Annotated in this window: 59 protein-coding genes and 2 tRNA genes; 37 read left to right on the top strand and 24 right to left on the bottom strand. The window is 68.2% G+C overall.

The window, feature by feature from the left end; translation table 11 throughout:
* Nucleotides 1-126, bottom strand: a 126-nt coding sequence (locus tag A5698_RS11360; protein ID WP_156670707.1) for an ACT domain-containing protein, incomplete at its 3' end; no start/stop codon positions are given.
* Nucleotides 127-131: 5 nt separating this feature from the next.
* Here A5698_RS11360 and ilvN point away from each other — a divergent pair.
* Nucleotides 132-632 (top strand): acetolactate synthase small subunit, encoded by a 501-nt coding sequence (ilvN, locus tag A5698_RS11355; protein ID WP_068296532.1) that lies wholly within the window; start codon nucleotides 132-134, stop codon nucleotides 630-632.
* Between the two features lie 44 nt (nucleotides 633-676).
* The gene (ilvC, locus tag A5698_RS11350; RefSeq protein WP_197506745.1) at nucleotides 677-1678 is read left to right on the top strand and encodes a ketol-acid reductoisomerase; all 1002 of its coding nucleotides are present in this window, start codon (nucleotides 677-679) and stop codon (nucleotides 1676-1678) included.
* Between the two features lie 59 nt (nucleotides 1679-1737).
* On the opposite strand, the gene A5698_RS11345 is transcribed toward ilvC, so the two are convergent.
* On the bottom strand, nucleotides 1738-2169 hold the full coding sequence (locus tag A5698_RS11345) for a hypothetical protein (RefSeq protein ID WP_068296547.1): 432 nt from the start codon (nucleotides 2167-2169) through the stop codon (nucleotides 1738-1740).
* A gap of 134 nt (nucleotides 2170-2303) precedes the next feature.
* On the opposite strand from A5698_RS11345, the gene A5698_RS11340 reads away from it, so the two are divergent.
* Together A5698_RS11340 and idi are read left to right on the top strand one after the other, a co-directional pair.
* The gene (locus tag A5698_RS11340; RefSeq protein WP_068296527.1) at nucleotides 2304-3137 is read left to right on the top strand and encodes a MerR family transcriptional regulator; all 834 of its coding nucleotides are present in this window, start codon (nucleotides 2304-2306) and stop codon (nucleotides 3135-3137) included.
* A 65-nt stretch (nucleotides 3138-3202) separates the two neighbouring features.
* The gene (idi, locus tag A5698_RS11335) at nucleotides 3203-3775 is read left to right on the top strand and encodes an isopentenyl-diphosphate Delta-isomerase (protein ID WP_068296524.1); all 573 of its coding nucleotides are present in this window, start codon (nucleotides 3203-3205) and stop codon (nucleotides 3773-3775) included.
* Here idi and A5698_RS11330 read toward each other — a convergent pair.
* From A5698_RS11330 to A5698_RS11280, 11 genes are all read right to left on the bottom strand, one after another.
* A complete protein-coding gene (locus A5698_RS11330; RefSeq protein WP_068296521.1) occupies nucleotides 3736-4065 on the bottom strand; it encodes a DUF3140 domain-containing protein in 330 nt (109 codons plus the stop codon). The two genes, idi and A5698_RS11330, sit on opposite strands and share 40 nt — an antisense overlap.
* A 4-nt stretch (nucleotides 4066-4069) precedes the next feature.
* Nucleotides 4070-4279: a hypervirulence associated TUDOR domain-containing protein gene (locus tag A5698_RS11325; protein WP_068296517.1), complete on the bottom strand. Its 210-nt coding sequence runs from the start codon at nucleotides 4277-4279 to the stop codon at nucleotides 4070-4072.
* Nucleotides 4280-4317: 38 nt separating this feature from the next.
* On the bottom strand, nucleotides 4318-5325 hold the full coding sequence (locus A5698_RS11320) for a Rieske (2Fe-2S) protein (protein ID WP_068296515.1): 1008 nt from the start codon (nucleotides 5323-5325) through the stop codon (nucleotides 4318-4320).
* Nucleotides 5322-6833, bottom strand: coding sequence for an FAD-dependent oxidoreductase (locus tag A5698_RS11315; RefSeq protein WP_068296512.1), 1512 nt, complete (start codon nucleotides 6831-6833; stop codon nucleotides 5322-5324). Before A5698_RS11315 ends, A5698_RS11320 begins: the two co-directional genes overlap by 4 nt.
* Nucleotides 6830-7561: a class I SAM-dependent methyltransferase gene (locus A5698_RS11310; RefSeq protein ID WP_068296509.1), complete on the bottom strand. Its 732-nt coding sequence runs from the start codon at nucleotides 7559-7561 to the stop codon at nucleotides 6830-6832. The genes A5698_RS11315 and A5698_RS11310 overlap by 4 nt, the downstream gene beginning before the upstream one ends.
* Nucleotides 7558-7887, bottom strand: a complete 330-nt coding sequence (locus tag A5698_RS11305; RefSeq protein ID WP_068296506.1) for a lycopene cyclase domain-containing protein — start codon at nucleotides 7885-7887, stop codon at nucleotides 7558-7560. The genes A5698_RS11310 and A5698_RS11305 overlap by 4 nt, the downstream gene beginning before the upstream one ends.
* Entirely contained in the window at nucleotides 7884-8228 is a 345-nt protein-coding gene (locus A5698_RS11300; protein ID WP_067092220.1) for a lycopene cyclase domain-containing protein, read from the bottom strand. The genes A5698_RS11305 and A5698_RS11300 overlap by 4 nt, the downstream gene beginning before the upstream one ends.
* 2 nt (nucleotides 8229-8230) lie before the next feature.
* Nucleotides 8231-9178 carry a phytoene/squalene synthase family protein gene (locus A5698_RS11295; protein ID WP_068296505.1) on the bottom strand — a complete coding sequence of 316 codons (948 nt, stop codon included), beginning with the start codon at nucleotides 9176-9178 and terminating at the stop codon, nucleotides 8231-8233.
* On the bottom strand, nucleotides 9175-10683 hold the full coding sequence (gene crtI, locus A5698_RS11290) for a phytoene desaturase family protein (protein ID WP_068296504.1): 1509 nt from the start codon (nucleotides 10681-10683) through the stop codon (nucleotides 9175-9177). The genes A5698_RS11295 and crtI overlap by 4 nt, the downstream gene beginning before the upstream one ends.
* Nucleotides 10683-11780, bottom strand: a complete 1098-nt coding sequence (locus tag A5698_RS11285) for a polyprenyl synthetase family protein (protein ID WP_156670706.1) — start codon at nucleotides 11778-11780, stop codon at nucleotides 10683-10685. The genes crtI and A5698_RS11285 overlap by 1 nt, the downstream gene beginning before the upstream one ends.
* Before the next feature lie 166 nt (nucleotides 11781-11946).
* The gene (locus A5698_RS11280) at nucleotides 11947-13377 is read right to left on the bottom strand and encodes a phytoene desaturase family protein (RefSeq protein WP_197506744.1); all 1431 of its coding nucleotides are present in this window, start codon (nucleotides 13375-13377) and stop codon (nucleotides 11947-11949) included.
* A gap of 78 nt (nucleotides 13378-13455) precedes the next feature.
* Here A5698_RS11280 and serA point away from each other — a divergent pair, with 78 nt between their 5' ends.
* The 3 genes from serA to A5698_RS11265 are packed head-to-tail and all read left to right on the top strand — an operon-like array spanning nucleotide 13456 to nucleotide 16689.
* On the top strand, nucleotides 13456-15042 hold the full coding sequence (gene serA, locus A5698_RS11275; protein WP_068296493.1) for a phosphoglycerate dehydrogenase: 1587 nt from the start codon (nucleotides 13456-13458) through the stop codon (nucleotides 15040-15042).
* An 8-nt stretch (nucleotides 15043-15050) separates the two neighbouring features.
* Nucleotides 15051-16061 (top strand): 3-isopropylmalate dehydrogenase, encoded by a 1011-nt coding sequence (locus A5698_RS11270; protein ID WP_068296491.1) that lies wholly within the window; start codon nucleotides 15051-15053, stop codon nucleotides 16059-16061.
* A 25-nt stretch (nucleotides 16062-16086) separates the two neighbouring features.
* The gene (locus A5698_RS11265) at nucleotides 16087-16689 is read left to right on the top strand and encodes a hypothetical protein (protein ID WP_068296489.1); all 603 of its coding nucleotides are present in this window, start codon (nucleotides 16087-16089) and stop codon (nucleotides 16687-16689) included.
* An 11-nt stretch (nucleotides 16690-16700) separates the two neighbouring features.
* Here A5698_RS11265 and A5698_RS11260 read toward each other — a convergent pair whose 3' ends face one another.
* Nucleotides 16701-17906: an MFS transporter gene (locus tag A5698_RS11260; protein WP_068296486.1), complete on the bottom strand. Its 1206-nt coding sequence runs from the start codon at nucleotides 17904-17906 to the stop codon at nucleotides 16701-16703.
* 105 nt (nucleotides 17907-18011) lie between these two features.
* Between A5698_RS11260 and A5698_RS11255 the strand changes: the two genes are divergently transcribed.
* The 4 genes from A5698_RS11255 to A5698_RS11240 all read left to right on the top strand — a co-directional run bounded on the left by A5698_RS11255 (nucleotide 18012) and on the right by A5698_RS11240 (nucleotide 20642).
* Nucleotides 18012-18836, top strand: coding sequence for a fumarylacetoacetate hydrolase family protein (locus tag A5698_RS11255; RefSeq protein ID WP_068296484.1), 825 nt, complete (start codon nucleotides 18012-18014; stop codon nucleotides 18834-18836).
* Nucleotides 18833-20314 (top strand): glutamate--tRNA ligase, encoded by a 1482-nt coding sequence (gene gltX, locus A5698_RS11250; RefSeq protein WP_068296482.1) that lies wholly within the window; start codon nucleotides 18833-18835, stop codon nucleotides 20312-20314. Before A5698_RS11255 ends, gltX begins: the two co-directional genes overlap by 4 nt.
* A gap of 118 nt (nucleotides 20315-20432) precedes the next feature.
* A tRNA-Gln gene (locus A5698_RS11245) sits at nucleotides 20433-20507 on the top strand.
* 62 nt (nucleotides 20508-20569) lie between these two features.
* Nucleotides 20570-20642 (top strand) — tRNA-Glu (locus A5698_RS11240).
* Between the two features lie 34 nt (nucleotides 20643-20676).
* Here A5698_RS11240 and A5698_RS11235 read toward each other — a convergent pair.
* Nucleotides 20677-21378, bottom strand: coding sequence for an IclR family transcriptional regulator (locus A5698_RS11235; protein ID WP_068296479.1), 702 nt, complete (start codon nucleotides 21376-21378; stop codon nucleotides 20677-20679).
* Nucleotides 21379-21416: 38 nt separating this feature from the next.
* On the opposite strand from A5698_RS11235, the gene leuC reads away from it, so the two are divergent.
* The 3 genes from leuC to A5698_RS11220 all read left to right on the top strand — a co-directional run bounded on the left by leuC (nucleotide 21417) and on the right by A5698_RS11220 (nucleotide 24304).
* Nucleotides 21417-22877 carry a 3-isopropylmalate dehydratase large subunit gene (gene leuC, locus A5698_RS11230; RefSeq protein ID WP_068296477.1) on the top strand — a complete coding sequence of 487 codons (1461 nt, stop codon included), beginning with the start codon at nucleotides 21417-21419 and terminating at the stop codon, nucleotides 22875-22877.
* A gap of 15 nt (nucleotides 22878-22892) precedes the next feature.
* Nucleotides 22893-23489: a 3-isopropylmalate dehydratase small subunit gene (leuD, locus tag A5698_RS11225; RefSeq protein WP_067092197.1), complete on the top strand. Its 597-nt coding sequence runs from the start codon at nucleotides 22893-22895 to the stop codon at nucleotides 23487-23489.
* Nucleotides 23490-23680: 191 nt separating this feature from the next.
* Nucleotides 23681-24304, top strand: coding sequence for an HU family DNA-binding protein (locus A5698_RS11220; protein ID WP_068296472.1), 624 nt, complete (start codon nucleotides 23681-23683; stop codon nucleotides 24302-24304).
* A 127-nt stretch (nucleotides 24305-24431) separates the two neighbouring features.
* Here the strand turns inward: A5698_RS11220 and mutT1 are convergent, their stop codons facing one another.
* The 3 genes from mutT1 to cofC all read right to left on the bottom strand — a co-directional run bounded on the left by mutT1 (nucleotide 24432) and on the right by cofC (nucleotide 28311).
* Nucleotides 24432-25355: an 8-oxo-(d)GTP phosphatase MutT1 gene (gene mutT1 / locus A5698_RS11215; protein WP_068296466.1), complete on the bottom strand. Its 924-nt coding sequence runs from the start codon at nucleotides 25353-25355 to the stop codon at nucleotides 24432-24434.
* A 68-nt stretch (nucleotides 25356-25423) separates the two neighbouring features.
* Nucleotides 25424-27613, bottom strand: a complete 2190-nt coding sequence (locus A5698_RS11210; protein ID WP_068296464.1) for an RNA degradosome polyphosphate kinase — start codon at nucleotides 27611-27613, stop codon at nucleotides 25424-25426.
* Between the two features lie 53 nt (nucleotides 27614-27666).
* Nucleotides 27667-28311 carry a 2-phospho-L-lactate guanylyltransferase gene (gene cofC / locus A5698_RS11205; protein WP_068296463.1) on the bottom strand — a complete coding sequence of 215 codons (645 nt, stop codon included), beginning with the start codon at nucleotides 28309-28311 and terminating at the stop codon, nucleotides 27667-27669.
* A gap of 62 nt (nucleotides 28312-28373) precedes the next feature.
* On the opposite strand from cofC, the gene A5698_RS11200 reads away from it, so the two are divergent.
* The 3 genes from A5698_RS11200 (at nucleotide 28374) to A5698_RS11190 (ending at nucleotide 31647) form a co-directional block, all read left to right on the top strand.
* Complete coding sequence (locus tag A5698_RS11200) at nucleotides 28374-29354, top strand: NAD(P)H-dependent glycerol-3-phosphate dehydrogenase (RefSeq protein ID WP_156670708.1); 981 nt, start codon at nucleotides 28374-28376, stop codon at nucleotides 29352-29354.
* A 3-nt stretch (nucleotides 29355-29357) separates the two neighbouring features.
* Nucleotides 29358-30461, top strand: a complete 1104-nt coding sequence (locus tag A5698_RS11195; protein ID WP_068296459.1) for a cystathionine gamma-lyase — start codon at nucleotides 29358-29360, stop codon at nucleotides 30459-30461.
* Nucleotides 30462-30522: 61 nt separating this feature from the next.
* On the top strand, nucleotides 30523-31647 hold the full coding sequence (locus A5698_RS11190) for a D-alanine--D-alanine ligase family protein (protein ID WP_068296456.1): 1125 nt from the start codon (nucleotides 30523-30525) through the stop codon (nucleotides 31645-31647).
* Nucleotides 31648-31670: 23 nt separating this feature from the next.
* On the opposite strand, the gene A5698_RS11185 is transcribed toward A5698_RS11190, so the two are convergent.
* Entirely contained in the window at nucleotides 31671-32237 is a 567-nt protein-coding gene (locus tag A5698_RS11185; protein ID WP_068296453.1) for a DUF3515 domain-containing protein, read from the bottom strand.
* A 9-nt stretch (nucleotides 32238-32246) separates the two neighbouring features.
* Nucleotides 32247-32489, bottom strand: coding sequence for an Lrp/AsnC family transcriptional regulator (locus A5698_RS11180; protein ID WP_068296546.1), 243 nt, complete (start codon nucleotides 32487-32489; stop codon nucleotides 32247-32249).
* A 114-nt stretch (nucleotides 32490-32603) separates the two neighbouring features.
* On the opposite strand from A5698_RS11180, the gene A5698_RS11175 reads away from it, so the two are divergent.
* The 3 genes from A5698_RS11175 to A5698_RS11165 are packed head-to-tail and all read left to right on the top strand — an operon-like array spanning nucleotide 32604 to nucleotide 34543.
* Complete coding sequence (locus A5698_RS11175) at nucleotides 32604-33557, top strand: thiamine-phosphate kinase (RefSeq protein ID WP_068296452.1); 954 nt, start codon at nucleotides 32604-32606, stop codon at nucleotides 33555-33557.
* 15 nt (nucleotides 33558-33572) lie between these two features.
* Nucleotides 33573-33863, top strand: a complete 291-nt coding sequence (locus A5698_RS11170; protein WP_067092178.1) for a DUF1330 domain-containing protein — start codon at nucleotides 33573-33575, stop codon at nucleotides 33861-33863.
* Nucleotides 33860-34543 carry a uracil-DNA glycosylase gene (locus tag A5698_RS11165; RefSeq protein WP_067092176.1) on the top strand — a complete coding sequence of 228 codons (684 nt, stop codon included), beginning with the start codon at nucleotides 33860-33862 and terminating at the stop codon, nucleotides 34541-34543. The genes A5698_RS11170 and A5698_RS11165 overlap by 4 nt, the downstream gene beginning before the upstream one ends.
* Nucleotides 34544-34547: 4 nt before the next feature.
* Here the strand turns inward: A5698_RS11165 and A5698_RS11160 are convergent, their stop codons facing one another.
* Entirely contained in the window at nucleotides 34548-34898 is a 351-nt protein-coding gene (locus A5698_RS11160; protein ID WP_156670705.1) for a hypothetical protein, read from the bottom strand.
* A 45-nt stretch (nucleotides 34899-34943) separates the two neighbouring features.
* A complete protein-coding gene (gene rpmB, locus A5698_RS11155) occupies nucleotides 34944-35138 on the bottom strand; it encodes a 50S ribosomal protein L28 (protein WP_064351131.1) in 195 nt (64 codons plus the stop codon).
* A 238-nt stretch (nucleotides 35139-35376) separates the two neighbouring features.
* On the opposite strand from rpmB, the gene A5698_RS11150 reads away from it, so the two are divergent.
* The 3 genes from A5698_RS11150 to A5698_RS11140 are packed head-to-tail and all read left to right on the top strand — an operon-like array spanning nucleotide 35377 to nucleotide 39934.
* The gene (locus A5698_RS11150) at nucleotides 35377-37017 is read left to right on the top strand and encodes a DAK2 domain-containing protein (protein WP_068296448.1); all 1641 of its coding nucleotides are present in this window, start codon (nucleotides 35377-35379) and stop codon (nucleotides 37015-37017) included.
* Between the two features lie 2 nt (nucleotides 37018-37019).
* Entirely contained in the window at nucleotides 37020-39230 is a 2211-nt protein-coding gene (recG, locus tag A5698_RS11145; RefSeq protein ID WP_068296446.1) for an ATP-dependent DNA helicase RecG, read from the top strand.
* The gene (locus A5698_RS11140; protein ID WP_068296443.1) at nucleotides 39227-39934 is read left to right on the top strand and encodes an HNH endonuclease family protein; all 708 of its coding nucleotides are present in this window, start codon (nucleotides 39227-39229) and stop codon (nucleotides 39932-39934) included. The genes recG and A5698_RS11140 overlap by 4 nt, the downstream gene beginning before the upstream one ends.
* Nucleotides 39935-39938: 4 nt before the next feature.
* Here the strand turns inward: A5698_RS11140 and A5698_RS11135 are convergent, their stop codons facing one another.
* Together A5698_RS11135 and A5698_RS11130 are read right to left on the bottom strand one after the other, a co-directional pair.
* Nucleotides 39939-40778 carry an aldo/keto reductase gene (locus tag A5698_RS11135; protein ID WP_068296440.1) on the bottom strand — a complete coding sequence of 280 codons (840 nt, stop codon included), beginning with the start codon at nucleotides 40776-40778 and terminating at the stop codon, nucleotides 39939-39941.
* Between the two features lie 5 nt (nucleotides 40779-40783).
* Nucleotides 40784-41614: an aldo/keto reductase gene (locus tag A5698_RS11130; RefSeq protein WP_068296437.1), complete on the bottom strand. Its 831-nt coding sequence runs from the start codon at nucleotides 41612-41614 to the stop codon at nucleotides 40784-40786.
* Here A5698_RS11130 and A5698_RS11125 point away from each other — a divergent pair.
* From A5698_RS11125 to smc, 14 genes are all read left to right on the top strand, one after another.
* The gene (locus A5698_RS11125) at nucleotides 41613-42710 is read left to right on the top strand and encodes an alpha/beta hydrolase (protein WP_084792391.1); all 1098 of its coding nucleotides are present in this window, start codon (nucleotides 41613-41615) and stop codon (nucleotides 42708-42710) included. The genes A5698_RS11130 and A5698_RS11125 overlap by 2 nt on opposite strands.
* Nucleotides 42711-42745: 35 nt before the next feature.
* The gene (locus tag A5698_RS11120) at nucleotides 42746-43522 is read left to right on the top strand and encodes a DsbA family protein (RefSeq protein ID WP_067092162.1); all 777 of its coding nucleotides are present in this window, start codon (nucleotides 42746-42748) and stop codon (nucleotides 43520-43522) included.
* Nucleotides 43519-44151, top strand: a complete 633-nt coding sequence (locus A5698_RS11115; protein WP_068296435.1) for a vitamin K epoxide reductase family protein — start codon at nucleotides 43519-43521, stop codon at nucleotides 44149-44151. Before A5698_RS11120 ends, A5698_RS11115 begins: the two co-directional genes overlap by 4 nt.
* A gap of 25 nt (nucleotides 44152-44176) precedes the next feature.
* Entirely contained in the window at nucleotides 44177-47563 is a 3387-nt protein-coding gene (locus A5698_RS11110) for a pyruvate carboxylase (protein ID WP_068296427.1), read from the top strand.
* Nucleotides 47560-48138: a 16S rRNA (guanine(966)-N(2))-methyltransferase RsmD gene (rsmD, locus tag A5698_RS11105; RefSeq protein WP_068296426.1), complete on the top strand. Its 579-nt coding sequence runs from the start codon at nucleotides 47560-47562 to the stop codon at nucleotides 48136-48138. The genes A5698_RS11110 and rsmD overlap by 4 nt, the downstream gene beginning before the upstream one ends.
* 11 nt (nucleotides 48139-48149) lie before the next feature.
* Nucleotides 48150-48629, top strand: coding sequence for a pantetheine-phosphate adenylyltransferase (gene coaD / locus A5698_RS11100; protein ID WP_067092154.1), 480 nt, complete (start codon nucleotides 48150-48152; stop codon nucleotides 48627-48629).
* An 84-nt stretch (nucleotides 48630-48713) separates the two neighbouring features.
* On the top strand, nucleotides 48714-49280 hold the full coding sequence (locus A5698_RS11095; protein WP_068296425.1) for a hemerythrin domain-containing protein: 567 nt from the start codon (nucleotides 48714-48716) through the stop codon (nucleotides 49278-49280).
* A gap of 263 nt (nucleotides 49281-49543) precedes the next feature.
* Entirely contained in the window at nucleotides 49544-50281 is a 738-nt protein-coding gene (gene sepIVA, locus A5698_RS11090) for a cell division protein SepIVA (RefSeq protein ID WP_067092150.1), read from the top strand.
* Between the two features lie 42 nt (nucleotides 50282-50323).
* The gene (locus A5698_RS11085) at nucleotides 50324-50926 is read left to right on the top strand and encodes a YceD family protein (RefSeq protein ID WP_068296422.1); all 603 of its coding nucleotides are present in this window, start codon (nucleotides 50324-50326) and stop codon (nucleotides 50924-50926) included.
* Nucleotides 50919-51620, top strand: coding sequence for a ribonuclease III (gene rnc, locus A5698_RS11080; RefSeq protein WP_068296419.1), 702 nt, complete (start codon nucleotides 50919-50921; stop codon nucleotides 51618-51620). Before A5698_RS11085 ends, rnc begins: the two co-directional genes overlap by 8 nt.
* Nucleotides 51613-52485 carry a bifunctional DNA-formamidopyrimidine glycosylase/DNA-(apurinic or apyrimidinic site) lyase gene (gene mutM, locus A5698_RS11075; protein WP_068296416.1) on the top strand — a complete coding sequence of 291 codons (873 nt, stop codon included), beginning with the start codon at nucleotides 51613-51615 and terminating at the stop codon, nucleotides 52483-52485. The genes rnc and mutM overlap by 8 nt, the downstream gene beginning before the upstream one ends.
* A 57-nt stretch (nucleotides 52486-52542) precedes the next feature.
* Nucleotides 52543-52959: an OsmC family protein gene (locus tag A5698_RS11070; RefSeq protein WP_068296413.1), complete on the top strand. Its 417-nt coding sequence runs from the start codon at nucleotides 52543-52545 to the stop codon at nucleotides 52957-52959.
* A complete protein-coding gene (locus A5698_RS11065) occupies nucleotides 52943-53227 on the top strand; it encodes an acylphosphatase (protein WP_068296535.1) in 285 nt (94 codons plus the stop codon). The genes A5698_RS11070 and A5698_RS11065 overlap by 17 nt, the downstream gene beginning before the upstream one ends.
* A gap of 26 nt (nucleotides 53228-53253) precedes the next feature.
* Nucleotides 53254-55776: chromosome segregation protein SMC (gene smc / locus A5698_RS11060; protein ID WP_197506743.1), on the top strand; the 2523-nt coding region annotated here is incomplete at its 3' end.

The following is a 55776-nucleotide window of genomic DNA, read 5'->3' as shown; positions in this document are numbered from 1 at the left end:
GGCTGCACCGACAGCCAGGGACTGGATGTTGAAGCCGCGCCGCGAGAACAGCGATGCGACACGTGCCAGGACGCCCGGTTTGTCCTCGACGAGCACCGACAGCGTTTGGGTGGCGGGGGTGCTCATCAGGCGTGCCCTTCTTCCGGATCGTCGAACAGCGGTCGGATGCCGCGGGCGTCCTGGCACGTGTCGCATCGCTGTTCTCGCGGCGCGGCTTCAACATCCAGTCCCTGGCTGTCGGTGCGACCGAGCAGAAGAACATGTCGCGCATGACGATCGTCGTCAGCGTGGACGAGGCTCCGCTCGAGCAGATCACCAAACAGCTCAACAAGCTGGTGAACGTGATCAAGATCGTCGAGCAGGAGGAAGAGAACTCGGTCTCGCGTGAGCTCGCGCTGATCAAGGTGCGCACCGACGCGTCGACCCGCGGCCAGGTGATCGAGGCGGTGAACCTGTTCCGCGCCAAGGTCGTCGACGTGTCGACCGAGTCGCTGACGGTCGAGGCGACCGGCACGCCCGAGAAGCTCGAGGCACTGCTGAGGGTGCTGGAGCCCTTCGGGATTCGCGAGATCGTGCAGTCCGGTGTGGTGTCGCTGTCCCGCGGTCCCCGCAGCATCGGCACCAGCAAGTAAACCCTAAATCAGGTGAGAGATAAGGAAATTCAGTGGCAGTAGAGATGTTCTATGACGACGACGCGGACCTGTCGATCATCCAGGGACGCAAGGTCGGCGTCATCGGCTACGGCAGCCAGGGGCACGCGCACTCGCTGAGCCTGCGCGACTCCGGCGTCGAGGTGAAGGTCGGCCTCAAGGAAGGCTCGAAGTCCCGCGACAAGGTCGCCGATCAGGGGCTGGATGTCGACACCCCCGCCGAGGTCGCCAAGTGGGCCGACGTCATCATGTTGCTCGCGCCCGACACCGCGCAGGCGGAGATCTTCAAGAACGACATCGAGCCCAACCTCGAGGACGGCAACGCGCTGTTCTTCGGGCACGGCCTCAACATCCACTTCGACCTGATCAAGCCGCCGTCCAACGTGACGATCGGCATGGTCGCCCCGAAGGGGCCGGGCCATCTGGTGCGCCGGCAGTTCGTCGACGGCAAGGGCGTGCCCTGCCTGATCGCGATCGACCAGGACCCCAAGGGTGAGGGCCAGGCGCTCGCGCTGTCGTACGCCAAGGGCATCGGCGGCACCCGCGCCGGCGTCATCAAGACCACCTTCAAGGACGAGACCGAGACCGACCTGTTTGGTGAGCAGGCCGTGTTGTGCGGCGGCACAGAGGAACTCGTCAAGACCGGCTTCGACGTGATGGTCGAGGCCGGATACGCGCCCGAGCTGGCGTACTTCGAGGTGCTGCACGAGCTGAAGCTCATCGTCGACCTCATGTACGAGGGTGGCATCGCGCGCATGAACTACTCGGTGTCCGACACCGCGGAGTTCGGCGGCTACCTGTCCGGCCCGCGGGTGATCGACGCCGACACCAAGAAGCGGATGCAGGACATCCTCAAGGACATCCAGGACGGCACGTTCGTCAAGCGCTTGGTCGCCAACGTCGAGGGCGGCAACAAGGAGCTCGAAGGCCTGCGCAAGCAGAACGCCGAGCACCCGATCGAGGTCACCGGCAAGAAGCTGCGCGACCTGATGAGCTGGGTCGACCGGCCCATCACCGAGACGGCATAAGTCGGGATTTCGGTGCGCTACGTATCGCTGGTCGATCAGTAGCGCACCGAAATCGCCGATCAGGGGCGGTGTTCGTGCCCGGCGCGACCCTGGGTGCGGCGCCGCTCCTTCATTTCCGACTCGAACACGTGCTTGCGGCCCTGCTGGAGTTCGTCGCGCACTCGGCGCTCGTGGTCGCGGAACACCGACCAGTAGTTGTCGTCGAAATCCTCGACGATCTGAAAGGTCCACCGGCCGTACAGCACATTGCGGCCAACGACCTCGGCCTCCAATCGCTCGGCGACGGCGTCATGACCGGCGTCGCGCAGCTTGTCGCACGCCTCACCGAGCAGCAGGTCGGCCCGACCCATCAGCTGGTGGAACGAATACAGATGCCCGCGCGCCCGTTCCACCCACTCCAACGCCTCCGACACTTTTCCGACCGCCTCCACGGTCGCGTCGTCGAGCCCCTCGGGGCGGCTGTGTTGTTCGTCTGTCTGCTGATCGGTCATGGGCGTACAGGTACCCGCATCTCGCCGCCGGTATGTCCACACAGCGAACGGTTGCATCGGTTTCGCATCGACGAGTTTGCCCACCGCGGTATCGGTGAATCCCCGCTGGGCCCACACCCCGATGAGCAGGCTCCATGGACGACGCTGACAAACCGCGGTACACCGTGCGCGTGGTGGCCGAGCGCGTCGGCGTGCCCACCGCGACGCTACGCAGTTGGAGCCAGCGCTACGGCGTCGGGCCGTCGGACCACCGACCGGGTCGGCACCGGCTCTACAGCGACAACGACATCGCCGCCGTACGGCACATGCACGACCTCATCGGGCAGGGGACCAGCGCGCGCAGCGCGGCCCAGCTGGCGACCGAGGCCGTCGTGCCGCCGCGCGGAGACGTCGCTTCGCTGTTGGCGGCCGCATTCGCCCTCGACCTCGCCGCGCTCAGCGCGCTGCTGGAGACCCACGTCCGTCACTTCGGCGTGATCGACACGTGGGACCTGTTGGTACAGCCCGCGTTCGCGGCGGTCGTGACCAAGCAGGACGAGGACGGCGGATGCATCGACGTCGAGCACGCCCTGTCGTGGGCGGTGTCGCGTTCGATGCACCACACGCCGCTCGTGAGCCTCGACGCGGCGACGCCGGTCATCCTGGCGTGCACCCCGCACGAGACGCATGTGTTGGCGCTCGAGGCGCTGCGCGCCGCCCTCGCCGAGCGCGGGCGCGGTGCGCTGATCCTGGGCGCCACCGTGCCGGTGCCGGCTTTGACCGACGCCATCGAACGCGTGAGCACGCCCGTCCGGGTGGCGCTGTGGTCACAGACCGCCGATACTGCCGACATGGATATGGTCCGCGCCGCCGCCACCGGCGCCGAGGTCCTGCTCGGAGGCTCCGGCTGGGACGATGGCGCCGCCGGCTCGGCCGCCCGCGTGCACAGCCTGGGCGAGGCCGTCGAGCGGTGTACGTCCGCCCCGTGACCGAGGCGCATCGTCTATGCATCGGTTAGTCCGGCGGATTTGGGTACATACATGAGGTGTCTGCAATGACCACGGCGACGACGGAGACCACGGATGAGTCCGTCGTGCTTCTCGACGAACAGGGCCGACAAATCGGCAGTGCCCTCAAGACCACTGTTCATCATGCCGCGACGCCGCTGCACCTGGGCTTTTCCTGCTATCTGTTCGACGCGGACGGCAGTGTCCTGTTGACCCGCCGCGCATTGAACAAGACAACATGGCCGGGGGTGTGGTCCAACTCGTTCTGCGGGCACCCGGCGCCGGGGGAGCAGGTGGAGGACGCGGTGCGCCGCCGCGCCGAGCAGGAGCTGGGCGTGTCCATCGAATCGGTGGTCTGCGTGCTGCCGGACTTCCGTTATCGCGCCGTCGCGGCCGACGGCACCGTCGAGAACGAGATCTGCCCGGTCTTCTTCGCCCGTTGCGACGCCCGGCTGCGACCGGACCCCGACGAGGTCATGGAGTGGATGTGGGTGTCGTGGGATCAGCTCCGCTCGGCAGTCGGGCTGCCATGGTCGATCAGCCCGTGGGCCATGGAACAGATACCGCTACTCGACGAGCCCTACTTGCAGGGGTCGTGGCCCCAGTTCATCAGCGAGTAGCGCCATGCGGACTCCTCGATGTCGCCGCTCGGCCGCTGGGCCAGGTGGCGGTGTGCGTAGCCGACGACCTTGCGCATATGGGCGTAGTCGTCGTCGTCCAACTCCGACTTGTTCTTACGTAACAGTTCGACGATGCGCCGGCCGCTTTCGTGCCCGGTCAACTCGCCACCGCCGGACTTCTGCCCGACGTCTTTGGATTCGGCTGTCTGGAGCCACTTTTCGAGTTCGGAGGCCGTCATGTTGACGGCGTCGGTGAACTCGGTATAGGTCGTGGCATGATCGTCGGCCACGGCGCTACTTCTTCTTCAGCGATTCCGGCTTGTGCACGGCGTCGCGGCCGCTCTTGTCGCTGCGCACCCGGTATTGCGGGTTGTCGGAGTCAGCGCGCACGGTGCGGCCGGCCGCTTCCGTGTCAGAGGTGATCTTCTCCTCGACGGTGCCGGTCACGGTGGTGCCGTGGCTTTTCCACTGCACTTTGTCGCCCTTGTGGATGTCCTTGCTCATCCCGGCGGTATACCCGGGTGACCCGGCGCAAAACGGGATCAGCCGCGCGAACGCTGCCGATAGAGACGCTCGGCGTAGGCGAGATCGTCGCGCCACAGCCGGGTGGCCGCGTGCCGCATGAACGGGGTGATCAGCGGCGCGCCGCGGAGCGCATGGGCGAAGCCGGGGCGGTCGGAGTGGGCGATCACCGCCTCGATGACCGCGGTGCGGGGCACGCCGTCGGTGCCCGGTCCGAGCGGGGTGGCGTGCGTCTCGACCACGCTTCCCGCCCCTTCGCCGTCGATGATGCGCATCACGATGGTGCGTTTCTCCGGTGCGGTGAACTCCGCGACCACCGGAACGCCGAGTCGGCCGATCCGGAAGGTGACCGCGACGAGGAAGCGGTCGGCGTCCTCGAGAAGGCCGTCGTCGGCGGTCGGTGCCGAAAGCACCTCGAGGCGGGTGAATGAATACGGGTGGAACCACGCCCCGTGCCACGGGTCGAGTCGGTTGGCGATCACGTCCGCTGGTTCGCAGGTGCCGACCAGCCGCGTCACCGCCGAGAGCCGCGGCTCGTCCGGTCGCACCGGCAATATCGGTGTCTCCGTGGGGGTTTCGCCGCCCACCGCATCCAGCCGCACCCAGGCGAGCACACCGTCGTCGTGAGCGGGGAAGGGGCGCCAGCTCCAGGTGCGGCCGCCGTCGAAGCGCAGGCCGTGCCACGGGCAGATCAGCGTTCCGCAGTCCACGGTCCCGGTCGACAGATCGGCGCCGAGGTGCGGGCAGGCCGCCGGCCCGACCGCGAGTGTCCCGCCCTCGGCGCGCCAGGTGACCAGTTCGACGCCGCCGACCGTGGCGCTGATCGGTCGCTTCCCGATGGTGTCGCTGGCCGCGAACGCATACCAGTTTCCGCTCGGCCTGCCCTGCGAACGCCGCAGCGCGGAGTTGATCAGCGACGGCTGGGCGTCGTCGTACGTCGGCCGCTGGCCGGACCAGGCTGTGCGCGGAAGCACTTGGAACGGCGTGGTTTTCGCCAGCCGCGCCTTGAGTTCGGCGAGCACGCTCATGCGAGCTGCCTTTCGGCCAGCCGTCGCAACGGTGCGAAGCGCCCCTGGGTGGGCACCGTCTGGATGTCGTGCCCGGTGAGGCCGAAGCCCTTGAGTAGCAGGTTGGCCGCCGACCACCCGGTGGTCGCGGCGCGCTCCATCAACGCGACCGGCAGGTCGATGCGGATGCCGTCACCCGCCAGGGCCAAGCCGGGCTGCGGCGTCGCCACGGTCGGGCGGCGTGCGAAGTCGCCGGGCGCAAAGCGAGGGCAGTCCTGACGGGTCAGCACCCGTTCACCGACGACGTCCGCGGAGGCGGTCTCCGAATACAGCTCCCGCATCCGGATCGGCAATCGTTTCACCACGTCGTCCGTGCCGTCGGTCGCCGCGTACGAGTGCAGTTCGACCACCGAACCGCCGGTGCGGCGCGACCAGTCCGCCGCTTCCCGCTCGTATCGCTCCAGCACGCTCACATTGTCCAGCGGCGGACGCCCGCCCGTCCCGAGAAATGCCGGACGGTCCGGGTTCACGGGCCGGTCCAGCCACAGCCGCTGTACGACGAACGGTGCGGCCGTGCGCATCGCGGCGATGTCGGATCGCCACCGCTCGTCGCCCAGGGCCGCCGAATCGCCGACGATCTTCTGCAGACCCGCGACATCGGTGGCCAGCACGACGCCGTCGGCGTCGATACGGTCAGCGCCGTCGACATGTACCGAGAAGCGATCGCCACGGCGGATCTCGGTGACCGATACGCCGGTGTGCACCCGCACGTCCAGCGACTGCAGGTAGGCGCGCAGCGGATCCCACAGCGCGGTGTCGAAGTTCGCGTTGGCGACATCGAACACCAGGCCCTCGCTGGACCCCAGGAAGTAGATATGGAACATCGTCGCCAACTCGGCCGCCGAGAGGTTGGTCGGCTCGGCGAAGAAGCTGCGTGAGAAGACCTCGAAGGCCAGATGGCGGGCTGGTTCGGGAAAGTTGATGTCGCGCAGAAACGTATCGGCGTCGACGTGGTCGAGCCGGTCATAGATCCCGGGCACCGAGACCGCGGCCAACGGCGCCGCGGCGCGCGCGTTGAGCCGCACCAGATCGCGCAGCCGGAACGTGGGACTGCGCAGCGCGAACGCCACCGCATTCCACGGCGGCGTCTGGGGCAGGCCGCGGAACGTGTCGCGTCGGCCGTACGCGTCGACGAGCGGATAGTCCGAGACCGGGGTGAGCATGCCCAGCGCGGGGTCGATGCGGCGCAACAGGTTCCGCAGGTTGTAGTACTGCCGGAAGAACGCGTGGAAGCCGCGATTCATGGCCGCAGCGGTGCCGTCGTCGAACGACTCGGTCCATCCGCCGACGCGACCGCCGAGGTAGATTTCGCGTTCGAAGAGATCAACGCTCACGCCGCGTTCGGCCAACCCGGTGGCCGCGGTCAGCCCAGCGATGCCGCCGCCGACGACGACCACGTGCGGTTTGTCCTGAAGGCGGTTCGCATCGGGCTGCGGTGCGGAGTGCGTGATCCGGCGCGGATCGGTCATCGTGGCGCCTCGGCGAGGAAGGTGTGCACGATGTTGCGCTGCCAGCCCGGCATCGTGTCACTGTGCACTGCGGTGAAACCATTGCGGCGCAACCGGTCACGGAAGTCGGCGGCGCCGTCGAAGCGGTTCACGCTGCGCCGCAGGTACCGGTACAGCGATGCGTCGCCACTGCGCAGTCGGCCGCTCGGGATGATGATCGCGGCGCAGACGGCGTTCCACACCGCGGTCGCGATGCGCGAATCCCGCACCGAGTACTCATGGACCGCCAGCGTCGCTCCCGGCCGCAGCAATGCGAGGAACTCTCGCAGTTGCGCATCGGGATCCGGGAGGTTGCGGATGAGGTAGGCGGCGAAGATGCCGTCGAAGGGTCCGGTAACGCCGGCGTCGGCGAGGTTTTCGATCCGGCTGTGGACAAAACGCACCGACGACGGCCATGGTTTGGCCCTCGCCTCGGCCAGCATGCCGTCCGAACCGTCGACACCGACGATCTCCGCATGAGGTGCCACCGCCAACAGGGCGGCGGTCGATGCGCCGGTTCCGCATCCCGCGTCGAGCAGGCGCAGCCCGCGACCCTCATCGGGCAGCCGCATCCGCTGCGCGGAGATCCGAAGGTGCTCATGGTATCCCGGATTCGAGTTGACGAGCGTGTCGTAAGACGATGCACCGTCGTCGAACGCGGCCGGAACATCCGAGGGGTCATCGGCATCTCGACCCGCGCTGACCTTCACAAAGCATCCCTTCTCTGTGCGCGCAGCCGCTGCCGTTCCCACAGCAGAAGCACCGCGGTGACCATCGCCCAGCCGAAGAGAAAATCCTCCACCGGGATGTCGAACGGGAACCGAATCCCGCTGGTGTGCTGATCGTCGTAGATGACGATCGGTGCGCTGAGCTTCGTGAGCCAACCGTCGACCGGTATCTGGAAACCGAGCACGATCACCATCGAGATCCAGTACGCGGGCTTGCGGAACAACCCGGTGCGAAGCACACCCAACTCGAGAGCGCAGACGGCGAGTACGGCCAGCACGGCGGGTACCGTGTATCCGAGTCCGTTCACTTGACGTTCTCCGCGTGGTCGCGCGTCCGGTGCACCCGCGACAGGATCGCGGTGACGGCGTTGTAGGTCAGCAACCCGCACAGCGGGATCACGATGAAGAACAGCAGTTCTTCAATGGGCATCACGCCCGGTATGTCGATGCCCGTCACGTACTTGGAGTTGTACGTCCAGATGTCGGCGAAGATCGCGATCACATCCCAGACGACGAACACGGCGGCCACGGGCAGCACCGCGGCTGCCGCCCGGCGCGCCTGTCGGTACACGCCCTCGCCGAAGAACTCCAACGGCGCCGTGATCAGAAGACAGGCGGCCAGTACCAACAGGTATTGCCACTTGTCCATCGTCACGCCTTGTGGTCCCGGTGTCGCGCCCGCCACGCCTTGAGCAGACCGGCGCACCCCACGCGGATGCGGCGTCCGGTGCCGACGGTCGCGCGCTGGCTGAAGACGGCGAAGTCGATTTCCTCGATGCGGTCCAGGATTTCGGAGTACAGGGTCAGCGCGACCGCGACGCAGGGGCGCGACCGCGGGCTGAGGTGGGCGATACCGCGACGTGCGAAGTCGTACACGCGCCGATTGATGGCGTGCTGCTCCACCAGGGCCCGGCGCACCTTAGCGTCGGTGCGGCGGTTCTCGTGGCACCACGTCAGCACGTCGCGGTCGACGCCGTACGCGGCGAGTTCGTCGGCGGGCAGGTACACCCGGCCCCGCTCGAGGTCCTCGTCGATGTCGCGCAGGAAGTTCGTGAGCTGGAACGCCTTTCCGAGCGCGGCCGCGTACGGGGCGGCCTCCTCGCGGGGACCGACGGTGCCGAGGACCGGCAGCAGCTGCAGGCCGATGACCTCGGCCGAGCCGTACATGTACCGATCGAGTGCGGCCCGGTCGGGATAGTCGGTGACGGTGAGATCCATACGCATCGACCCGAGGAAGTCGTCGAACAGCTCCCACGGGATCCCGTACCGGCGGGCGCAGTGCACAACGGCGGCCAGCGCCGGGTCGCCGTCGTCGCAGCTGCCTTGTGCGAGACGGTTGAACAGCTGGGTCGCCAGCAGCTGGAGCTGGTCGGCCCGTTCGTTCATGGGAATGACGGGGTCGAAGTCGTCGAGGATGTCGTCGGCGCGGCGGGCGAACCCGTACAGCGCGTGCACGGCGGGGCGCTGTTCGGGCGCGAGCAGCCGGGTGGCCAGGAAGAACGTGCGGCCGTGCTCGGCATTGATTGTGCGGCAACGGCGATAAGCCTCACGCAGTGCCGGGTCGCGTACGCCCGCGGCGTCCAGTTCGGAACCGATCATGCTTGCACCACCTGGCTATGGGCCCGCCCGACGGGAAGGCCGGTGATTCGGTCAGCCGCCAACCGCCCGGACAGCATCGCGGTCGGCACGCCGACCCCCGGGACGGTCGACGACCCCGCCAGTACCACGTTGGCGACACCGCGCACCGTGTTGGCAGGACGGAAGGGGCCGGTCTGGCCGAACGTGTGTGCCAGCGCGAACGGGGTGCCCGCGGCCATCCCCTGACGCGCCCAGTCGGCGGGATCCACCACATGCAGCACCTCAGTGTCGACCCCCACCTGCGGGAGCCGGGTGCTCACCACATCCATCGTCTGACGCACGTAGTCGTCGCGGATCGACGCCCAATCCACTTGTCCCACATCGAGGTTGGGGGCGGGTGCGAGGACGTACAGCAGGTCTCGGCCATCGGGGGCCAGCGACGGGTCGCCTGCGGTGGGGCGGGTCACCAACAGCGACGGATCGGACATCACGCGTCCGTCGTCGATGATGTCGGTGAACGTCTTCTCCCACTCGTGGCCGAAGACGATGGTGTGGTGGTCACCGTCCTGGCCGACCGCGCGGCACCCGACGTGGGCGACCACGGCCGACGGCGCCGGCCGCAACCGCAGCGGGCGGCGCGGCGTGCGGCCGAGCAGCCGGTAGGTGTCGGGCAGCTCGGTGGTCAGCACGACCACGTCGGCGGCGATCCGGTCGCCGTCTTCCGTGCGAACCGCGACCACCCGATCGCCGGTCCGCTCGAGAGCCGAAACCGCGGAGCCGTAACGGAACTCGACACCGGCGTCGGCCGCGGCCGCGGCGAGGGCGTCGGGCAGGGCGCGCACACCGCCGCGGGGAAAGTACACCCCGGAGATGGTGTCCATGTAGGCGATCACGGCGTACACCGCCAACGCCCGGTGCGGGGGCACCCCGGCGTACAACGCCTGGAAGGTGAACACCCGTTGCAGTCGTTCGTCGCTGATGAACTTGCGTACCATGCGATCCCAGCGACGGAATCCGCCGATCGCGGTCAGCCGGGCCAATTGTGGAGTCAGCAGTGACAGGGGCGAGTCGAAATTCGCCGCGATGAAACCGTCGAACTCGACCCGGTACAACTTGGTCAGCCAATCGCGAAGCCGCACATAGCCGTCCGCCTGTTCACGACCGGCGAAGCGCTCGATCTCGGCGGCCATCGCGTCGGCGTCGCTGCGCACGTGCAGCGAGCTGCCGTCGGCGAACGACGCGCGGTAGGCGGGGTCGACGGTGAGCAGGTCGAGTCGGTCGGCCGTGGTCTCTCCGACAGCGGCGAAGGCGTCGTCGATGATGTCGGGCATCGTCAGCACGGTCGGCCCGGTGTCGAGGCGGTAACCGTCGACGTCGACGCGTCCGACGCGTCCGCCCGGATGCTGTCCGCGTTCCAGGACCGTCACCCGGCGACCGCGCCCCGAGAGCTGCAGTGCCGCCGACAGCCCGGCCAGTCCGGCGCCGACGACCACGACGTGGTCGGTGCGGCCCGCGACGGTGCGCATCACGCGGCCCGCTCGGTGCAAGCGGCGGCCATGTCGGCCAGCGCGGTGCGGACCATCGGATCCAATTGACCGTTGTCGAGCAGCTCGAGCGCGTGCGTGAGCCGCGAATCGATGAGTTGCTCAATCCATTCCAGGGCGCCGGTCGCGACGATCAGCTTGCGCCACTGCCGGATGTCGGAGTCGTCCAGGCGGGAGGTGCTCATCAGCTCGGTGAGGTCGTGTCGTAGGGATGCGTCGGCGAGCCGGTAGGCGGCCACCACGACGCTGGTCGCCTTGTGTTCGAGAAGATCGCTGCCCGCAGGCTTCCCGGTGATCTCGGGAGAGCCGAAGATCCCGAGGACGTCGTCGCGCAATTGGAAGGCCTCGCCGACGGCTTCGCCGTACTCGCCGAGCAGCATCAGCACGCCCTGCGAGCATCCGGCCATGGCGGCGCCGATCTCGAGCGGTCTGCGCACGGTGTAATTGCCGGACTTGCGCCGCAGCACGTCGAGAACCCGTTCCCACTCCGGGAATTCGGCGGCGTCGTTGACCAGGTCGGCGAACTGCCCGACGGCGAGTTCGGTGCGCATCGCGTCGTACCGGTGCCATCCGCGCGCCAACGCGTCCTCGTCGATCCCGCTCTCGCGCAGCATCTGCTGCGCCCAGACCAGGCACAGGTCGCCGAGGAGCACGGCGGCGGCTTCACCGAAGCGTTCGGGTGACCCCGACATCGCTCGGTCGCGGTGCCACTGCGCGAACCGGATGTGGGCCGATGGCCGTCCGCGCCGCAACGTGGAGTCGTCCATCACGTCGTCCTGCAACAGGGCGAACGCATGCAGCAATTCGAAGCTCGCCGCGGCCCGCAGAGCGCCTGTGTTGTCGTCGGCGTTGCACAACCAGCCGAGGTAGACGAACGTCGAGCGCACACACTTGCCACCGTCGACGAAATCCCGCAGGACGTCGGCGGCGACGTCGACTCCCGCCGCACGGAGATCGTCGACGCAACGCCTTTCGACGAATTCGCTCAGCGACCGCAGCACTTCTCGCCGGATGGCGTCGCGCCATACCGGGAAGGCCGTGGTCATCAGCCCTCGGGGCGGAGCGGTGGGGTGTGACATCGACAGGAGGGGGGTCCGCGTATTTCCGTTGATACCGCTCAAGCAGCGTCCCCTTCACTCGATGCGATGACAAGTACCCGAATCGGCCGAACTCAACCGGGGTACCCCTTCTGTCCACCCCTACGCATCGAACTTGCATCGATTACCGAAGGAGTTCGCGCCGAAGTCAGGGCGACAGCGTGGGCATCTTTTTGATGCCGAACTCGCGGCGCAACACCGTGCGCGCGGCGAAGTAGCCGGACATCCCGTGTACCCCGCCGCCTGGAGGTGTGGCCGATGAGCACAGGTAGGCGCCCGGGATCGGGGTGCTCCACGGGTTGAGCCGAGGGGTCGGACCGGCCAGCGCATGGATCAACGTGTTGCCGCCGACGCCGATGTCGCCGCCGACGAGGTTGGCGTTGTGCACGGACAGCCGTGCGGCGGGGATGGACCGGACGGCGACGACGATGTCGCGGAAGCCGGGCGCGAACCGCTCGAAGATCTCGGTGACCCGTTCGGTCTGGTCGACGGTCGACCCGCTCGGCACGTGCGCGTAGGTCCACAGCGGGCGTCGGCCGTCGGCGTCGATGCGCCCCGGATCCTCCAGGTGCGGCAACGCGGCGAGCACCATCGGCCACTCGGGGTGCCGGCCGGCGGCGGCCTCCCGCTCGGCGTGCGCCATCTGCTCCCGGGTGCCGCCCATATGCAGCGTGGGCGCTCGACGCAGGCGTTCGTCGGTGAACGGCACGTCTTCGGAGAGCACGAAGTCGACCTTGGCCACGCCGGGGCCGAACCGGTATCGCTGAAGGGCTTTCGCGTAGCGGTGGGGCAGGTTGTCGCCGTAGATGTCGGCCAGCGCGGTGGGTGCGGTGTCGTAGAGCGTCACACCGCCGGGCGGTGCGGTGACCTCATGGCCGGAGGTGATTACGCCGCCGTGGGCCCGCAAGTCGTCGATCAGGGCATCAGCGATGGCTTGGCTGCCGCCGACCGGGATGGGCCAGCCGACGGTGTGCGCGAGCGTGGCCAGCATGAGGCCGCCACCCGCCGACACCAACGACGGCATACGCGAGATCACGTGTGCCGCAACGCCGCTGAACAATGCGCGCGCATCCTCGCCAGACAGTGCGCTCCAGGCGGGTGTGCCCTGCTCGAGCAGCCGGCTCGCCACCTGCACGGCCGCGATGGGGTTGGTCGGGATCGAGCGCTTGTCGCCCAGCAGCAGGTCGAGCACCGCGTCGTCGCGCTCGACCATGGGGCCGAACAGCCGACGCCACGAACGCCCGTGCTCGAGCTCGGCGACAGTGCGGTCGAGGTCGTGGTATCCGACCGCCGAGCGCGCACCCGGGAGCGGATTGGCGTAGGAGACCTCGGGCACCCGCAGAGTCACGCCGCGGGCGGGCAGGTCGAATTCGGCCAGGAACGGCGACGCCAGCGCAAGCGGGTGCACGGCCGAGCAGATGTCGTGGGAGACGCCCGGGAACTCGGGGTCGGCGAGGGTGCGTGCGCCGCCGCCGAGGGTCGGTTGCGCCTCGAGCACCTGCACCGACAACCCGGCCCTGGCGCAGATGACGGCCGCCGCCAAACCGTTGGGTCCGCTGCCGACGACGGTGACGTCCACACCGGAGGTTCCCGCGCCCGGCGCCGCTGCGTTTCTCCCGCCCACCACCCGAACATTCAAGCCCATTAGGCTGACCGCGTGAGTCTGCCCGTTGTATTGATCGCCGACAAATTGGCCGAATCGACGGTTGCCGCCCTCGGTGACCAGGTGGAAGTCCGCTGGGTCGACGGTCCGGACCGGCCGAAGCTGCTGGCCGCCGTGCCCGAGGCCGACGCCCTGCTGGTGCGCTCCGCGACGACGGTCGACGCCGAGGTGCTCGCGGCCGCGCCGAAGCTCAAGATCGTCGCCCGCGCCGGGGTGGGCCTCGACAACGTCGACGTCGACGCCGCCACCGCCCGCGGTGTGCTGGTGGTCAACGCTCCGACCTCGAACATCCACAGCGCCGCCGAGCACGCCCTGGCCCTACTGCTGGCCGCGGCGCGCGAGATTCCGGCCGCCGATGCGTCGCTGCGCGCACACACCTGGAAGCGCTCGTCGTTCTCGGGCACCGAGATCTACGGCAAGACCGTGGGCGTGGTGGGCCTGGGCCGCATCGGGCAGCTGGTGGCCCAGCGGCTGGCCGCCTTCGGCACCCACATCGTGGCCTACGACCCCTATGTGTCGGCGGCGCGCGCCGCGCAGCTCGGGATCGAGTTGCTGAGCCTCGACGACCTCTTGGCGCGGGCGGACTTCATCTCCGTGCACCTGCCGAAGACACCCGAGACCGCGGGCCTGATCGGCAAGGAGGCGCTGGCGAAGACGAAGCCCGGCGTGATCATCGTCAACGCCGCGCGCGGCGGCCTCATCGACGAAGAGGCGCTGGCCGATGCGGTGCGCTCTGGGCATGTGCGGGGTGCGGGCCTCGACGTGTTCGCCAAGGAGCCGACGACCGAGAGCCCGCTGTTCGACCTGCCGCAGGTGGTGGTGACCCCGCACCTGGGGGCATCGACCGCCGAAGCCCAGGACCGGGCGGGCACCGACGTCGCGGCCAGCGTCAAGCTGGCCCTGGCGGGCGAGTTCGTCCCCGACGCGGTCAACGTCGGCGGGGGAGTCGTCGGCGAAGAGGTCGCGCCCTGGCTGGACCTGGTTCGCAAGCTCGGCCTGCTGGTCGGAGTGTTGTGCGACGAGCTGCCGGTCTCGCTGGCGGTGCAGGTCAAGGGTGAACTCGCCGCCGAAGACGTTGAGGTACTGCGCCTTTCGGCGCTGCGGGGACTGTTCTCGGCCGTGATCGAGGATCCCGTGACGTTCGTCAACGCGCCCGCGCTGGCCGGCGAGCGGGGGGTAGAGGCCGAGATCAGCACCGCGAGCGAGAGTCCCAGCCACCGCAGCGTGGTGGACGTGCGCGCGGTGTACGCCGACGGGACGACCGCCAACGTCGCGGGCACGCTGACGGAGCCGCAGTTGGTGGAGAAGATCGTCCAGATCAACGGGCGCAACTTCGATCTGCGTGCCGAAGGTGTGTATCTGATCGTCAGTTACGTCGACCGCCCGGGCACGCTGGGCAAGATCGGCACGATCCTCGGATCGGCGGACATCAACATCCACGCCGCCCAGTTGAGCGAGGACGCCGAAGGACCGGGCGCCACGATCCTGCTGCGCATCGACCGTGACGTCCCCGACGATGTGCGGTCGACGATCGCCGAGGAGGTCGGCGCGAAGCTGCTGAAAGTGGTTGATCTGTCGTGAGTTCCGGCATGAAACTGGCGGTCATCGCCGGCGACGGTATCGGCCCGGAGGTCGTCGGCGAGGCCGTCAAGGTTCTCGACGCGGTGTTACCCGGTGTGGACAAGACGCCGTACGACCTCGGCGCGCGCCGCTACCACGCCACCGGCGAGGTGCTGCCCGATTCGGTGCTCGACGAACTGCGCGGGCACGACGCGATCCTGCTCGGCGCGATCGGCGATCCGTCGGTGCCCAGCGGCGTGCTCGAACGCGGTCTGCTGCTGCGTATCCGGTTCGAACTCGACCATCACATCAACCTGCGGCCCGGCCGCCTGTACCCCGGCGTGAGCAGTCCGCTGGCGGGTGATCCCGAGATCGACTTCGTCGTCGTGCGGGAAGGCACCGAGGGTCCCTACACCGGCACCGGCGGCGCGATCCGCGTCGGCACACCGCACGAGATCGCCACCGAGGTCAGCGTCAACACCGCCTTCGGCGTGCAGCGCGTGGTGACCGACGCGTTCGTGCGCGCACAGCAGCGCCGCAAGCATCTGACGCTGGTGCACAAGAACAACGTGCTGACCTACGCCGGCGCGTTGTGGTGGCGCACGGTTCAGGAAGTCGGCGCAGGCTTCGGAGACGTCGAGGTCGCCTACCAACACGTCGACGCCGCGACCATTCACCTCGTCACGGACCCGGGCCGTTTCGATGTGATCGTCACCGACAACCTGTTCGGCGACATCGTCACCGATCTCGCCGCGGCGGTGTGTGGCGGTATCGGCCTGGCCGCCAGCGGCAACATCGACGCCACGCGGACCAACCCGTCGATGTTCGAACCCGTCCACGGCAGCGCCCCCGATATCGCGGGCCAAAACATCGCGGATCCGACGGCGGCGATCATGTCGGTCGCGCTGCTGTTGGCGCACGTCGGGAAGCACGACGCGGCCGCACGCGTCGACAAGGCCGTCGAACAGCATCTGGCCACGCGCGGCGACGAGAAGCTCTCGACGACACAGGTCGGCGACCGGATCGCGTCCTACCTGTAGATCGCAATCGCGTAGACGAGAAGGCATGGCGACACTTCGACGCCAGTGCTGGCTGTTCGCGATCGGCTCTGCGTTCTTCGCGATCGCGACCGCCCCGGGAGTGTCGGCGCTCGCCGGCGCGGGTCTTTCCAACCTGCTGTGTTTCATCGGATCGTGGTTTTTCACGACCGCCGGCTGGATGCAGTTGGTGTTGGCCAGGCCGGTGTTGGGCGTCGGATGGCTTTCTGCGGCCACGCAGTCCGCGGGCACCGTCCTGTTCAACATCAGCACCGGAGCCGCGTTGTGGGCGCATGCGGTCGAGCCGGAGCGGCGCCTGGTGTGGGCGCCGGACGCGATCGGCTCGACGGCGTTTCTGATCAGCGGCGTGCTCGGCGTCGTCGCGGTGACCGTCGCCGTCGGCGTGACCGAACTGAAATCGCGTGACTGGCAGGCGGAGTGGATCAACCTCGTGGGCTGCCTGGCGTTCGGGGTGTCGGCCGCGGGCGCCTACGTGAGCGGAAGCGGAGTCACCGAGGACGCGAAGCTCGCCAACGCCGGCACGTTCGTCGGTGCGCTGTGTTTCCTCGCTGCCGCGCTCTTGGTGTTACCGCGCGAGCGGCCGTCGGCGAGTTCTGCCCCAGGGTCGTAGCCGCGGCGAAATCACAGCCCTGGTGCAGAAGTCGCCGTGTGTTCGGTGTCGTTGGGGACGACCGGGATCGCCAGGAGCGGCAGCAACGCGCTCACCGCGAACGCCGCCGGGTATCCGGCCACCCCGATCAACCCGCCGAACAAAGGGGCGGCCGCTGCCGACGCGAGATGCTGGCTGGTGTTCTGCGTGCCCAGGGCCCGACCGCTCCAGAACGGGCCCGCGATCTCGGCGATGGCGGTGAACGCCAAACCGTTGTCGGACACCGTGATCACCGACGCGATCACCATCGCGGCCACGGCGACAGGGGATTCCAGAAAGTCCAACAGCGCCAGCGCGCCCATGCTGAACGCCGCGGCGGCCGCGATCGTGCGGATCGGGCGCAGCCGCTGCCCCAGTCGATCCGACCAGTGTCCGGCCGCGATCCGTCCGCCCGCGCCGAGCAACTGGGCCACCATGACGATGACGCCCGCCGAGCCGGCCGACCAATGGCGGTCGGTCATCAACCACACCAGCGTGAACGTCCATACGACGGCCTGCGGCACGACGAGCAGCACCGAAACGGCGTGAATCCGCCACAGCACCGAGGACCCTCGGTAGGGATTCGCGAGGTGTTCGACCGGCGCTTCCGATCGTGGTGGCCGTGGCGGGTCGATCACCGCCACCAGGCACACCAACGCCGACACCGCGCACACGACCGCGGGGAAGAGCAACGCCCCTGACACGCCATGGCTCTGCGCGAGTCGCGGAATCACCAGCGCTCCCAACCCGACTCCCAGCGGGGTGGCCGTCTGCCGGATCCCCATGGCCAGGCCGCGTTGTTCGACCGGAAACCAGCCGACGACCAACCGGCCGCTCGCGGAATTGCTGCTTGCGGCCGCCATGCCGCCGAGAAGAAGGAAGGCCCCCACGGCGACCAGCGATTCCGAGAAGGCGGCGGCGAACGTGGCCGCGGAGATCAGCACCGAACCGACCGTCAACACGATGCGCTCGCCGACGCGGTCGACGACATAGCCCCACGCGATCAGCGTGATGACCAGGCCGAGGCTCGGCATGCCCGAAAGCAGGCCTGCCGCAGCGAGGTCGAGCCCGCGTTCGGTATGCAGTGTCGGAATGAGAAACGCCGCGCCGTTGATGAAGACGTTGGCGCTCGTCGTCGCCGCCAGCGCAACGGCCAACATCGACCACCGCCGTGCAGTGCTGAGCGACTCGACGGACATCCGTCCATGGTGGCACAGCTGTCCCACGATGCTGAATTTGCATCTCACATTATGAGAGACAGGCGGTCGGCGACCAGGATGACCACGCACACTAGGCTGAACGCCATGCGTCTAGGCCGAATCGCCAGTCCCGACGGGGTCGCCTTCGTCAGCGTCGAGGGTCCCCCCGATGACCCCGCGCATGCGATCGCGAGGGAGATCGCCGAGCACCCGTTCGGCAATCCACAGTTCACGGGCAGGCAGTGGCCGCTGGCCGACGTGCGCCTGCTCGCCCCGATCCTGGCGACCAAGGTGGTGTGCGTCGGCAAGAACTACGCCGCGCACATCGAGGAGATGGCCGCGGCAGCGAAAAGCGATGGCGGCGCGAGTCCCGACCCCCGCACGTTCGACGACCCGATCATCTTCATGAAACCGAATACCGCGATCATCGGCCCGAATGTGCCGATCCAGCTGCCGGCCGACGCGAACCCGGTGCATTTCGAAGGCGAGCTGGCAGCGGTCATCGGCAGGCCGTGCAAGGACGTGCCCGCCGCGCGCGCTGCGGAGAACATCCTGGGCTACACGATCGCCAACGACGTCTCGGCCCGTGATCAGCAGCAGAAGGACGGCCAGTGGACCCGCGCTAAGGGTCATGACACGTTCTGCCCGATCGGACCGTGGATCGTCACCGACGTCGACCCGTCGGACCTCGAGATCCGTACGGAGGTCAACGGTGTGGTCAAGCAGAACAGCCGGACGTCGATGATGATCCACGACGTCGGTGCGATCGTGGAGTGGATCTCCCGGGTGATGACGCTGCTGCCCGGCGACCTGATCCTCACCGGAACGCCGGAGGGTGTCGGACCGATCGAGGATTCCGACACCGTCAGCATCACCATCGAAGGCATCGGAACGTTGACGAATCCTGTTGTGCGCAAGGGGAAGTCATGACCAGCGAGAACTCCGTCCGCGTGCGGTTCTGCCCATCTCCGACGGGCACGCCGCACGTCGGTCTCATCCGGACCGCGTTGTTCAACTGGGCCTACGCCCGCCACACCGGCGGCACCTTCGTGTTCCGGATCGAGGACACCGACTCGGCGCGCGATTCCGAGGAGAGCTACCGCGCCATCCTCGATGCGTTGCGGTGGCTGGGCCTGGACTGGGACGAGGGTCCCGAAGTCGGCGGTCCCTTCGAGCCGTACCGCCAGTCGCAGCGGCTCGGCCTGTACCGCGACGTGATCGCCCGGCTGCTCGAGTCCGGTGACGCGTACGAGTCGTTTTCCACGCCCGAGGAAGTCGAAGCGCGTCACCTGGCCGCCGGTCGCAATCCCAAACTCGGCTACGACAATTTCGACCGCGACCTGACCGAGGAGCAGCGTGCGGCGTTCCGCGCGGAGGGCAGGGGCGCAGTGGTGCGGCTGAAGATGCCGGACGGCGACATCGGCTGGCGTGACCTCGTTCGGGGGGAAACGACGTTTCCCGCCGGGTCGGTACCCGATTTCGCACTCACTCGCGGTAACGGGGAACCGTTGTACACCTTGGTGAATCCGGTCGACGACGCGCTGATGAAGATCACCCACGTGCTACGCGGCGAGGACCTGCTGTCGTCGACGCCGCGCCAGATAGCGCTGTATCAGGCGCTGATGCGGATAGGCGTGGCCGAACGCATCCCCGACTTCGCCCATCTGCCAAGCGTTTTGGGCGACGGAAACAAGAAGCTGTCCAAACGCGATCCCCAGTCGAACCTGTTCCTGCATCGCGAGCGGGGCTTCATCCCCGAGGGGTTGTTGAACTATCTGGCCCTGCTCGGCTGGGGCATCGCAGAAGATCGGGACGTGTTCAGCCTCGACGAGATGGTGGCGGCGTTCGACGTCGCCGACGTCAACTCAAATCCGGCGCGGTTCGACCAGAAGAAGGCCGACGCACTGAACGCCGAACACATCCGGATGCTGACCGAGGAGGATTTCACCGCCCGGCTGCGCGCGTACTTCACCGAACACGGTCACGACACAGGCCTCGACGACAAACGCTTCGCCGAGGCCGCAGCGCTGGTACAGACCCGCATCGTGGTGCTGGGCGACGCGTGGGATCTGCTGAAGTTCCTCAACGACGCGGACTTCGCACTCGACGAGAAGTCGGCGGCCAAGGAACTGCGCGCGGAGGCCGTGCCCGTGCTCGACGCCGCATTGGTCGCGCTGGAGGGCAGTGGAGACTGGACCACCGAGGCGATCGAGTCGGCGCTGAAGGAGGCGCTGCTCGACGGCCTGGGGCTAAAGCCGCGTAAGGCGTTCGGCCCGATCCGGGTCGCCGCCACGGGCGCCTCGGTCAGCCCGCCGCTCTTCGAATCGCTTGACCTGCTGGGCCGCGAACGCAGCTTGGCCCGATTGCGCGCCGGGCGCGAGCACGCGGCGGCGCAAGCCGAGGCGTGAAAAAGCGGCCGAAAATCTTTGGTAGTCTGCACGTCGGTCCGGTACTACGCGCGACGGGTTCCGCCCGCCGAGCGAGGGGACCGGAAAGGGTCCGTGACCTGCGGTTACGGGAAGCCTTTGGGGTATGGTGTAATTGGCAACACAGCTGATTCTGGTTCAGCCATTCTAGGTTCGAGTCCTGGTACCCCAGCCAATGACCGTGATTAGGCCGACAAATCTCGCTGAGATATGCTGGCCATCCGGAAACCAGTTCTAGCCCCCGTCGTCTAGCGGCCTAGGACGCCGCCCTCTCACGGCGGTAGCGTGGGTTCGAATCCCATCGGGGGTACAAATTCCGCGGCGCGCGATATGCGCTCATCTTTTCAGAGGCGGCGGGTCAGCGCCTCGGCAGCGGCCAACAGATCGGCAGCCCACCGGGCGCCCGGCCGCCGGCCCATTCGGTCGATCGGCCCGGATACCGAGATCGCGGCGATTACCTCGCCCCGTCCATCACGCACCGGCGCCGAGACACTCGCCACACCCGGCTCTCGTTCGGCAGCGCTCTGCGCCCAACCGCGCTTGCGGACCTCGGCGAGCGTGCGCTCGGTGAACTTCGCCGAGGGGAGCACGGCCTGTTGGGTCGCAGCGTCGGCGTAAGCCAGCAGAACCTTCGCGCCGGACCCGGCGGTCATCGGCAACCTGCTGCCGACCGGCACCGTATCGCGCAGCCCGGCAGGCGGTTCCAGCGCCGCTACACAGATCCGCGACGTGCCCTCGCGTCGGTAGAGCTGCACGCTCTCGCCGGTGATCTCGCGCAATCGGGGCAGCACCACGGCCCCGGCGGCCACGAGCGGATCGCTGATTCGCCCGGCCAATTCGGTCAGGCCGGGTCCGAGCCGCCAGCGGCCGTCGCCGTTGCGCGCCAGCAGGCGGTGGGTTTCCAGGCCCGCGGCGAGGCGGTGGGCCGTGGCGCGCGGGAGACCCGTGCGCTCGCACAGCTCGGCCAGCCCACACGGCGAATCGGCGACCGCGTGCAGCACACCCACGGCTTTGTCCAATACGCCGATGCCGCTATCCTGTCTCATAGAGAGATATTAACGTCCCAGATTGTGAGATAGTCAAGATGTCGACCGATGTTTCCGGTGCAGCTCGCGAGCGCATCGACAAACCACGCACGATGGCCGAGAAGGTGTGGGCCGATCACGTCGTCGTCGAAGGCGGCGGCGAAGGCGCGGCGCGTGAACCCGATCTGATCTATATCGACTTGCACCTTGTGCACGAGGTGACCAGTCCTCAGGCGTTCGACGGTCTGCGGTTGGCCGGGCGTCCGGTGCGTCGACCGGATCTGACGATCGCCACCGAGGACCACAACGTGCCGACGATCGACATCGACAAGCCGATCGCGGACCCCGTGTCTCGCACACAAGTGGAGACGCTTCGGCGCAACTGTGAAGAGTTCGGTATCCGGCTCCATCCGATGGGCGACGCCGAGCAGGGCATCGTGCACATCATCGGACCGCAACTCGGTTTGACCCAGCCCGGTATGACGGTCGTGTGTGGCGACAGCCATACCTCGACGCATGGTGCGTTCGGTGCGCTGGCGATGGGCATCGGCACGTCGGAGGTCGAACACGTCCTCGCCACGCAGACGCTTCCGTTGCGGCCGTTCAAGACGATGGCGGTCAACGTCGACGGCGAACTGCCCGACGGGGTCAGCGCGAAAGACATCATCCTCGCGGTGATCGCGAAGATCGGCACCGGCGGCGGACAGGGACACGTCATCGAGTACCGCGGCAGCGCGATCGAATCGCTGTCGATGGAGGGCCGGATGACGATCTGCAACATGAGCATTGAGGCCGGCGCGCGCGCCGGCATGGTGGCCCCCGACGAGACCACGTTCGAGTTCCTGCGTGGGCGTCCGCACGCTCCGCAAGGTGCGCAGTGGGACGAGGCGGTCGGCGCTTGGCGCCGCCTCCGCACCGATGAGGGCGCCGAGTTCGACACCGAGGTCTACATCGACGCCTCGACGTTGAGCCCCTTCGTCACGTGGGGGACCAACCCCGGTCAGGGGGTGCCGCTGTCGGATTCGGTTCCCGATCCGGAACTGATGTTCGATGAGGGTGAGCGCCAGGCGGCCGAAAAGGCATTGGCCTACATGGACCTTCGGCCCGGTACGGCCATGCGGAACATCGCCGTCGACACCGTCTTCGTCGGCTCGTGCACCAACGGCCGCATCGAGGATCTGCGGGTGGTCGCCGATGTGTTGCGCGGCCGCAAGGTCGCCGACGGGGTGCGCATGCTGGTGGTGCCGGGGTCCATGCGCGTACGGCTGGAGGCCGAATCCGAAGGCCTCGGCGAGATCTTCACCGCGGCCGGTGCGGAGTGGCGTCAGGCGGGCTGTTCGATGTGTCTCGGCATGAACTCCGATCAGCTGTCGCCGGGCCAACGGTGCGCGTCGACCTCCAACCGGAATTTCGAGGGCAGGCAAGGAAAGGGTGGCCGTACCCATCTGGTGTCGCCCGCCGTCGCGGCGGCCACCGCGGTGCGCGGCACGCTGTCCTCACCCGCCGACCTGACCGACTGATAGGAGCAAGAAGCCATGCAGGCTTTCCACACCCACACCGGCATCGGCGTTCCCCTGCGCCGGTCCAATGTCGACACCGACCAGATCATCCCGGCCGTCTACCTGAAGCGAGTTACACGAACGGGTTTCGAGGACGGTTTGTTCGCCGCCTGGCGCAACGACCCGTCGTTCGTATTGAACCTACCGCCCTTCGACAAGGGTTCGGTATTGGTCGCCGGCCCCGATTTCGGCACCGGTTCTTCACGCGAACATGCCGTGTGGGCACTTATGGATTACGGCTTCCGGGTCGTCATCTCGTCGCGCTTCGCCGACATCTTTCGGGGCAATGCGGGCAAGGCCGGGCTTCTGGCGGCCGAAATTCCGCAAGATGATGTAGAAATTTTATGGAAGCTCATCGAGGAGCAGCCAGGCCTGGAAATCACTGTGAATCTTCAAGATCGGACCATAGTCGCCGGAACGGTCATGGTGCCGTTCAGAATTGACGACTATACGGCTTGGAGATTGCTGGAAGGGCTCGACGATATAGGCCTTACGCTGCGCAAATGCGACGATATCGAAGCTTATGAAGCGCGTAGGCCGGACTGGAAACCCCGGACTCTGCCGACCGGATAAAGGCCGCCGGTGAGCCGAAATCACCGCCTCTGACCCCGGTTCTCGAGGGGCCCCTCTGGAGGTCAAGGGGGGCAAGAAAGTTCGCTGACGTCGCTTGAAACTGCGCGTGGCTCTTGGAAATCAATGGGGAATGGGTTTACCGTGTCCTCTAGTCGGTCCAATGAGGGCCACTGGTTTCTCGGAGGTTATGCATGAACAAAGCAGAGCTCATCGACGTACTTACGACGAAGCTCAATACCGATCGCCGGACGGCGACCGACGCGGTGGAGAACGTCGTTGACACCATCGTGCGTGCGGTTCACAAGGGTGACAGCGTCACCATTACCGGCTTCGGCGTTTTCGAACAGCGCCGCCGCGCCGCCCGCGTCGCGCGTAATCCGCGCACCGGCGAGACCGTGAAAGTCAAGCCCACGTCCGTGCCGGCATTCCGGCCCGGCGCTCAGTTCAAAGCGGTTGTCTCTGGCGCACAGCGCCTCCCGGCGGAAGGACCAGCAGTGAAGAGAGGCGCAACGGCGGGAGGTGCCCGCAAGGCGGCCAAGAAGACCGCGAAGAAGGCCGCGAAGAAGGCACCTGCGAAGAAGGCCGCGACCAAGCGGACGGCCGCCAAGAAGACCGCCGCCAAGAAGGCCCCGGCGAAGAAGGCCGCGACCAAGCGGACGGCGGCCAAGAAGACCGCCGCCAAGAAGGCGCCGGCCAAGAAGTCCGCCGCGAAGAAGGCCCCGGCCAAGAAGGCCGCGACCAAGCGGACGGCAGCCAAGAAGACCGCGAAGAAGGCTCCGGCCCGCAAGGCGCCGGCCAAGCGCGGCCGCAAGTAGTTTCAACCGGAGACGCCGTGGGTCCTCGCGACCCACGGCGTTTTCGCGTTTTCGGCCGCCCAAAACATCTACGGCTCAATCTTTCCGGACCCGCACCGGCCCGAATTTTGTATTCAACAGCCGGGCGTCACTTCACGGCGAGGGGGCTGCCCATGTGGTCGGCCGCGATCAATTGGCCGTCGGCCAGCGACAGTACCCAGGTGCTCCCCTTGCGGTTGCGCGACTTGTCGGGCCGCACGTTGTCGCGCTCGCACCACCACTCGATGAGGTCGGGAATCACCTTTCCCTGGGTACAGATCACCGGTGTGCCTGGGGTGTCGGCGATCTCGAGGAAGCGCTGCCGGGCCGCTTTGCGGTTGTCGGCGTAGGACTCCTCGGTCAACAGCTCGTCGCGAAGAATGGTCGCGCCGAGCTCGTCGGCCAACGGTTCCAATGTCGAGACGCAGCGCACCCTGTCGGCGGCGAACAGATGGTCGGCGCCGAAGGCGAGCAACAAGCCGACGAGAGATTGCGCCTGCGCGCGCCCGTTCTTGTCCAACGGCCGTTCGCGGTCGTCGCCCTTGAACCGCGACTTGCTGCCCGCAGTGGCATGACGGACGATCAGCACCGTCTTGGTATCGGCCGGATTCTTCGCGAAGCGGCGCAGGACCTTTCGGTCTTGGGGGTAGTCCAGCTGTTTGATGGCCGCCGGAACGGGTAACCACTTGAGTTCGTCGACCTCGTCGTTCGGGCGGAATTCGCCGCGGATCTGGCGGGCCGCCCAGTAGCGGACCTTCTTCTTACCCTGCTCGACGGGATAGCTCACCGACGCGAGCCGCCGACCGAGATGTGCGGCGTACCCGGTTTCTTCGCACACCTCACGCACGGCCGCGACGGGCTCGGTCTCACCGGGGTCCACCTTCCCCTTCGGCAGCGACCAGTCGTCATAGCGAGGACGGTGGATCAGCGCGACCTCGGGCGCATCGGGCTGACCGTTCGGACGCCACAGCACCGCGCCCGCGGCCAGGATCGTCTTCACATCGGAACCGGTCTCGGATGTCCGCTTCGGCAACTCAACTCCTGCAGATCATTCCGGGCACCCGCGGCCCTTTTCGGCAATTCGGTCGCTGTAGAGATCCGTCATCGCTGCCGATGGCGTTCCATCAACGAGACCTGGTGATCGCGAACCGTCTGACCCTCCTGCGGCGAGGCCGTCCACTTACCGTCGACGCCCAACTCCCAACAACGGGTCGCCGGGTCCATCGCCGACTCGAAGATCTCATGGAGTTCCGCCTTCAGTCGCGGATCCTTGACTTCGGCCATCACCTCGACGCGCCGATCGAGATTGCGGTGCATCATGTCGGCGCTGCCGATCCAGAATTCGTCGATGCCGCGGAAATGGATGATCCGTGAATGTTCGAGGAACCTGCCGAGGATCGAGCGGACGACGATGTTGTCCGAATACCCAGGGGCGTGGGGGCGTAGCGCACAGATGCCCCGGACCACCACCTCCACCCGCACACCGGCCTGCGATGCACGGTAGAGCGCGTCGATGACCTGCTCGTCCACCAACGCGTTGGCTTTCAGCCTGATCCGCCCTTCGGCGCCGTCACGGGTGGCGGCGATCTCGCGCTCGATGCGGTCGATGATGCCCCTGCGGACACCCTGGGGCGCCACCAGAAGGTTGCGGTACGAGTCCTTGCGCGAGTAGCCGGTCAACGAGTTGAAAAGGTCGGTGAGGTCCGCGCCGATGTCCGGCGCGGCCGTCAACAACCCGATGTCTTCGTACAGGCGCGCGGTTTTCGGGTTGTAGTTCCCGGTGCCGATGTGGCAGTAGCGCCGGATCAGTGAGCCCTCCCGGCGCACCACCAGACACGTCTTGCAATGGGTCTTGAGCCCGATGAGCCCGTACACCACGTGCACGCCTGCACGCTCCAGCGCGCGCGCCCATTGGATGTTGGCCTGTTCGTCGAACCGCGCCTTGATCTCAACAAGCGCGACAACCTGCTTACCCGCGGCCGCAGCGTCGATGAGCGCGTTCACGATTGGGGAGTCACCCGACGTGCGGTATAGCGTCTGCTTGATCGCCAGCACGTTCGGGTCCGCCGCGGCCTGTTCGATGAACCGCTGCACGGTGGTGGAGAACGAGTCGTACGGGTGGTGCACCAGCACGTCGCCGTCACGCAGCGTCGAGAAGATGCTCTTCGGCGTCTCCCGCTCGCCGAACGCCGGCGGTGTCGCAGGTACGAACGGCCGATCCTTGAGCCCGGGGCGATCGAGATCGTAGATCTGCCAGAGCGAGGACAGATCGAGCAGGCCGGGCACCTCGATGACGTCACCGGGCGCGACGTCGAGCTCGCGCAGCAGCAACTCGAGCATGCTCTCGGTCATGTCGTCGGAGACTTCCAACCGCACCGGTGAACCGAATCGGCGCCGCGCGAGTTCGCGCTCGAGCGCCTGCAACAGGTCTTCGTCGCGGTCCTCTTCGACCTCGAAATCGGCGTTGCGCGTGATGCGGAAGGCGTGATGCTCGACGATCTCCAGCCCCGGGAACAACACATGCAGGAACGCCGCGATCAGCTCCTCCATCGGGAGGAAGCGCACGATCTTCGCATCACCCTCGCGCACGGCCAGTTCGACGAAGCGTTCGACGTTGTCGGGCACCTTGACTCGGGCGAAGTGCTGCCCGCCGTCATCGGGATGTTTGACGGTGATCGCGAGGTTCAGGCTGAGCCCACTCACAAACGGGAACGGGTGGGCCGGATCGACCGCGAGCGGCGTCAGGACCGGGAACACCTGTTCGTGGAAATAGGTGGACAGCCGGGCGCGTTCGGCTTCGTCCAGTTCGGCCCAGGTGACGATCACGATGCCCTCGTCGGCCAGCGCGGGTCGCACCGAATCGAGGAACACGTGCGCGTGACGGTTCGCGAGGTGTTGCGTTCGCTCGTTGATGCGACGCAACTGTTCGCGCGGGGAGAGGTTGTCGGCGGAGCGCACCGAGAGCCCCATCTCGTCGCGCCGCTTCAGCCCGGCGACGCGGACCATGTAGAACTCGTCGAGATTCGAGGCGAAGATCGCGAGGAACTTCGCGCGTTCGAGCAGCGGCAGCGACGGATCGGCGGCCAAGGCCAGCACCCGGGCGTTGAAGTCGAGCCAGCTCAGTTCACGGTTCAGGTAACGATCTTCGGGCAGCGCGTTCTCGACCGCGGGCGCCGTGGCAGCCGGAGGCGCCTCTGGCGCCGAGTCGCCCGAGTCCGACGGCATCGGCCGGATGCTCGCAGCGGTCGGTTCGCTGTCGTTGTCGCGAACCTCGATCCCGGCTTTGGTCATGCCTCAGATGATCCCCCATCCAACGGCCTTCGTGCCAGCGCGCTACGAACTGTTCACCCCGAAGCGGCGATGGCCGCCGCCGTCGCGGCACCGACACCGAGCCGGCGCGCAACCAGCAGGTCATCGGGTGTGTCGATGTCGCAGCGCAGCCCGGGCCACGCCCCGGTGAGCTCGAGCGCACCGGAACTGCGGTGCCGTTGCGCGGAGTCCGCGCCGAACTGCGGGTTCAGCGCGACCCCGAAGGAGAACAGCGCCGACGTGCCGGTGCCGTGCCGGTCGCCGACGAAACTTCGCGGGTGTCGGCGGGCGTCGGCGACCGCCGCCGCCAGCTCATTGGTCTGTAGAGCGGGTAAATCACCTTGCAACACAACGATGTTCGGTGTCTCCCGCCGAACCTCGGCTTCGGCCGCGGCGATCGCGTTGTTCAACGGATCGCGGTGGCCGTCGGGGGTGGGGTCGGTGAGCACTCGGGCCCCGAGCCGATCCGCCGCCTCGGCGGCACCCTCATCCGGTGTGACGACGGTGATCGAGCGCACCGCCGCGACCGCGGACGCGGCGGTGATCGTGTCGATCAGCATCGCCAGCACGACCTTTTCGCGGGTGCTCGCGGAAAAGACGGGCGCCAACCGGGTCTTGGCCGCTGCGAGTCGCTTTACGGCGATCACCAACCCGATGTCGGCATCCGGTGATCCGCTCATATGCGTCATCCTGCCAGCACTGCCGCGCGCGTTACCCTGAAGGCGTGGTCGAAGCGGCGGTGATGGGGGCCGGTGCGTGGGGTAGTGCACTGGCCAAGGTGCTCGCCGACGCGGGCAACGAGGTGAGGATCTGGGCTCGGCACACCGACGTCGCCGACGAGATCAACGACACGCATCGCAACACCCGATATCTCGGTGACACGGAACTACCCAAGACGATCCGGGCCACCGGTGATGCGGGCGAGGCGCTGGACGGCGCATGCACGGTGCTGTTCGCGGTGCCCGCCCAGACACTACGAGCCAACCTCGAACAGTGGTCGGGACTCATCAACGACGAAGTCACCTTGGTGAGCCTGGCCAAGGGCATCGAACTCGACACGCTCATGCGCATGAGCCAGGTGATCATCCAGATGACCGGCGCCGACCCATCGCGCGTCGCGGTGGTATCCGGGCCGAACCTCGCCAGCGAGATCGCCGACGAGCAACCGGCGGCCACGGTCGTGGCCTGCAGTGACTCCGGACGGGCCGTGGCGTTGCAGCGTGCGCTCTCTACCGCGTACTTTCGCCCCTACACCAATGCCGACGTCATCGGCGCCGAGGTCGGCGGCGCATGCAAGAACGTCATCGCGCTTGCGTCCGGCATGGCCGCCGGTGTCGGGCTGGGGGAGAACACCGCGGCAGCGATCATCACCCGCGGGCTGGCCGAGATCATGCGGCTGGGAATCGCGTTGGGCGCCAAGCCCGCGACGCTGGCAGGCCTGGCCGGCGTCGGTGACCTGGTGGCGACGTGCACGTCGACGCAGTCGCGCAACCGCTCGTTCGGGATGCGGCTGGGCCAGGGTGGCACGATGGAATCGGCGATGCGCGCAACCGGCGGCCACGTCGCCGAGGGTGTCGCATCGTGTCAGTCGGTGCTCGCATTGGCCGAGAGCTACGACGTCGAGATGCCGCTCACCGACGCGGTATTCCGGGTGTGCCACAGGGGTTTGTCGGTCGACGAAGCCGTCGCGTTGTTGCTCGGGCGCAGCACGAAACCGGAGTGACCGGTGGACGGTCAATACGGCGATTCCACCCGAAGCGTGAAATCCGTTGCTTCGGAAGCGATCCCGGGTCAGGCGGTGGCGCCGGCACCCGTGCCGGCGACCACCTTCCATCTGTCAGCTGATGAATCCGAATCGCCGGACACCTACGGGCGCGGGTCGAATCCAACGTGGCGCCACGTGGAGTCGGCGCTCGCACAGCTCGAGGGCGCGCCGGCCGCGTTGGCCTTCGGATCGGGGATGGCCGCGATCACCTCCGTCCTGCGTGCGCTGACCAAGCCCGGGAGCAAGCTCGTCGTACCGGCCGACGGCTACTACAAGGTTCGCGAATATGCATCGGAATACCTTGTCGCGCAGGGTGTCACGGTGGTCGTTGCGACCACCGGCGAGATGTGCGCGGCGTCGGCGGACGCGGACGTGGTACTCGCCGAGAGCCCGGCCAATCCCGGCCTCGATGTGGTCGATCTGCACCAGCTCGCGATGCAGTGTCGCAGCCGTGGCGCAACGCTGGTCGTCGACAACACCACCGCAACACCGTTCGGACAGCAACCCCTTTCGCTGGGCGCGGACGTGGTGGTGGCCAGCGCGACCAAGGCACTGTCGGGCCACAGCGACCTCCTCGCCGGGTATGTCGCCAGCGCGCACACCGACCTGATGGACGTGGTGGCCCGGGAACGGTTGCGCTCGGGCGCCGTGCTCGGCGCGTTCGAGGCGTGGCTGCTGTTACGCAGCCTTGGCACCGCCGGCCTGCGGTTCGAGCGGCAGTGCCACAACGCGGCGGCGCTGGCCGTGGCACTGCACGCACACCCCGCGGTGCGGACGGTGCGGTACCCCGGCCTGCCCGATGACCCGTCGCACCGGATCGCGTGCGCACAGATGAAGAGGTTCGGCGGCCTGATCGCCGTCGAGTTGGCCGACGCAGCCGCCGTGCACGCCCTGGTCGAGCGCAGCGCGCTGCTGATCGCCTCGACGAGCTTCGGCGGAATCCACACGTCGGTGGATCGTCGCGCTCGCTGGGGCGACGACGTCAGCGACGGGTTCGCCCGGATCTCGCTCGGCATCGAGGACACCGACGATCTGATCGCCGATATCGAGCAGGCGCTGGGCTGATAGCGCCGACAGCCATCGCGGGCGGGCCGGTCGACGGCCATGACGGTAGCCTCTGCAGGTTGTGACTGCCCGCCATGGCCCCGGCACCGGACGCGTCCGGGTTGCCGTCGTCTACGGCGGACGCAGCTCCGAACACGCGATTTCGTGCGTCTCCGCAGGCAGCATCCTGCGCAATCTCGATCCGCAGCGCTTCGACGTGGTCCCGGTCGGCATCACCCCGCAGGGGGCGTGGATGTTGACCGATGCGCGGCCGGACACCCTCGCGATCACCGACGGCCGCCTGCCGGAGGTGACCGCCGCGTCGGGCACCGAACTGGCGCTGGCCGCCGATCCGGGCCGCGGCGGGCAGTTGCTGTCGCTCGGCGGGGAAGCGGGGGAGATCCTGGCGGCGGTCGACGTCGTTTTTCCGGTTCTGCACGGCCCGTACGGCGAGGACGGCACGATCCAGGGCCTGCTCGAGCTCGCGGGTGTGCCTTACGTCGGTGCGGGTGTGCTGGCCAGCGCCGTCGGCATGGACAAAGAGTTCACCAAGAAGCTGTTGGGCGCGTCCGGACTGCCGATCGGCGATTACGAGGTGTTGCGGCCTCGCCGGGACACGCTGACCCTCGAGGCGCGCGAGCGGCTGGGCCTTCCGGTCTTCGTGAAACCGGCGCGCGGCGGCTCGTCAATCGGCGTGAGCCGGGTGACGGCCTGGGACCAGCTGCCGCAGGCGATCGACCAGGCCCGCAGGCACGATCCGAAGGTGATCGTCGAGGCCGCGGTGCCGGGGCGCGAACTGGAATGCGGCGTGCTCGAATTCCCCGACGGACGGGTCGAGGCCAGCGCGCTCGGCGAGATCCGCGTTGCCGGGGTGCGTGGCCGCGAGGACGGCTTCTACGACTTCGCGACGAAATACCTCGAGGACGCGGCCGAACTCGACGTGCCCGCCAAGGTCGACGATGATGTCGCCGACGCCGTGCGGGTGCTCTCGATCCAGGCGTTCAACGCCATCGACTGTCAGGGCCTGGCCCGCGTCGACTTCTTCCTCACCGACGACGGTCCCGTCATCAACGAGATCAACACCATGCCGGGATTCACCACCATCTCGATGTTCCCGCGGATGTGGGCCGCCAGCGGCGTCGACTATCCGACCCTGTTGGCCACGATGGTGCAGACCGCGCTCAACCGCGGCACGGGGCTGCGCTGAGGTTCAGCACCTTCGCCGCAGAGTCAACGCGGCGGGCCCGGGACGACGGGCTTGGCGGGCAATGCCTTGGCGATCGCCGCGGACAGCAGCTGGATCGGCGTCGGACCGGAACCCTGGGGCAACGTCAACGCGACGTACACCCCTCGGTCGACGGCGAACCACGTGCTGCGTGCCTGGTCGACGTCCGCCGTCTCGGCGCCGGGCTCACTCACCCGAAACCACTGCACCTCGTCGACCACCTGCACCGGCGCGCCCGCGACGAACTCGGCCGGCCGCTCCACCCCGCAGCGCAGGACGATGGGCTCGCCTCCGCCCTCGGGACGCCACGCCGCCGCGCCGGGGGGCGCCGGATCGGCCAGCGGCGCGCGGGCGTGATCGCCCAGCTCGTCCGGGAGGCCGGCGAGCAGGTCGGCGCACTGCGAACTCGTGGCGGCAGGGGCGGGCACGGCGGCCACGGGAACGGGCTGTTGCGGTGCCGATCCCTGGCGCATCACGGCGATCGCCAAGACCGCCACGATTCCGGCCACCGCTACCACCAGGGCGGTGACCAGCAGCGCCCGAGGCGGTCCGTCACCGGTCTCCGAATCCACGGCCCAACTCTATTGATGCGCCCCGTTGGCGATCGGACAGGTCAGCGTCCTGGTGATACCGGCGACCTGCTGGACGGTGGGGACGACGGTGGCTTTCAGATCGGCCAGGGTGTCCGCACCGACGCGCACGACGACGTCGTACGGGCCCGTCACGTACTCGGCGGACAACACCCCGGGAAGCGCGGCGAGTTGTTTGGCGACGACTTCGGCGCGGCCCACTTCGGTCTGAATCAGCATGAAAGCCTCGACCACCCGCTGTCCCTCCACATCGCTGCATAGACTCCACGCCGCAGGCGCTTAACGTACCGCAGGTGCGCCCGGCGTTCAGGCCAGCACGAAACGGACAAGGCCGCGACAGGAGGTGACATGGCGTCCGACGCCGAGACCCTGGCGCAGGTGGGGGAGTTCGCGGTGATCGCGCGCCTGGTGGCCGGGCGTCGCCAGCCCGACGCCGTCGCGGTGGGGCCCGGTGACGACGCCGCCGTACTGTTCGCCCCCGACGGCAGGACGGTCGTGTCCACGGACATGCTGGTGGCCGGGCGGCACTTCCGGTTGGACTGGTCGACGCCGAACGACGTGGGGCGCAAGTCGATCGCGCAGAACGCGGCCGACATCGAGGCGATGGGTGCGCGACCGACCGCCTTCGTCGTCGCGTTCGGCGCACCGTCGGACACACCCGCCGAGCAGGTCTTGGCGCTGGCCGACGGCATGTGGCAGGAGGCCGAGTCGATGGGCGCGGGCATCGCAGGCGGCGACCTCGTCAGCGCCCCGCAGTGGGTGATCTCGGTGACCGTGCTCGGCGACCTCGAGGGCCGCGAGCCCGTGCGCCGCGGCGGGGCCGGCCCCGGTGACGTGGTAGCCGTCGCCGGTGATCTCGGCCGCTCTGCCGCCGGATTCACGTTGTGGCGCAACGGCATCGAACGCTTCGACGAACTGCGCAGGCGCCACGTCGCACCGCGGCCGCCGTACGGGCAGGGTCGCGTCGCCGCCGAGAGCGGTGCCACCGCGATGACCGACGTGTCGGACGGGTTGCTCGCCGACCTCGGCCACATCGCCGAGGCATCCGGTGTCGGCATCGACCTGTCCACCGCCGCGTTGGCCGCCGACCATGAGGCACTCGCCGACGCCGCAGAAGCGGTGGGCGCCGATGCCTGGTCGTGGATTCTCGGGGGCGGGGAGGACCACGCGCTGGTCGCGACGTTCCCCGACGCGCCTCCGCCCGGGTGGCGCGTGATCGGTCGGGCGCACGACGGCGCGCAGGGGGTCTCGGTCGACGGCGCGGTGTGGCAGGGGAATACCGGGTGGCAGTCGTTCGACTAGTTAGGGTGTCGAGTCGTGACCGTGTACGCCATCGCCCAGCTGAGGTTCACGGACCGTGCGGCGTATGACCGCTACCAAGCCCGTTTCCTCGACGTCTTCACCCGCTACTCGGGAACGCTGCTCGCGGCCGACGAGTCGCCGCAGATCCTGGAGGGCTCCTCGGACCGCGAGAAGGTCGTGTTGATGTCGTTCCCTGACGAGGCGTCTTTCCGCGCGTGGGCGAACTCGCCCGAGTACCAGGAGATCTCGAAGGACCGCCACGCCGGCGCCGACTCGTTGGTGATGCTGGTCGAGGGGCTTAGATGAGCGCCAAACCGCTGCACGAACTCGTCGAGCAGGGCTGGGCCGCAGCGCTGGAACCGGTCGCGGACCACGTCGCGCAGATGGGCGAGTTCCTGCGCGCCGAACTGGCCGCCGGTAACGGATACCTGCCCGCCGGTCAAAACGTGTTGCGCGCGTTCACCTTTCCGATGGACAAGGTGCGTGTTCTGATCGTCGGTCAGGACCCGTATCCGACACCCGGGCACGCCGTCGGCCTGAGCTTCTCGGTGGCGCCCGAGGTGCGGCCGCTGCCGCGTAGCCTGGAGAACATCTTCAAGGAGTACGCCGACGACCTCGGCCATCCGGCGCCGGCCACCGGCGACCTGACGCCGTGGGCCGAGCGCGGCGTGATGTTGCTCAACAGGGTGCTCACGGTCCGCCCTGGCAACCCGGCGTCACACCGGGGCAAGGGGTGGGAAGCCGTGACCGAATGCGCGATTCGCGCGCTCGTCGCACGCAGGCAACCGTTGGTCGCGGTGCTGTGGGGCCGCGACGCCTCGACGCTGAAGCCGATGCTGGACGGCGCCGACTGCGTTGCGATCGAATCGCCGCACCCGTCGCCGCTGTCGGCGTCGCGCGGGTTCTTCGGGTCGCGGCCGTTCAGTCGCGCGAACGAACTGCTCGAGAAGATGGGCGCCGAGCCGATCGACTGGCGGCTGCCCTAACGAACTATCCGACGCCCGGGATCGGCGGCGGTGAGGGGATCGGCGGAGGCGACGGAATCTCCGGCGGGGCCGGGATCGCCGGCGGCGACGGGACGCCGGGCGCCGGAACCTCGACCGTGCCGCCCTCAGTGCCATTGCCCTCGGTGGTGGTGGCCGGAACTCCAGGCGCCGGTGTGGTGGTTTCGGGTGCGCTGGTCTCCACGGTCACTTCGACCGACGTGGTGGTCGACGTCGTCGGTGTCGTGGTCGTCGTCTCGTCACCGGCGGAATCGCCGCCGCCGCACGCGGTCAATAGGGCCAGCGCGCATCCGGACAGCGCGATCAGGGTGGGTCTTGCAGCTGCACGAGAGGTCATGCATCGGGGGCTACCCGGTGGGTGGCCGCCGCAATCGCGCGTGCGTCAGCCGCGCGAGACCTTTCCGGCCTTGATGCACGACGTGCACACGTTCATGCGCTGCTTGTTGCCCCCGGGTCGGGTGACGGCGCGCACGGTCTGGATGTTGGGATCCCAGCGACGGCTGGTCCGGCGATGGGAGTGCGAGACCGACTTGCCGAAGCCGGGTCCCTTCCCGCAGATATCGCACACGGCAGCCATTGCAGAACTCCTCAGATCAGTACGTGGGGGTCCGGGCCGCTGCACCGCGGTGGGCGCGGCTCGACCCGACAACCCGACCAGGATACCGGCAGCCGCAACGATCACCAAAATGCCGTCGCCGCGCAGCGCGTGGACCACGATCAGGCTACCGACCGGCGGCAACTTCGTGCCGGTGCTGTCAGGTCCAATCGCTAGGCTGACCCGCACGGCGGGGCGTCACATTCGGTGGAGGTAAGGCATGTCGGCTCGACTGCTCGATGCCCCCACGCTGCGGAAGTGGTCGCACACCGCGGTCGGTGACCTCATCACCCACACCGACGAGATCAACCGGCTCAATGTGTTCCCGGTCGCCGACGCCGATACCGGCACGAACATGCTGTTCACCATGCGTTCGGCCTGGGCGCAGGCCGACGCGCTGCCCCACACCGACGACGTCGCCGAGGTCGCGGAAGCGCTGGCGCGCGGGGCCTTGCACGGGGCGCGGGGAAATTCCGGCGTGATCCTGTCCCAGATCCTGCGGGCGGTGGCCGAGGTCACCGCGGAGGCGGTTTCGGACCGTGGGAGCGGGCTGGTCGCCGTGGACGGGCCGTTGTTCGCCGCTGCGCTGCGCCACGCCGTGGTGCTGGTGATCCGCTCGATGGGAGAGGCCGTGCCCGGCACCATCGTCACGGTGCTCCAGGACGCGGCTGAGGCCGCCGAACTGGCCTGCGCCGAGCGCGCCGGGCTGCCCGACGTCGTGTGCAGGGCCGCGGATGCGGCAGCGCAGTCGCTCGACCGGACCACCGGCCAACTCGACGTGCTGGCCCGCGCGGGCGTGGTGGACGCGGGCGGCCGCGGGTTGCTGGTACTGCTGGACGCGATGAGCACGACGCTGACGGACCGCGCAGTGCGCAGGACGCCGTACGCCCCGGCGCCACCGCTGCATGCCGACGCCGGCGGGGCGCACGTCGTCAAGGCTCCGCAGTTCGAGGTGATGTACCTGCTGAGCGGATGCGATCCGGCGGGAGTGGAGCGACTCCGCGCCGACCTGGACGCCCTCGGCGATTCGGTGGCGATCGCCGCCGCGTCGGAGGGCGGCGGCCACTACTCCGTGCACGTGCACGCCGACGATGCGGGCGCCGCCGTCGAGGCCGGCCTCGCCGTGGGGGTGCCCAGCCGCATTCAGATCACGGCGCTCACCGGCACCGCCGGTGCGCGTCCCGCGGGCGGATGGTCGCGAGGCCGCACCGTGCTCGCCGTCGTCGACGGACAGGGCGCCGAGGAGTTGTTCGCCGGTGAAGGCGCACACGTGCTGCGGATCGACGGGGAGGCGCCGGTCAGCGCCAAACAGCTGCTGCACGCGCTCGTCAACGCCGACGCCGGCCAGGCGATGATCCTGCCGAACGGATACGTCGCCGCCGAAGAACTGGTCGCCGGGTGCACGGCGGCGATGGGCTGGGGCATCGACGTCGTGCCGGTTCCCGCGGCGTCCATGGTGCAGGGTCTGGCGGCGCTGGCGGTCCACGACGAGTCGAGGCAGGCCGTCGACGACGGATACACCATGGCCCGGGCGGCCGCCGGTGCCCGCCACGGGTCGGTGCGGGTCGCCACCGAGGAGGCGCTCACCTGGGCGGGCATGTGCAAGCCGGGCAACGGCCTCGGCATCTCGGGCGACGAGGTGCTGGTCGTGGGTGACGACCTCGTCGCCGCGGGCGCGGGCCTGATCGATCTGCTGCTGTCCGCAGGCGGCGAACTCGTGACCGTCCTCACCGGTGCCGGAGTCGACGACGGCGTCGCCGCCGCACTCGGCGAGCATGTGCACGAACGCCACCTCGGCGCCGAACTGGTCACCTACCACACCGGCCACCGCGGCGACGCTCTGCTGATCGGGGTGGAGTAGCCGTGGCGACGCTGCACGACCGCCTCGACTTCGTGCTCGGCAAGAAGGCCGCGGATCCGCTCGCCGAGTACTTCGGCTTCCACACCGTCAACGACCTGCTGCGTCACTACCCCCGCAAGTACAGCGACGAGATGACGACCGTCAACGAGGGCGAGGAACTCGAAGAGGGCGTCCATGTCACGTTCGTCGACACGATCTCCAAAGCCGAAGTGCGGTACACGAACCGGCAGCCGCGGCGCGAGTATCTGGTCGTCACGCTCGGGAACCGCAGGCCGAAGGTGACCGCGACGTTCTTCAACGTCAAGTTCCTCAAGAAGCAGTTGGTCGAGGGTGCGAAGGTGATGCTCTCGGGGGAGGTCGGCTACTTCAAGGGCACGATGCAGCTGACCCATCCGGCGTTTCTCGTACTGCACGAGAGCGGCAACGTGCGCGGGTCCAAGTCGCTGCGCGCCATCGCGGAGGCGTCCGGGGCGACCGGTGAGGACCTGCTGGCGGCGTTCGAACGCGACTTCTTCCCGATCTATCCGGCCAACAAGAAGGTGCAGACCTGGGAGATCTACGCCTGCGTGCGTCAGGTGCTCGACGTCTTAGACCCTGTCCCCGAATCCCTTCCGGAATCCTTTCTGCGACAACATAATCTGATCACCGAAGACCAAGCGCTGCGGGCCATCCACACCGCCGAGAGATCCGCTGACCGCGATGCCGCCGTCGCTCGCCTGACGTACGACGAGGCCATCGGGCTGCAGTGGGCACTGGTCGGCCGACGCCACGGTGAGCTCAGCGAATCCGGTCCGGCCGCCCCTCGCCGCGACGACGGGCTCGTCGCCGCCATGCACCGACAGATGCCGTTCGAGTTGACCGGCGGCCAGCAGGATGTGCTCGACGTGATCTCGGGCGAACTCTCGGGAACCCGGCCGATGAACCGCATGCTGCAGGGCGAGGTCGGCTCGGGTAAGACCATCGTCTCGGTGCTGGCGATGCTGCAGATGGTCGACGCCGGTTATCAGTGTGCGCTGCTCGCCCCCACGGAAGTCCTTGCCGCACAGCATGCCCGGTCGATCCGCGCCGTACTCGGTCCGTTGGCGATGGCGGGCCAACTCGGTGGCGTGGAGAACGCCACGCGCATCGCGCTCTTGACCGGATCGATGTCGGCGCAACAGAAGCGTGCGGTGCGCGACGAAGTCGCAGGCGGCGAGGCGGGCATCGTCATCGGCACGCACGCCCTACTGCAGGACGCCGTCGAGTTCCACCGCCTCGGCATGGTTGTCGTCGACGAACAGCACCGCTTCGGGGTGGAGCAGCGGGATCGCCTGCGCGGCAAGGCCCCCGAGGGCATCACTCCGCATCTGCTGGTGATGACGGCCACCCCGATCCCACGCACCGTCGCGTTGACCTACTACGGCGATCTGGAGACCTCGACGCTGCGCGAGCTGCCGCGGGGCAGGCAGCCGATCACCACCAACACCGTCTTCCTCAGCGAACACCCGCGCTGGCTGGACCGGGTCTGGCAACGCATCACCGAAGAGGTGCGCGAGGGTCGGCAGGCGTACGTGGTGGCCTCGCGGATCGACGAAAGCGACAAGACCGCCAACGACAAAGAGGGTGGCCCGCCACCAATCACGGTCGTCGAGCTGTTCGACCGGCTGCGCCGCGGTCCGCTCTCGGGTCTGCGGCTCGGGCTCATGCACGGCCGGCTGCCCGCCGACGAGAAGGACGCCGTGATGGCCGCGTTCCGCTCCGCAGAGATCGACGTGCTGGTGTGCACGACGGTCATCGAGGTCGGGGTGGACGTGCCGAATGCGACGGTGATGGTCGTGGTGGACGCCGACCGTTTCGGTATCAGCCAGCTGCACCAGTTGCGCGGACGGATCGGTCGCGGAGCGCACCCCAGCTTGTGTCTGCTCGTCACCAAGCTGCCGCAGGGGAGCAAGGCCGGCGCCCGGCTTTCCGCCGTCGCGTCGACGTTGGACGGCTTCGCGCTCGCCGACCTGGACCTGCGCGAGCGCCAGGAGGGAGATGTGCTGGGCTACAACCAGTCCGGCCGCGCGATCACGCTGCGCTTCCTGTCTCTGCAGGAGCACCTCGACATCATCGAGACCGCCCGCGACTTCTGCGCCCGCTTGTACGAGCGAGACCCCGCGAATCCGGGGATGGCCGCGCTGGCCGGGCCGTTCGTCGACACCGACCGCGTTGAGTTCCTGGACAAGGCATGAACCGCAAGCATCTGTGGTGGCTGACCGCGATCGTCGCGCTCGCGGTGATCGTCGCCGTACAGGCGGTCAACTCGGCGGGGGAGCGCGCACACTTCATCGCGCGGGCCGACATTCCGACCGTCGCGCCAGGCGTCGACGTCCTCGCCGGGGTGCCCGTCATCCCGTTGCGGATCCGCGGATACGACTACCGCAGAGCGGCCTTCGGGGACAGTTGGACCGACGACAACGTGGCACCGGCAGGGCATAACGGCTGCGACACCCGCAACGACATCCTCAACCGCGACCTCGACGACAAGACGTTCGTGTCGATCAAGCGCTGCCCCAACGCCGTTGCGACCGGAGTCCTGCACGACCCGTACACCAACGCCGTCGTCGCCTTCACCCGCGGCGAGAAGACCGGGGCGGCGGTGCAGATCGACCATATCGTCCCGCTGGCGCTCGCGTGGGACCTGGGCGCGCGTGGCTGGCCCGAGGGCCTGCGGGTCCGGTTCGCCAACGACCCGGCGAATCTGATCGCGGTCGCGGGAAACGCCAACCAGGACAAGGGGGATCACGAGCCCGCGAACTGGATGCCGCCCAACGCGGCGTTCCACTGCCAGTACGCGATTCAGTTCATCGCGGTGCTGCGCGGCTACGGGCTGCCGATCGACGCTCCGTCGGCCGGCGTGCTGCGCAACGCCGCGGCCACCTGCCCGACGGGCTGAAAGCCTAGGTGCCGGTGTAGGTTTCCGGGTCCGGGCGGAACCGCTTGCCCTCATCGAGCCCGTTGAGCGAGCCCATCTCGTCGTCGGTGAGCTCGAAGTCGAACACCTCGAGATTCGAGGCGATCCGCTCCGCCTTCGACGACCGGGCGATGACCGCGTTGCCGAGCTGCAGGCTCCACCGGATCAACACCTGCGCGGGAGTCTTGCCGTGTGCCTGCGCCACCGACGTGACCGCCTCGTTCTCGAGCAGGTGCCCGACGCCCAATGGTCCGTAGGCCTGGGTGACGATGCCGTAGCCGGCGTTGACCTCGCGCAGCTCGGCCTGGTTGAGCAGGGGGTGCAGCTCGAGCTGGTTGACCGCCGGGGTGAAGAACGACAGGTCGATGACGTCGGAGAGGTGCTCGGCGTGGAAGTTGGCGACGCCGATCGACTTGGTGTCACCGACCTCCTTGCGCTTCATCAACCCGCCCCAGCTGTCGACGTACTTGCCCTGTTCGCCGGCGGGCCAGTGGATCAGGTACAGGTCGACGTAGTCCAGGCCGAGCCTTCCCAGGCTGGCCTTGAGCGCGTCCTGTGACGACTGGAAACCGAGGTCGGAGGTGGCCAGCTTGGTGGTGACGAAGATCTCGTCACGTGGGACCCCGGACGACTTGATGGCCCGACCGACGGCTTCCTCGTTGCCGTAGGCCGCGGCGGTGTCGATCAGCCGGTACCCGGCCGACAGCGCCGCCAGCACCGCCTCCTCGGTCTCGGACTCCGACAGCTCGCCGACGCCGAGACCGAACACCGGCATCGTGTGATCGTCGTTGAGCGTGACTGTCGGAACCGCACCCGATTCGGTCATTTCACCTATCCCGTGAATTCGAAGGTCCGTGGATCGGGGCCCAACCGAGTGCCGTCGCCGAGCTCGGACACGGACGCCATGTCCTGTTCGCTCAGTTCGAAATCGAACACGTCGAAATTGCTCACGATTCTCTCGGGGGTCACCGACTTCGGGATGACTATATTGCCGAGCTGCATATGCCACCTAATCAACACCTGGGCCGGCGTCTTGCCGTGTTTGTCGGCGACCGAGACGACGGTGTGGTTCTTCAGCAGTGACCCCTGGCCCAGCGGGCTCCACGCCTCGGTGGCGATGCCCATCTGGGCGTGCACCTCGCGCAGCTCCTCCTGCTGCAGCAGCGGATGCAGTTCGATCTGGTTGACCGTGGGCACGATTCCCGTCGCGTCGACGAGTTCGCGCAGGTGTTCGGGCTCGAAGTTGCTCACCCCGATCGACCGGATGCGACCCTGCTCGCGCAGGTGCGCGAACGCCTTGAACGTCTCGACGAACGCGCCCTTGGCCGGCATCGGCCAGTGGATGAGGTAGAGGTCCAGGTAATCGAGCCCGAGCCGCTTCATGCTCTTGTCGAAGGCGGTGAGCGTGCTGTCGTACCCCTGGTCGGCGTTCCACAGCTTGGTGGTGATGAACACGTCGTCGCGCGGTACGCCCGACTTCTCGAGCGCCTGACCCACCTCGCGCTCGTTCTGGTACGCGGCGGCGGTGTCGATGTGCCGGTAGCCGGCCTCGAGGGCGGTCGCGACCGCGCGTTCGGTGTCCTCGGGCGGGGTCTGCCAAACACCGAGCCCAACCTGAGGTATCGAATTACCGTCGTTCAACGTGATCGAGGGAGATGCCATGACTTCGAGTCTGCCAGGCGAGGCGGAACCCGTCGTACCGCCGAAGCGGGCGAAGGTTTCGATGGTCAAGGCCGGCGGCGTGACATCGCGGGCGTTTCCGCGGATACCGGACGTCGTGAAGCGGCTGCTGCTGGGCCGTCGTTCCGTTGTCATCGACGGCAACACCCTCGACACGACCATGCAGCTGATGCTCGCCGGCCAGAAGACGGTCGGCATCGGCGGGCTGATGCTGAGTCCCGACGACGCCGAGGCGCGGGCGCTGCTGGGGATGCTGGCGGCGGCCTTCAAACAGAACATCCCGGTCACGTCGGTGACGAGCCTGACGATCCCGGGTCCCGACGGCCGAATCCCCGCGCGCCACTACCGCCCCTCCGAGGGCGACGGAGAACCGCTGCTGGTCTTCTATCACGGCGGCGGACAAGTCGTCGGCGACCTCGACACGCACGACGATTTGTGTCGGCTGATCTGCCGCCAGGGCCGCATGCACGTGCTGTCGGTCGACTATCGGTTGGCGCCCGAACACCCGGCGCCGGCGGGCAACGAGGACGCATTCGCCGCGTTCGGATGGGCATGCGAGCACGCCGCCGAACTGGGCGCAGACCCCGACCGCGTCGCCGTCGGCGGCGATAGTGCGGGCGGCAACCAGGCCACGCTGGTCGCGCACCGCGCCCGCGCCGAGGGACCGCAGCCCGCGCTGCAGTTCCTGCTGTATCCGGTGGTCAACTACCGCGACGAAACCCGGTCGCAGGCATTGTTCGACGAGGGGTTCTTCCTCTCCCGGAACGACCTGCGTTGGTGTCGCGCCAAGTACCTCAGCGGCGGGATCGATCCTGGCGACCCACGGGTGTCGCCGCTGCTCGCCGACGACCTGTCGGGCTTGGCGCCGACGCTGATCGTGACCGCCGGTTTCGACCCACTGCGCGACGAAGGCAGGCAATACGCCGACGCCCTGCGGGCGGCCGGGGTGCGCGTTGACCACCGGGAGTTCGGCTCGTTGATCCACGGCTTCGCGAACTTCTTCCCGTTCGGCGGCGACAGCGCCACCGCCGTGGCGGAGGTGATTTCCGCATTGCGGGCGCATCTCGCCCGCGGCTGACGGGGCGGAGAAATCGCGCCGGTACTCTTACCGGCGTGGCCTCGAAACCCAAGAAGACCCCGCGCTACGACCTGAAGGCGGCCGACCGCAGACGCAACCGGGCCGTGCAGATCGGCCTGACGTCCGTCGTCGTCATCTTCGCCGTCGCGCTGGTGCTCTACATCGTGATGACCAAAGAGGACAAACCCGGCGAGGGCGAGACCCGGGCGGTTCGTGTGGCGTCGAGCAACCTGATCACCAAAGAGGGCACATCCGAGCCCAAGGCGGTGCTGTCGCTGTACGAGGACTTCCTGTGCCCCGCGTGCGGCAACTTCGAGAAGCAGTTCGGCCCCACGGTCAACAAGCTGATCGACACCGGTGCGGTGGCCGCCGACTACAACATGGTCTCGATCCTGGACCGCGCGGGACAGGGGTATTCGACCCGCGCGGCGAACGCCGGCTACTGCGTGGCCGAGGCCGACACCGACGCCTTCCGGCGCTTCCACGCCGCGCTGTTCGCCCAGCAGCCCGAAGAGGGCGTCGGCCCGTTCCCCGACAACGCCCGGCTCATCGAGGTCGCCCGCCAGGCGGGGGTCACGGGTGATGTCCCGAACTGCATCAACGGCGGCCGGTTCAACGACATGGTCAAGGGGCTGGCGAAGGCGAGCGGCGTGAACTCGACGCCGACGATCCGGATCAACGGCAACGACTACTCGCCGTCGACACCGGACGCGCTGATCGCTGAGATCAAGAAGATCGTCGGCGATGTGCCCGGGCTGGACGCCGGGGCGCCGCCGCCCAACGCCGACCCGACCCCGCCGCCGAGGCCGTGACGGTCGCCGCGCCCGGCGCCGTCTCGCCGGCCGATCCCGCGGCCGAGCCGCCGACGGGGGTGCCGGTGGGTCGGCCGAGCGCGGTCTGGATCCTCATCGCCGGTGTGCTGGGACTGGCCGCCGCGATGGCGCTCACGGTCGAGAAGATCGAGCTGCTGATCGATCCGGAGTACGTGCCGTCGTGCAGCCTGAACCCCGTGCTGTCCTGCGGTTCGGTGATGGTCACACCGCAGGCGTCGGCGTTCGGTTTCCCGAACTCCCTGATCGGCATCGTCTCGTTCACGATCGTCGTGGTGACCGGAGTGCTGGCGCTCGCGCGGGTGGAACTGCCGCGCTGGTATTGGGCGGGTCTGGCCACCGGCACGCTGCTGGGCGCAGCGTTCGTGCACTGGCTGATCTTCCAGAGCCTCTACCGCATCGGTGCGCTGTGCCCGTACTGCATGGTCGTGTGGGCGGTGACGATCCCGCTGCTGGTGGTCGTCGCGGTCATCGCGCTGGCGCCCCAGCACGGCAACGTCGTGGCGCGGGTGGTGCACACCTGGCGGTGGTCGCTTGTCGCGTTGTGGTTCACCGGCCTGATCCTGCTGATCCTCGTGCGCTTCTGGAGCTACTGGTCCACGCTGGTCTGATCCGGCCCCAGAGTTAAGGTAGCCCGTGATTTCTAAGGTCCTGGTCGCCAATCGCGGCGAGATCGCGATCCGCGCTTTCCGCGCCGCGTACGAGATGGGGATCGACACCGTCGCGGTGTACCCCTACGAGGACCGCAACAGCGTGCACCGGCTGAAGGCCGACGAGTCCTACCAGATCGGCGAGACCGGTCATCCCGTCCGGGCGTACCTGTCGGTCGACGAGATCATCCGGGTGGCCCGGCATGCCGGCGCCGACGCGGTGTATCCGGGATATGGCTTCCTGTCGGAGAATCCGGCGTTGGCGGCGGCGTGCGCGGAGGCCGGCATCACGTTCGTGGGGCCCAGCGCGGAAGTGCTCGAGTTGACGGGCAACAAGTCCCGCGCGATCGAGGCCGCCCGCGCGGCGGGGCTTCCGGTGCTGAACTCGTCGCCTCCTTCGGCGTCGGCCGAGGAGCTGTTGGCCGCCGCGGAGAACCTGGAGTTCCCGTTGTTCGTCAAGGCCGTGTCCGGCGGCGGCGGTCGGGGGATGCGACGGGTAACCGACATCGACGCGTTACCCGATGCGATCGACGCCGCGGCGCGCGAAGCGGAGTCCGCGTTCGGCGATCCGACGCTGTACCTCGAGCAGGCGGTGCTCAACCCCCGCCATATCGAGGTGCAGATCCTCGCCGATACCCACGGCAACGTGATGCACCTGTTCGAGCGCGACTGCAGCGTGCAGCGCAGGCACCAGAAGGTCATCGAGCTGGCGCCGGCGCCGAACCTGTCTGACGAACTGCGGCAAGGGATCTGCGCCGACGCGGTGGCGTTCGCCAAGGAGATCGATTACACGTTCGCCGGCACTGTCGAGTTCCTGCTCGACGAGCGCGGTCACTACGTGTTCATCGAGTGCAATCCGCGCATCCAGGTCGAGCACACCGTCACCGAGGAGATCACCGACGTCGACCTGGTGTCGAGCCAGTTGCGCATCGCCGACGGCGAGACCCTCGAGAGCCTCGAATTGAGCCAGGACGCGCTGCCCGCGCCGCGGGGTTTCGCGATGCAGTGCCGGATCACCACCGAGGATCCGGCCAACGGGTTCCGCCCCGACACAGGCCGCATCACCGGGTACCGCACGCCGGGCGGGGCGGGCATCCGGCTGGACGGCGGCACGCATCTGGGCGCCGAGATCAGCGCGCACTTCGACTCGATGCTGGTGAAACTGACCTGCCGGGGCCGCGACTTCGGTGCCGCGGTGGCGCGGGCGCGACGTGCGTTGGCGGAGTTCCGGATTCGTGGAGTGTCGACGAACATCCCGTTCCTGCAGGCCGTGGTGAACGACGCGGACTTCCGCGCCGGGCGGATCAGCACGTCGTTCATCGACGAGCGCCCGTATCTGCTGACCGCCCGAACACCGGCCGACCGCGGCACCAAGATCCTCAACTACCTGGCCGACGTGACGGTCAACCAGCCGCACGGCCCGCGCACCGCGTCGGTGTACCCGCACGACAAACTGCCCGGCATCGACCTCGACGCCGCGGCGCCCGACGGCAGCAAGCAGCGGCTGACCGAGCTGGGCCCCGAGGGGTTCGCCCGGTGGCTGCGCGACTCGAAACCGTTGGGCGTCACCGATACGACGTTCCGCGATGCCCATCAGTCGCTGCTGGCCACCCGGGTGCGGACCAACGGGCTGCTGATGGTGGCGCCCTACATCGCGCGCATGACGCCGCAGCTGCTCTCGCTCGAATGCTGGGGTGGTGCGACTTACGATGTGGCGCTTCGGTTTCTGAAGGAAGACCCGTGGGAGCGGCTGGCCGCGCTGCGCGAGACCGTACCCAACATCTGCCTGCAGATGCTGCTGCGTGGGCGTAACACCGTCGGGTACACGCCGTATCCGGAGATCGTCACCGACGCGTTCGTCGCCGAGGCGACGGCGACGGGCATTGACATCTTCCGCATCTTCGATGCGCTCAACAACGTCGAGTCGATGCGCCCCGCGATCGACGCCGTGCGCGAAACCGGTACGGCGGTGGCCGAAGTCGCGATGAGCTACACCGGCGACCTGTCGGATCCGGGGGAGAACCTCTACACGCTGGACTACTACCTCAAGCTCGCCGAGCAGATCGTCGACGCCGGCGCTCACGTGCTGGCGATCAAGGACATGGCCGGGCTGCTGCGCCCGCAGGCCGCGCACACCCTGATCGGCGCGCTGCGCAGCCGCTTCGACCTGCCGGTGCACGTGCACACCCACGACACCCCCGGCGGACAGTTGGCGACGTACCTGGCGGCCTGGCAGGCGGGTGCGAGCGCGGTCGACGGCGCGGCCGCGCCGCTGGCCGGCACCACCAGCCAGCCTGCGCTGAGTTCGATCGTCGCCGCGACCGCGCACACCGAGTACGACACCGGGCTTTCGCTGCAGGCGGTCTGCGACCTCGAGCCGTACTGGGAGGCGCTGCGAAAGGTGTACGCGCCGTTCGAGTCTGGTCTTCCGGCGCCGACGGGGCGGGTGTATCACCACGAGATCCCCGGTGGTCAGCTGTCGAACCTGCGCCAGCAGGCCATCGCGCTGGGGTTCGGTGACCGCTTCGAGGAGATCGAGGCCAACTACGCCGCCGCCGACCGGGTCCTGGGGCGGCTGGTGAAGGTGACCCCGTCGTCGAAGGTGGTCGGCGACCTCGCGCTCGCGCTTGTCGGTGCCGGCATCAGCGCCGACGAATTCGCCTCGGACCCGGCGCGTCTCGACATTCCCGATTCGGTGATCGGGTTCCTGCGCGGCGAGCTCGGCGATCCGCCGGGCGGATGGCCGGAACCCCTGCGCACCAAGGCGTTGGCCGGCCGCGCCCCGGCCAAATCGCAGGAGGAACTCAGCGAAGAGGACGAAGCGCTGCTCGCGCAGGCCGGACCGAAGCGACAGGCCGCGCTGAACCGGCTGCTGTTCCCCGGGCCGACAAAGGAACTCGAGGCCCACCGCGAGCAGTACGGCGACACGTCGAGCCTGTCGGCCAACCAGTTCTTCTACGGGCTGCGCAGCGGCGAGGAGCACCGGGTCAAACTGGAACGCGGGGTCGAACTGCTAATCGGGCTCGAGGCCATCTCCGATCCCGACGAGCGCGGCATGCGTACGGTGATGTGCATCCTCAACGGCCAGTTGCGGCCCGTTCTGGTGCGTGACCGCAACGTCGCCAGCGACATTCCCACCGCCGAGAAGGCGGACAAGGCCAATCCCGACCACATCGCGGCGCCCTTCGCCGGGGTGGTCAGCGTCGGAGTCGCCGTCGACGACGAGGTCGAGGCCGGCCAGACGGTGGCCACGATCGAGGCCATGAAGATGGAGGCCGCCATCACCGCGCCGAAGGCGGGCAAGGTGAGTCGGGTCGCGGTATCCGAGACCGCACAGGTCGAAGGCGGCGATCTGCTGGTGGTGGTCAGCTGACCCGCATCATCGCCGGCGCGCTGGGCGGTCGACGAATCACCGTGCCGCAACAGCGATCCGGGTCTGGAACCCGTCCCACGACCGACCGGGTGCGCGAAGCGTTGTTCAACGTGCTGGCCGCGCGCGTCGACCTGAGCGGGGCCGCGGTGCTCGACCTCTACGCCGGATCGGGTGCACTCGGGCTCGAGGCGCTCTCCCGCGGTGCGGCGCAGGCGACGTTCGTCGAGTCCGACCGGCGCGCCGCGGCCGTCATCGCCGACAACGTCGCGGCGCTCGGTGTCACCGGGGCGACCGTGCGGCGCGGGGCGGTGGCCGCGGTGCTGGCCGCGGACGCCCCGCGGCGGGTCGACCTGGTGCTGGCCGATCCGCCGTACGACGTCGCCGCCGAAGAGGTCGAGTCGGTGCTGAGGCTGCTCGCCGAACGCGGTTGGGCCGGAGCGGGAACGGTCGTCGTGGTGGAACGGGCGGCGAACGGGCCGCCGTTGGCGTGGCCGCCGGGCTGGCGGGAGTGGCCGTCACGCACATACGGCGACACCCGCCTGGAGCTTGCCGAAGCGCCCGAGCGGCCCTGCTAGCGTCATCGCTCATGAGCGGCGCGGTATGCCCAGGATCCTTCGACCCGGTCACGCTCGGGCACGTCGACATCTTCGAGCGCGCCGCCGCGCAGTTCGACGAGCTGATCGTCGCGGTTCTGGTCAACCCGAACAAGAAGGGCATGTTCACCCTCGAAGAGCGCATCGCGATGATCGAGGAGTCCGCCGCCCACCTGCCGAACCTGCGCGTCGAGTCGGGTCAGGGCCTGGTGGTGGATTTCGTCAGGCAGCGCGGTATGACCGCGATCGTCAAGGGCCTGCGCACCGGGACCGACTTCGAATACGAACTGCAGATGGCGCAGATGAACAAGCACATCGCCGGCGTCGACACCTTCTTCGTGGCCACCACACCGCGCTATTCGTTCGTGTCCTCGTCGCTGGCCAAGGAGGTCGCGTCGATGGGCGGCGACGTCTCCGACCTGCTGCCCGCCGCGGTCAACACGCGCGTGCAGGCCAAGCTGCGTCAGGGTTAGCCCCCTTTCGGCAGGGGTAGTCAAAGGGCAGCGCACAGCCCATTCGCGCACCCACCACTACCGAAAATGCAGGGAGTTTCTGCCATGGCTGAAACATTCGTCCAAAACACCGATGACGTCGTGAAGTTCCTGACCGACCAGCACAACCTGATCAAGGATTTGTTCGAAGAAGTGCTGAGCGCCTCAGAGACGGAGGCCCGTGAGAAGGCGTTCGCCGATCTGCGTCAACTGCTCGCCGTGCACGAGACCGCCGAGGAGATGGTGGTCCATCCGCGCGCCCGCAAGGAGGTCGCCGATGGTGAGGCGATCGTCGACGCCCGCCTCAAGGAGGAACACGAGGCCAAGGAGTTTCTGTCGAAGCTCGAGACGATGGACATCGGGTCGAAGGAGTTCATCGACGAGCTCACGAAGTTCCGCGACGACGTGGTCGAGCACGCCGAGCACGAGGAGCGCGAGGAGTTCAGCCACCTCCAGAAGAACCTCGACGGCGACGACCTCAAGCGGATGGCGGGCGCCGTGCAGGCCGCCGAGGCGATCGCGCCGACGCATCCGCATGCCGGCGTCGAGTCGGCCAAAGCCAACTTCGCGCTGGGCCCGTTCGCGTCGATGCTCGACCGCGCGCGCGACCTCATCGGCGCCGCGGTGAAGTAACCGCAACCCCTTCTGCAGCCGAACGTGAGCTTGTGTCCGGAATCTCGGACACAAGCTCACGTTCGGCGTCGACGTCGGCAGCGCATCACCGGGTTGACATAATGCGGACAGCAATTCAGTCAGCAGTTGCGGCCTGGGAAGGGGAGAGACTCAGCAATCCGTGAATTTCGGACGTCCGGGGCGACACACCGGGCGGGAAACTGAGTCACAGGGGTAACACCAGGCACACTAGTAACTGTCAACTTCGCCTGGAGGGTGTTGCCGTGTACCGAGTTTTTGAGGCGCTCGATGAACTGAGCGCAATCGTGGAAGAAGCCCGCGGCGTGCCGATGACGGCAGGCTGCGTCGTGCCCCGCGGCGATGTCCTCGAGTTGATCGACGACATCAAGGACGCCATCCCCGGTGAGCTCGACGACGCCCAGGATGTGCTCGACGCGCGCGACGGGATGTTGCGCGAGGCCAAGGAGCACTCCGACCAGATGGTGTCGACGGCCACGGCCGAGGCCGACTCCGTCCTCAACCACGCCCGCGCCGAGGCCGATCGGCTGCTCGCCGATGCGAAGGCCCAGGCCGATCGGATGGTGTCCGAGGCCCGCCAGCACAGCGAGCGGATGGTCGGCGAGGCCCGCGAGGAGGCCAATCGCGTCGCCGCCACCGCCAAGCGCGAGTACGAGGCCAGCACCGGACGGGCCAAAACCGAGGCTGATCGGCTCATCGAGAGCGGCAACCTCGCCTACGAGAAGGCCGTGCAGGAAGGCATTAAGGAGCAGCAGCGCCTGGTGTCGCAGACCGAGATCGTGCAGACCGCGACCGCAGAGGCGACCCGGTTGATCGACTCGGCGCACGCCGAGGCCGACCGGTTGCGCGGCGAATGCGACATCTACGTCGACAGCAAGCTCGCCGAATTCGAGGACTTCCTCAACGGCACGCTGCGCTCGGTCGGACGCGGTCGCCACCAGCTTCGGACCGCCGCGGGCACGCACGACTACGCGGCGCGCTAGCTCCGGAGGTCGCCGAAAAACCTCGCCGTAAAATGGGTGATTATGGCGACGCATGCCAAAGCGGCGACGCATCGCGCGTCACAATCGCCGCTTGTGATCAACATTTCCCGGCTGGGGAGACGGCCCGGCTCGATGATGGCCGTCTCCGAGACGGTGCCCAGCCCGACGCGGATCGGCCTCGACCTGATCGGCATCGACGAGGGCGCGCCGCTCGCGCTCGACCTGCGGGTCGAGTCGGTGTCGGAGGGCGTGCTCGTCAGCGGGACGGTGTCGGCGCCGACGTCGGGTGACTGCGCCCGCTGCCTGACCCCGGTCACCGGCGACGTCGAGATCGACCTCACCGAGCTGTTCGCCTATCCCGACAGCGCCACCGACGAGACCACCGAGGCCGACGAGGTCGGGCGCGTGGTGGACGACACCGTCGACCTCGAGCAGCCGATCATCGACGCCGTGGGGTTGGCGCTGCCGTTCGCCCCGCTGTGCGGTCCGGACTGCGCCGGCCTGTGTCCCGACTGCGGCGTGGCGCTGGCCACCGCCGAACCCGGCCACCACCACGAGCAGCTCGATCCGCGCTGGGCCAAGCTGGCGGGCATGTTCGACACAGTCGGCGGAGCCGACGATCCCACTGAGGACACGCGTGACTGACCGCGCCGCGCTGCTGGCGGCGCTGGGCGTCGACCTGCCCGACGAACTGCTCACCATGGCGCTCACTCATCGCAGCTACTCCTACGAGAACGGCGGCCTGCCGACCAACGAGCGACTGGAGTTTCTCGGCGACGCCGTGCTCGGGTTGACCATCACCGAGGAGCTCTACCACCGCCATCCGGAGCGGTCCGAGGGTGATCTGGCCAAGCTGCGCGCCAGCATCGTCAACACCCAGGCGCTCGCCGACGTCGGTCGCCACTTGACCGACGTCGGGCTCGGTGCCTACCTGTTGCTCGGTAAGGGCGAGTTGAACTCCGGTGGCGCCGACAAGGCCAGCATCCTCGCCGACGGGGTGGAATCCCTCTTGGGTGCAGTCTATTTGGAACACGGCAACGCGGTCGTCCGCGAGGTGATCCTGCGCCTGTTCCGCCAGCTCTTGGACACGGCGCCGACGCTGGGGGCCGGGCTGGACTGGAAGAGCAGCCTGCAGGAGCTGACCGCATCGCGGGGCTTGGGTGCGCCGGCCTACGTCGTCACGTCGACGGGGCCCGACCACGACAAGGAATTCACCGCAACGGTCGTCGTCACCGACACCGAGTACGGCACCGGGGTCGGACGCACCAAGAAGGAGGCCGAACTCAAGGCGGCCGCGGCGGCGTGGAATGCGTTGTCCGCCACCGAGGTAGATGCCTGAGCTTCCCGAGGTCGAGGTCGTCCGGCGCGGGTTGCACGCGCACGTCGTCGACAAGACCATCACCGCTGTGCGCGTGCATCATCCGCGCGCGGTGCGCAGGCACGAGGCGGGGCCGGCGGATCTGACCGCACGGCTGCTCGACAGCACGATCACCGGTACCGGGCGGCGGGGTAAGTACCTGTGGCTGACGCTGGACGACGGCTCGGCGCTCGTGGTGCATCTGGGGATGAGCGGACAGATGCTGCTCGGGCCGCTGCCGCGGGAGAACCACCTGCGCATCGCCGCGCTGCTCGACGATGGCACGGCGTTGAGCTTCGTCGACCAACGCACGTTCGGCGGGTGGATGCTCACGGACATGGTCACCGTCGAGGGAACCGATGTCCCGGTGCCCGTCGCACACCTTGCGCGTGATCCGCTCGACCCGCGCTTCGACCGCGACGGTGTCGTGAAGGTGTTGCGCGGCAAGCACTCTGAGATCAAACGCCAGCTCCTCGATCAGACCGTCGTCTCGGGCATCGGCAACATCTACGCCGATGAGGCGCTGTGGCGGGCCAAGGTCAACGGCGCCCGGCCGGCGTCGTCACTGACGAGGGTGAAGCTCGCCGAACTGCTCGACGCGGCCGCCGAGGTGATGCGGGAGGCGCTCGATCAGGGTGGGACGTCGTTCGACTCGTTGTATGTCAACGTCAACGGCGAGTCGGGCTACTTCGACCGGTCGCTGGACGCCTACGGCCGCGAAGGCGAGCCGTGCCGGCGCTGCGGGGCGATCATACGGCGGGAGAAGTTCATGAACCGTTCGTCGTTCTACTGCCCGAAATGCCAACCGCGGCCGAGGGTGCGACGAACCGCGCCGAGACCGACGTAATGGTCGATTGCACGCGCCCTTTTCCGCCAATACGTCGGTCTGGGCGAAGATGGGGCCATGACCGAACTCTGGGTTGAGCGCACGGGGGAGCGCCGCTACGTCGGCCGCAGCTCGCGCGGTGCGGAGGTGCTCGTCGGCAGCGAAGACGTCGAGGGCGTCTTCACGCCAGGCGAGCTGCTGAAGATCGCACTCGCGGCGTGCAGCGGGATGGCCAGCGACGCGCCGCTGCGGCGACGGCTAGGCGACGACTACCGCACGACGATCCGCGTCTGCGGGCCGGCCGACCGCGAGCAGGAGCGTTACCCGCTGCTCGAGGAACGCATGGAACTTGACCTGTCCGGCCTGTCGGAACAGGAGATTGCGCGGGTACTCACGGTGGTCGAGCGCGCGATCGACCAGGTCTGCACGGTGGGCCGCACCCTCAAGTTCGGGACCAAAGTGACGTTTGAGGTACATGATGCAGGAGTTAGCTGAGGTACGACTGACCGCGTGGGTGCACGGGCATGTGCAGGGCGTCGGATTCCGGTGGTGGACCCGCGCCCGCGCACTCGAACTGGGGCTGACCGGATTCGCCGCGAACAAGCCCGACGGCCGGGTTCAGGTGGTCGCCCAGGGCCCCTGCGAGTCCTGCCAGCGGCTACTTGACCTGCTGCAAAGCGGTGAAACGCCGGGTCGCGTCGACAACGTCGTCGCCGACTTCACAGAACCTCGCGACTCGCTACAAGGGTTCACCGAGCGATAGCCGTCGCGGCGGTAGTGTGGCACGTCGTGCACCTCAAGAGTCTGACCCTGAAGGGCTTCAAGTCGTTTGCTTCGCCGACGGCTCTGCGCTTCGAGCCAGGCATCACCTGCGTGGTCGGACCCAACGGCTCGGGTAAGTCGAACGTGGTCGACGCGCTCACCTGGGTGATGGGGGAGCAGGGCGCCAAGACGTTGCGCGGCGGCAAGATGGAAGACGTCATCTTCGCGGGCACATCGTCGCGGCCGCCGCTGGGCCGCGCCGAGGTCACCGTGACGATCGACAACTCCGACAATTCGCTGCCGATCGAATACTCCGAGGTGTCGATCACCCGGCGGATGTTCCGCGACGGCGGCAGCGAGTACGAGATCAACGGCAGCAGTTGCCGGTTGATGGACGTCCAGGAACTGCTGTCCGATTCCGGTATCGGCCGCGAGATGCACGTCATCGTCGGCCAGGGCAAGCTCTCCGAGATCCTCGAATCGCGGCCCGAGGACAGGCGCGCTTTCATCGAGGAGGCTGCCGGCGTCCTCAAACACCGCAAGCGCAAGGAGAAGGCGGTCCGCAAACTCGACGCGATGTCCGCCAACCTCAACCGGTTGACCGACCTGACCACCGAACTGCGCCGTCAGCTCAAACCGCTCGGGCGCCAGGCCGAGATGGCCCGTCGCGCGCAGACCATCCAGGCCGATCTGCGCGACGCCCGGCTGCGCCTGGCCGCCGACGACCTCGTCACCCGCCGCGCCGAGTTCGATAACACCAATCAGGCGGAGACGACGCTGCGACGTGAGCACGACGAGATCGCCGCCCGGCTGGAGGCCAAGACCGCCGAACTCGCGGCTCACGAGGCGGCCGTCGGGGGCCTGAGCGAACGCGCTGACGCCGCTCAGCAGACGTGGTTCGCGCTGTCGGCGCTCGCCGAACGCGTCAGCGCGACGGTGCGCATCGCCAGCGAGCGCGCCCAGCATCTCGACACCGAGCCGGAGGCGTCGACGGGACCGGATCCCGACGCGCTGGAAGCCCAGGCCGACGAGGTCGCCGAGCGGGAGCGCCAGCTGCTCGCCGAGCTGACCGAGTCCCGCGGCAAGCTCGAGGCGGCCCGCGCGGAACTCGCCGACCGCGAGCGCATCGCCGCCGAGGCCGAACGCGCGCACATGGCGGCCGCGCGCGCCGAGGCCGACCGTCGTGAGGGCCTGGCCCGGTTGGCCGGCCAGGTCGACACCATGCGCACCCGGGTGGAGTCGATCGACGAGACCGTCGCCCGGCTCACCGGCACCATCGACGAGGCCGGCATCCGGGCGCAGCAGACGCAGGCCGAGTTCGAGACCGTCCAGAGCCGGGTCGGCGAACTCGACGCCGGCGAGGTCGGTCTCGACGAACACCACGACCGCACCGTCGCCGCGCTGCGCCTCGCCGACGAACGCGTCGCCGAACTGCAGGCCGCCGAGCGCGGCGCCGAACGTCAGGTCGCCTCGCTGCGCGCCCGTATCGAGGCGTTGTCAGTCGGTCTGGACCGCAAGGACGGCGCGGCCTGGCTGCAGAAGAACCGCGGCGGGGCAGGGCTTCTCGGGTCGATCGCCAACCTGCTGAAGGTGCGCAACGGCTACGAGGTGGCCGTCGCGGCCGTGCTCGGCGCCGCGGCCGATGCGGTCGCCGCCGAAAGCCCCGGCGCGGCACGCGATGCGGTCGCCGCGCTCAAGGAGTCCGACGGCGGCCGGGCCGCGATCGTGCTCAGCGACTGGCCGAATCACGAAGCGGCACAGGCGCAGTCGTTGCCCGAGGGCGCGGTGCGTGCGGTGGACATGGTCGAAGCGCCGCCGCGGCTGCAAGGTGCTGTGCGGGCGATGCTGTCCGACGTCGTGGTGGTGTCGGATCTGGCCGCCGCGCTCGATCTGGTCGCGTCCCGTCCGTCGTTGCGGGCGGTCACCACCGACGGTGACCTCGTGGGCGCGGGTTGGGTCAGCGGCGGGTCCGATCGCAAACCCAGCACGCTGGAGATCGCGTCCGAGGTCGAGAAGGCCCGCGCCGAGCTCGCCGAGGCCGAGAGGCAGGTCGGCGAGCTGTCGGCGGCGCTGTCCGGGGCGCTGGCCGAACAAGCGAGCCGTCAGGACGCCGCGGAGCAGGCGCTTGCGGCGCTCAACGAATCCGACGCCGCGATCTCGGCGATCTACGAGCAGCTGGGCCGGCTCGGTCAGGATGCGCGTGCCGCCGACGACGAGTGGCAACGGCTGATCCAGCAGCGAAATGAGCTCGAAGCCAACCGCTCCCGCACCGTCGACGAACTCGCCCAGCTCGAGCAGCGACTGCACAACGCGCAGCAGGAACCGACGTTCGAGGCCGAGCCCGTCAACCGCCAGGAGACGACGGCCGCGGCGGAGGCGGCGCGCGCCGCCGAGGTGGAGGCCCGACTGGAGGTGCGCACCGCCGAGGAGCGCGCGAACGCCGTTCGCGGCAGGGCGGATTCGCTGCGCCGGGCCGCCGCGGCCGAACGTGAGGCCAGGCTGCGTGCCAAGCGTGCCCGCGAGGCGCGTCAGCACGCCGCGGCGGTGGCC

This window comes from Mycobacterium sp. E136 (assembly GCF_001666865.1).
In the GTDB taxonomy this organism is placed as follows: domain Bacteria; phylum Actinomycetota; class Actinomycetes; order Mycobacteriales; family Mycobacteriaceae; genus Mycobacterium.
The sequence above is the reverse complement of the archived record's forward strand: the minus strand, read 5'-3'. Positions and strand labels throughout refer to the sequence as shown.

What these genes read in the sequence shown, in the direction of transcription:
- idi (WP_068296524.1), top strand. Translation starts at nt 3,203, where the DNA reads ATGACCACGGCGACGACGGAGACCACGGATGAGTCCGTCGTGCTTCTC.
- crtI (WP_068296504.1), bottom strand. Translation starts at nt 10,683, where the DNA reads ATGCGCACCGTCGCGGGCCGCACCGACCACGTCGTGGTCGTCGGCGCC.
- A5698_RS11220 (WP_068296472.1), top strand. Translation starts at nt 23,681, where the DNA reads ATGAACAAAGCAGAGCTCATCGACGTACTTACGACGAAGCTCAATACC.
- A5698_RS11260 (WP_068296486.1), bottom strand. Translation starts at nt 17,906, where the DNA reads ATGTCCGTCGAGTCGCTCAGCACTGCACGGCGGTGGTCGATGTTGGCC.
- A5698_RS11140 (WP_068296443.1), top strand. Translation starts at nt 39,227, where the DNA reads ATGAACCGCAAGCATCTGTGGTGGCTGACCGCGATCGTCGCGCTCGCG.
- ilvC (WP_197506745.1), top strand. Translation starts at nt 677, where the DNA reads ATGTTCTATGACGACGACGCGGACCTGTCGATCATCCAGGGACGCAAG.
- A5698_RS11285 (WP_156670706.1), bottom strand. Translation starts at nt 11,780, where the DNA reads ATGTCACACCCCACCGCTCCGCCCCGAGGGCTGATGACCACGGCCTTC.
- A5698_RS11160 (WP_156670705.1), bottom strand. Translation starts at nt 34,898, where the DNA reads ATGACCTCTCGTGCAGCTGCAAGACCCACCCTGATCGCGCTGTCCGGA.
- A5698_RS11070 (WP_068296413.1), top strand. Translation starts at nt 52,543, where the DNA reads ATGACCGAACTCTGGGTTGAGCGCACGGGGGAGCGCCGCTACGTCGGC.
- leuD (WP_067092197.1), top strand. Translation starts at nt 22,893, where the DNA reads ATGCAGGCTTTCCACACCCACACCGGCATCGGCGTTCCCCTGCGCCGG.
- A5698_RS11320 (WP_068296515.1), bottom strand. Translation starts at nt 5,325, where the DNA reads ATGAGCGTGCTCGCCGAACTCAAGGCGCGGCTGGCGAAAACCACGCCG.
- A5698_RS11340 (WP_068296527.1), top strand. Translation starts at nt 2,304, where the DNA reads ATGGACGACGCTGACAAACCGCGGTACACCGTGCGCGTGGTGGCCGAG.
- A5698_RS11095 (WP_068296425.1), top strand. Translation starts at nt 48,714, where the DNA reads ATGGCTGAAACATTCGTCCAAAACACCGATGACGTCGTGAAGTTCCTG.
- leuC (WP_068296477.1), top strand. Translation starts at nt 21,417, where the DNA reads ATGTCGACCGATGTTTCCGGTGCAGCTCGCGAGCGCATCGACAAACCA.
- A5698_RS11300 (WP_067092220.1), bottom strand. Translation starts at nt 8,228, where the DNA reads ATGGACAAGTGGCAATACCTGTTGGTACTGGCCGCCTGTCTTCTGATC.
- A5698_RS11295 (WP_068296505.1), bottom strand. Translation starts at nt 9,178, where the DNA reads ATGATCGGTTCCGAACTGGACGCCGCGGGCGTACGCGACCCGGCACTG.
- gltX (WP_068296482.1), top strand. Translation starts at nt 18,833, where the DNA reads ATGACCAGCGAGAACTCCGTCCGCGTGCGGTTCTGCCCATCTCCGACG.
- A5698_RS11210 (WP_068296464.1), bottom strand. Translation starts at nt 27,613, where the DNA reads ATGACCAAAGCCGGGATCGAGGTTCGCGACAACGACAGCGAACCGACC.
- A5698_RS11135 (WP_068296440.1), bottom strand. Translation starts at nt 40,778, where the DNA reads ATGACCGAATCGGGTGCGGTTCCGACAGTCACGCTCAACGACGATCAC.
- A5698_RS11165 (WP_067092176.1), top strand. Translation starts at nt 33,860, where the DNA reads ATGAGCGCCAAACCGCTGCACGAACTCGTCGAGCAGGGCTGGGCCGCA.
- A5698_RS11125 (WP_084792391.1), top strand. Translation starts at nt 41,613, where the DNA reads ATGACTTCGAGTCTGCCAGGCGAGGCGGAACCCGTCGTACCGCCGAAG.
- A5698_RS11265 (WP_068296489.1), top strand. Translation starts at nt 16,087, where the DNA reads ATGGCGACACTTCGACGCCAGTGCTGGCTGTTCGCGATCGGCTCTGCG.
- A5698_RS11345 (WP_068296547.1), bottom strand. Translation starts at nt 2,169, where the DNA reads ATGACCGATCAGCAGACAGACGAACAACACAGCCGCCCCGAGGGGCTC.
- A5698_RS11085 (WP_068296422.1), top strand. Translation starts at nt 50,324, where the DNA reads ATGGCGACGCATGCCAAAGCGGCGACGCATCGCGCGTCACAATCGCCG.
- A5698_RS11235 (WP_068296479.1), bottom strand. Translation starts at nt 21,378, where the DNA reads ATGAGACAGGATAGCGGCATCGGCGTATTGGACAAAGCCGTGGGTGTG.
- A5698_RS11315 (WP_068296512.1), bottom strand. Translation starts at nt 6,833, where the DNA reads ATGACCGATCCGCGCCGGATCACGCACTCCGCACCGCAGCCCGATGCG.
- A5698_RS11325 (WP_068296517.1), bottom strand. Translation starts at nt 4,279, where the DNA reads ATGAGCAAGGACATCCACAAGGGCGACAAAGTGCAGTGGAAAAGCCAC.
- coaD (WP_067092154.1), top strand. Translation starts at nt 48,150, where the DNA reads ATGAGCGGCGCGGTATGCCCAGGATCCTTCGACCCGGTCACGCTCGGG.
- cofC (WP_068296463.1), bottom strand. Translation starts at nt 28,311, where the DNA reads ATGAGCGGATCACCGGATGCCGACATCGGGTTGGTGATCGCCGTAAAG.
- rpmB (WP_064351131.1), bottom strand. Translation starts at nt 35,138, where the DNA reads ATGGCTGCCGTGTGCGATATCTGCGGGAAGGGACCCGGCTTCGGCAAG.
- A5698_RS11065 (WP_068296535.1), top strand. Translation starts at nt 52,943, where the DNA reads ATGCAGGAGTTAGCTGAGGTACGACTGACCGCGTGGGTGCACGGGCAT.
- A5698_RS11130 (WP_068296437.1), bottom strand. Translation starts at nt 41,614, where the DNA reads ATGGCATCTCCCTCGATCACGTTGAACGACGGTAATTCGATACCTCAG.
- mutM (WP_068296416.1), top strand. Translation starts at nt 51,613, where the DNA reads ATGCCTGAGCTTCCCGAGGTCGAGGTCGTCCGGCGCGGGTTGCACGCG.
- A5698_RS11200 (WP_156670708.1), top strand. Translation starts at nt 28,374, where the DNA reads ATGGGGGCCGGTGCGTGGGGTAGTGCACTGGCCAAGGTGCTCGCCGAC.
- A5698_RS11255 (WP_068296484.1), top strand. Translation starts at nt 18,012, where the DNA reads ATGCGTCTAGGCCGAATCGCCAGTCCCGACGGGGTCGCCTTCGTCAGC.
- A5698_RS11150 (WP_068296448.1), top strand. Translation starts at nt 35,377, where the DNA reads ATGTCGGCTCGACTGCTCGATGCCCCCACGCTGCGGAAGTGGTCGCAC.
- A5698_RS11175 (WP_068296452.1), top strand. Translation starts at nt 32,604, where the DNA reads ATGGCGTCCGACGCCGAGACCCTGGCGCAGGTGGGGGAGTTCGCGGTG.
- A5698_RS11270 (WP_068296491.1), top strand. Translation starts at nt 15,051, where the DNA reads ATGAAACTGGCGGTCATCGCCGGCGACGGTATCGGCCCGGAGGTCGTC.